The organism is Rahnella sp. CG8, assembly GCF_023701875.1.
GTDB classification, from domain to species: domain Bacteria; phylum Pseudomonadota; class Gammaproteobacteria; order Enterobacterales; family Enterobacteriaceae; genus Rahnella; species Rahnella aceris.
On record NZ_JABAED010000029.1, the window covers coordinates 1 to 52,189 of the forward strand.

46 protein-coding genes are annotated in these 52,189 nt (G+C 53.3%); 17 read left to right on the plus strand and 29 right to left on the minus strand.

Features of this window, described 5'->3' with window-relative positions; translation table 11 throughout:
• Positions 1-255 precede the first annotated feature (255 nt).
• Both HGO41_RS21200 and HGO41_RS21205 read right to left on the minus strand, forming a co-directional pair.
• Positions 256-474, minus strand: coding sequence for a DUF7661 family protein (locus HGO41_RS21200; protein WP_013575645.1), 219 nt, complete (start codon positions 472-474; stop codon positions 256-258).
• A gap of 55 nt (positions 475-529) precedes the next feature.
• Entirely contained in the window at positions 530-1,048 is a 519-nt protein-coding gene (locus HGO41_RS21205; protein WP_013575644.1) for a ClbS/DfsB family four-helix bundle protein, read from the minus strand.
• A gap of 408 nt (positions 1,049-1,456) precedes the next feature.
• Here HGO41_RS21205 and HGO41_RS21210 point away from each other — a divergent pair, with 408 nt between their 5' ends.
• Positions 1,457-1,711, plus strand: a complete 255-nt coding sequence (locus HGO41_RS21210; RefSeq protein ID WP_250981367.1) for a hypothetical protein — start codon at positions 1,457-1,459, stop codon at positions 1,709-1,711.
• Between the two features lie 122 nt (positions 1,712-1,833).
• On the opposite strand, the gene HGO41_RS21215 is transcribed toward HGO41_RS21210, so the two are convergent.
• Positions 1,834-2,670, minus strand: a complete 837-nt coding sequence (locus HGO41_RS21215) for a MipA/OmpV family protein (RefSeq protein ID WP_013575642.1) — start codon at positions 2,668-2,670, stop codon at positions 1,834-1,836.
• Between the two features lie 206 nt (positions 2,671-2,876).
• Here HGO41_RS21215 and HGO41_RS21220 point away from each other — a divergent pair, with 206 nt between their 5' ends.
• Genes HGO41_RS21220 through HGO41_RS21230 form a run of 3 tightly spaced genes read left to right on the plus strand, consistent with a single transcriptional unit; the run spans position 2,877 to position 5,430 of the window.
• On the plus strand, positions 2,877-3,554 hold the full coding sequence (locus HGO41_RS21220) for a response regulator (protein WP_250981368.1): 678 nt from the start codon (positions 2,877-2,879) through the stop codon (positions 3,552-3,554).
• Positions 3,554-4,942, plus strand: coding sequence for a sensor histidine kinase (locus HGO41_RS21225; RefSeq protein WP_112152427.1), 1,389 nt, complete (start codon positions 3,554-3,556; stop codon positions 4,940-4,942). Before HGO41_RS21220 ends, HGO41_RS21225 begins: the two co-directional genes overlap by 1 nt.
• A gap of 50 nt (positions 4,943-4,992) precedes the next feature.
• On the plus strand, positions 4,993-5,430 hold the full coding sequence (locus tag HGO41_RS21230) for a hypothetical protein (RefSeq protein WP_173362073.1): 438 nt from the start codon (positions 4,993-4,995) through the stop codon (positions 5,428-5,430).
• A gap of 314 nt (positions 5,431-5,744) precedes the next feature.
• On the opposite strand, the gene HGO41_RS21235 is transcribed toward HGO41_RS21230, so the two are convergent.
• Entirely contained in the window at positions 5,745-6,842 is a 1,098-nt protein-coding gene (locus HGO41_RS21235) for an alkene reductase (protein WP_015697048.1), read from the minus strand.
• 119 nt (positions 6,843-6,961) lie between these two features.
• On the opposite strand from HGO41_RS21235, the gene HGO41_RS21240 reads away from it, so the two are divergent.
• Positions 6,962-7,891 (plus strand): LysR family transcriptional regulator, encoded by a 930-nt coding sequence (locus HGO41_RS21240; RefSeq protein WP_015697049.1) that lies wholly within the window; start codon positions 6,962-6,964, stop codon positions 7,889-7,891.
• A gap of 367 nt (positions 7,892-8,258) precedes the next feature.
• Here HGO41_RS21240 and HGO41_RS21245 read toward each other — a convergent pair whose 3' ends face one another.
• Positions 8,259-9,188: an alpha/beta hydrolase gene (locus HGO41_RS21245; RefSeq protein ID WP_112198625.1), complete on the minus strand. Its 930-nt coding sequence runs from the start codon at positions 9,186-9,188 to the stop codon at positions 8,259-8,261.
• 121 nt (positions 9,189-9,309) lie between these two features.
• Here HGO41_RS21245 and HGO41_RS21250 point away from each other — a divergent pair, with 121 nt between their 5' ends.
• Positions 9,310-10,218 carry a LysR family transcriptional regulator gene (locus tag HGO41_RS21250; RefSeq protein WP_112152431.1) on the plus strand — a complete coding sequence of 303 codons (909 nt, stop codon included), beginning with the start codon at positions 9,310-9,312 and terminating at the stop codon, positions 10,216-10,218.
• A 130-nt stretch (positions 10,219-10,348) separates the two neighbouring features.
• Here the strand turns inward: HGO41_RS21250 and HGO41_RS21255 are convergent, their stop codons facing one another.
• Positions 10,349-11,017 (minus strand): class I SAM-dependent methyltransferase, encoded by a 669-nt coding sequence (locus tag HGO41_RS21255; protein ID WP_112152432.1) that lies wholly within the window; start codon positions 11,015-11,017, stop codon positions 10,349-10,351.
• A 208-nt stretch (positions 11,018-11,225) separates the two neighbouring features.
• Here HGO41_RS21255 and HGO41_RS21260 point away from each other — a divergent pair, with 208 nt between their 5' ends.
• The 3 genes from HGO41_RS21260 (at position 11,226) to HGO41_RS21270 (ending at position 12,945) form a co-directional block, all read left to right on the plus strand.
• Complete coding sequence (locus tag HGO41_RS21260; protein WP_024191716.1) at positions 11,226-11,720, plus strand: 2-thiouracil desulfurase family protein; 495 nt, start codon at positions 11,226-11,228, stop codon at positions 11,718-11,720.
• A gap of 225 nt (positions 11,721-11,945) precedes the next feature.
• Entirely contained in the window at positions 11,946-12,377 is a 432-nt protein-coding gene (locus HGO41_RS21265; RefSeq protein ID WP_112152434.1) for a bifunctional diaminohydroxyphosphoribosylaminopyrimidine deaminase/5-amino-6-(5-phosphoribosylamino)uracil reductase RibD, read from the plus strand.
• A gap of 172 nt (positions 12,378-12,549) precedes the next feature.
• Positions 12,550-12,945: a VOC family protein gene (locus HGO41_RS21270; RefSeq protein ID WP_050144761.1), complete on the plus strand. Its 396-nt coding sequence runs from the start codon at positions 12,550-12,552 to the stop codon at positions 12,943-12,945.
• A gap of 68 nt (positions 12,946-13,013) precedes the next feature.
• Here the strand turns inward: HGO41_RS21270 and HGO41_RS21275 are convergent, their stop codons facing one another.
• The 3 genes from HGO41_RS21275 to HGO41_RS21285 form a co-directional block, all read right to left on the minus strand.
• A complete protein-coding gene (locus HGO41_RS21275) occupies positions 13,014-13,550 on the minus strand; it encodes a GNAT family N-acetyltransferase (protein WP_112152435.1) in 537 nt (178 codons plus the stop codon).
• Between the two features lie 261 nt (positions 13,551-13,811).
• On the minus strand, positions 13,812-14,279 hold the full coding sequence (locus HGO41_RS21280) for a GNAT family N-acetyltransferase (RefSeq protein WP_112152436.1): 468 nt from the start codon (positions 14,277-14,279) through the stop codon (positions 13,812-13,814).
• A gap of 113 nt (positions 14,280-14,392) precedes the next feature.
• The gene (locus HGO41_RS21285; protein ID WP_217244073.1) at positions 14,393-15,301 is read right to left on the minus strand and encodes a LysR family transcriptional regulator; all 909 of its coding nucleotides are present in this window, start codon (positions 15,299-15,301) and stop codon (positions 14,393-14,395) included.
• Positions 15,302-15,431: 130 nt separating this feature from the next.
• Here HGO41_RS21285 and gstA point away from each other — a divergent pair, with 130 nt between their 5' ends.
• Positions 15,432-16,037 carry a glutathione transferase GstA gene (gstA, locus tag HGO41_RS21290; RefSeq protein ID WP_112152438.1) on the plus strand — a complete coding sequence of 202 codons (606 nt, stop codon included), beginning with the start codon at positions 15,432-15,434 and terminating at the stop codon, positions 16,035-16,037.
• A 559-nt stretch (positions 16,038-16,596) separates the two neighbouring features.
• Here gstA and HGO41_RS21295 read toward each other — a convergent pair.
• Positions 16,597-17,169 carry a cytochrome b/b6 domain-containing protein gene (locus HGO41_RS21295; protein ID WP_013575630.1) on the minus strand — a complete coding sequence of 191 codons (573 nt, stop codon included), beginning with the start codon at positions 17,167-17,169 and terminating at the stop codon, positions 16,597-16,599.
• A 460-nt stretch (positions 17,170-17,629) separates the two neighbouring features.
• On the opposite strand from HGO41_RS21295, the gene HGO41_RS21300 reads away from it, so the two are divergent.
• On the plus strand, positions 17,630-19,258 hold the full coding sequence (locus HGO41_RS21300) for a dipeptide ABC transporter ATP-binding protein (protein WP_119261677.1): 1,629 nt from the start codon (positions 17,630-17,632) through the stop codon (positions 19,256-19,258).
• Here the strand turns inward: HGO41_RS21300 and HGO41_RS21305 are convergent.
• From HGO41_RS21305 to HGO41_RS21335, 7 genes are all read right to left on the minus strand, one after another.
• Positions 19,251-20,120, minus strand: a complete 870-nt coding sequence (locus HGO41_RS21305; RefSeq protein ID WP_250981369.1) for a sulfurtransferase — start codon at positions 20,118-20,120, stop codon at positions 19,251-19,253. The genes HGO41_RS21300 and HGO41_RS21305 overlap by 8 nt on opposite strands.
• Entirely contained in the window at positions 20,113-21,111 is a 999-nt protein-coding gene (locus HGO41_RS21310; RefSeq protein ID WP_250981370.1) for an ornithine cyclodeaminase, read from the minus strand. Before HGO41_RS21310 ends, HGO41_RS21305 begins: the two co-directional genes overlap by 8 nt.
• A 1-nt stretch (position 21,112) precedes the next feature.
• Positions 21,113-22,111 (minus strand): 1-aminocyclopropane-1-carboxylate deaminase/D-cysteine desulfhydrase, encoded by a 999-nt coding sequence (locus HGO41_RS21315; RefSeq protein WP_015689960.1) that lies wholly within the window; start codon positions 22,109-22,111, stop codon positions 21,113-21,115.
• A gap of 63 nt (positions 22,112-22,174) precedes the next feature.
• Entirely contained in the window at positions 22,175-23,557 is a 1,383-nt protein-coding gene (locus HGO41_RS21320; protein WP_250981371.1) for a M20 family metallopeptidase, read from the minus strand.
• Positions 23,554-24,468 carry an ABC transporter permease gene (locus HGO41_RS21325; protein ID WP_250981372.1) on the minus strand — a complete coding sequence of 305 codons (915 nt, stop codon included), beginning with the start codon at positions 24,466-24,468 and terminating at the stop codon, positions 23,554-23,556. Before HGO41_RS21325 ends, HGO41_RS21320 begins: the two co-directional genes overlap by 4 nt.
• A 1-nt stretch (position 24,469) precedes the next feature.
• On the minus strand, positions 24,470-25,315 hold the full coding sequence (locus HGO41_RS21330; protein ID WP_121019314.1) for an ABC transporter permease: 846 nt from the start codon (positions 25,313-25,315) through the stop codon (positions 24,470-24,472).
• A complete protein-coding gene (locus HGO41_RS21335) occupies positions 25,312-26,805 on the minus strand; it encodes an ABC transporter substrate-binding protein (RefSeq protein WP_250981373.1) in 1,494 nt (497 codons plus the stop codon). Before HGO41_RS21335 ends, HGO41_RS21330 begins: the two co-directional genes overlap by 4 nt.
• A 187-nt stretch (positions 26,806-26,992) precedes the next feature.
• Here HGO41_RS21335 and HGO41_RS21340 point away from each other — a divergent pair, with 187 nt between their 5' ends.
• Positions 26,993-27,658 (plus strand): GntR family transcriptional regulator, encoded by a 666-nt coding sequence (locus tag HGO41_RS21340; protein ID WP_250981374.1) that lies wholly within the window; start codon positions 26,993-26,995, stop codon positions 27,656-27,658.
• A 65-nt stretch (positions 27,659-27,723) separates the two neighbouring features.
• On the opposite strand, the gene HGO41_RS21345 is transcribed toward HGO41_RS21340, so the two are convergent.
• Positions 27,724-29,235, minus strand: coding sequence for an anion permease (locus HGO41_RS21345; protein WP_013575620.1), 1,512 nt, complete (start codon positions 29,233-29,235; stop codon positions 27,724-27,726).
• Between the two features lie 359 nt (positions 29,236-29,594).
• The gene (locus HGO41_RS21350; RefSeq protein WP_126124183.1) at positions 29,595-29,774 is read right to left on the minus strand and encodes a hypothetical protein; all 180 of its coding nucleotides are present in this window, start codon (positions 29,772-29,774) and stop codon (positions 29,595-29,597) included.
• Between the two features lie 39 nt (positions 29,775-29,813).
• Between HGO41_RS21350 and HGO41_RS21355 the strand changes: the two genes are divergently transcribed.
• On the plus strand, positions 29,814-32,591 hold the full coding sequence (locus tag HGO41_RS21355; protein WP_250981375.1) for a flavocytochrome c: 2,778 nt from the start codon (positions 29,814-29,816) through the stop codon (positions 32,589-32,591).
• 580 nt (positions 32,592-33,171) lie between these two features.
• Positions 33,172-33,588, plus strand: coding sequence for a hypothetical protein (locus HGO41_RS21360; protein WP_250981376.1), 417 nt, complete (start codon positions 33,172-33,174; stop codon positions 33,586-33,588).
• A 25-nt stretch (positions 33,589-33,613) separates the two neighbouring features.
• Here the strand turns inward: HGO41_RS21360 and HGO41_RS21365 are convergent, their stop codons facing one another.
• Positions 33,614-34,501 (minus strand): LysR family transcriptional regulator, encoded by an 888-nt coding sequence (locus tag HGO41_RS21365; RefSeq protein ID WP_250981377.1) that lies wholly within the window; start codon positions 34,499-34,501, stop codon positions 33,614-33,616.
• Positions 34,502-34,606: 105 nt separating this feature from the next.
• On the opposite strand from HGO41_RS21365, the gene HGO41_RS21370 reads away from it, so the two are divergent.
• The gene (locus HGO41_RS21370) at positions 34,607-35,251 is read left to right on the plus strand and encodes an NADPH-dependent F420 reductase (protein WP_217244079.1); all 645 of its coding nucleotides are present in this window, start codon (positions 34,607-34,609) and stop codon (positions 35,249-35,251) included.
• A 133-nt stretch (positions 35,252-35,384) separates the two neighbouring features.
• Here HGO41_RS21370 and HGO41_RS21375 read toward each other — a convergent pair whose 3' ends face one another.
• The 7 genes from HGO41_RS21375 to HGO41_RS21405 all read right to left on the minus strand — a co-directional run bounded on the left by HGO41_RS21375 (position 35,385) and on the right by HGO41_RS21405 (position 40,600).
• Positions 35,385-36,062, minus strand: coding sequence for a DUF1989 domain-containing protein (locus tag HGO41_RS21375; RefSeq protein WP_112198676.1), 678 nt, complete (start codon positions 36,060-36,062; stop codon positions 35,385-35,387).
• A 13-nt stretch (positions 36,063-36,075) separates the two neighbouring features.
• Positions 36,076-36,741 (minus strand): amino acid ABC transporter permease, encoded by a 666-nt coding sequence (locus HGO41_RS21380; RefSeq protein WP_037034084.1) that lies wholly within the window; start codon positions 36,739-36,741, stop codon positions 36,076-36,078.
• Complete coding sequence (locus HGO41_RS21385; protein ID WP_037034083.1) at positions 36,741-37,394, minus strand: amino acid ABC transporter permease; 654 nt, start codon at positions 37,392-37,394, stop codon at positions 36,741-36,743. The genes HGO41_RS21380 and HGO41_RS21385 overlap by 1 nt, the downstream gene beginning before the upstream one ends.
• A 3-nt stretch (positions 37,395-37,397) precedes the next feature.
• On the minus strand, positions 37,398-38,045 hold the full coding sequence (locus HGO41_RS21390) for an urea carboxylase-associated family protein (protein ID WP_112152448.1): 648 nt from the start codon (positions 38,043-38,045) through the stop codon (positions 37,398-37,400).
• A complete protein-coding gene (locus HGO41_RS21395; protein ID WP_121019318.1) occupies positions 38,029-38,658 on the minus strand; it encodes a DUF1989 domain-containing protein in 630 nt (209 codons plus the stop codon). The genes HGO41_RS21390 and HGO41_RS21395 overlap by 17 nt, the downstream gene beginning before the upstream one ends.
• Before the next feature lie 3 nt (positions 38,659-38,661).
• Positions 38,662-39,498 carry a transporter substrate-binding domain-containing protein gene (locus tag HGO41_RS21400; RefSeq protein ID WP_013575609.1) on the minus strand — a complete coding sequence of 279 codons (837 nt, stop codon included), beginning with the start codon at positions 39,496-39,498 and terminating at the stop codon, positions 38,662-38,664.
• A 250-nt stretch (positions 39,499-39,748) separates the two neighbouring features.
• Entirely contained in the window at positions 39,749-40,600 is an 852-nt protein-coding gene (locus HGO41_RS21405) for a MurR/RpiR family transcriptional regulator (RefSeq protein ID WP_250981378.1), read from the minus strand.
• A 139-nt stretch (positions 40,601-40,739) separates the two neighbouring features.
• Here HGO41_RS21405 and HGO41_RS21410 point away from each other — a divergent pair, with 139 nt between their 5' ends.
• Positions 40,740-41,741, plus strand: coding sequence for a bifunctional helix-turn-helix transcriptional regulator/GNAT family N-acetyltransferase (locus HGO41_RS21410; protein WP_250981379.1), 1,002 nt, complete (start codon positions 40,740-40,742; stop codon positions 41,739-41,741).
• On the opposite strand, the gene HGO41_RS21415 is transcribed toward HGO41_RS21410, so the two are convergent.
• Complete coding sequence (locus HGO41_RS21415; protein WP_121019319.1) at positions 41,687-43,237, minus strand: putative bifunctional diguanylate cyclase/phosphodiesterase; 1,551 nt, start codon at positions 43,235-43,237, stop codon at positions 41,687-41,689. The genes HGO41_RS21410 and HGO41_RS21415 overlap by 55 nt on opposite strands.
• 303 nt (positions 43,238-43,540) lie before the next feature.
• Complete coding sequence (locus HGO41_RS21420; protein ID WP_013575605.1) at positions 43,541-44,179, minus strand: nitroreductase family protein; 639 nt, start codon at positions 44,177-44,179, stop codon at positions 43,541-43,543.
• A 343-nt stretch (positions 44,180-44,522) separates the two neighbouring features.
• On the opposite strand from HGO41_RS21420, the gene HGO41_RS21425 reads away from it, so the two are divergent.
• Positions 44,523-52,189 (plus strand): GH36-type glycosyl hydrolase domain-containing protein (locus tag HGO41_RS21425; protein ID WP_250981380.1); only part of this gene is annotated, 7,667 nt, incomplete at its 3' end.

Below are 52,189 nucleotides of genomic sequence, written 5' to 3' on the forward strand. Positions count from 1 at the left end.
ATATCACTCCTGAATTAATTGCAGTCAATAGAGTATGGCACTGGCTACTTCAGGGAGGGGCGTCCATAACATCACTACAGGTATCCTGACCGAAAAACGATGTCCGCTTCTCACTGTGCCGGAGGCGGACATGACAAGCAGCACAGCGTATTAGTTGTCGATGGTGAGGAGGCGATGTCCGGATGGCGTGACAAAATATCTCTATTAGTGAATGCTCCGGTTAAGCGGGATACTTACGCATGCAAGCCAGATTTCTTATTCGACACGCTTCACCTCCGGATGACGCTCTGTTGCCGCCTCATGTAAAATGTCATCAAGCCAACCTGGAATTTCTGCCTCTGTCAGATCGTTCGGAATTGCGATGTCGTAAAGCCGGGAAAATTTTCGCTCTGTCAGGTCTGCGCGGAATACCAGCCAGCGCTCCCCCTCACGTTTGATCCCAAGGTGTCGTCCAAAAACGTTGTAGATCAGCATTATTAATCTCCTGGCATTTTCATCAAAGTAAAGGTGACAAATTCACAGAGTTTTTTTATTTTAAGCTGATACTATTATTTTTCGCCCATTTCCTTAATCTGCCATTAGCATTGGCATAGGGAGATGATGTGTTAAATGAGATCATTCGCCCCATAGTCCATTTTGTGTACCATGGTTTAGCATACAAAGCGTCATCAGTGAGCCCATCAATAAGTTTCACTATTTCATCTTTTACTTCCTCGAGCTCAGTAATTAACGCGTTATAATCCAATTCGCTATAATCAGAGTAAAATTTTTGCGCCAGAAGCCCAAGTTGATTCCACTTAAAACCGGTTTCTGGAAAATTAACAGGCAATCCTTTCCCGTCGGAAGTGATCCACTTTACAACCAGAGTGTTCCACCCGAGCAGATAGGAAACCAGATCGCGAACACTCATTTCCGTGCCCTTGCAGTGTCCATCCATTGAGTTATCTAAGGTGAGTTCAGGGGGGATGGCATTAAGATAACTGATTAATTTATTGAAATTTTTATCGATTGCTAAAAGCAATTCAGATTTTGTTTGCGGTACATTCATACAGAGTTACCCCGCACTTCAGAAGAGATCCATAAAGACGCCATGTGGTGTTTAAATATCAATCAATTATGTACTTCCTGGCACGAAAGGGGAAGTCCCTGTAAACAGCTCTCTCTTTGTTCAAGGCACATGAATCACTCGAGGTTTGAGGCTATCAGGGGCTGCGACAGCAGCCCTGACGGGATGCATCTGGATCTTTTGTGCAGCCGCTTGTCTACGACGTTTCGTCATTGGGCCTTTTGTCAGCTGTTCGCTCGAAGCAGCCTGATGGGCTTCACCTACATATATTTTCCCGGCCGGGAAGAATATATATCTAGGTAATAATTCATATCTTCTTTGGCATGGTGGTGTCAACGGCCCTGAGAGAGAAGTAACAGTATCAGGAAATATTTCTAAAGATGATTTTTTATGCTTCAGGAATTTAAAAAATTAAAAAATGATGACATTGCATTCTATAGAAGAATTGGTGTGAACATCAGGGTGTCATTTTGTCCGCAATTAAAAGATGACTATAAAGAAAGATTTCCGGAGAAATGGTTTTCATACCTTCCGGAAGACTTGGAAAAATTTGGTATAAAAAACATTCACTATGCCATTTCAGCTTCTCAATGGGTTCTCTCCATGAGAAATAAGCACGTTATTTTTGCCAGTTACTGTAATTAGGAGAAACAACAATGCTTGAGCTTTCTTTAAGTGAAATCCTTACGTCCTTTGTGAGTACCGCCCCATCATCTGTATCGGGGCGGATCGAGTGTGTATTTATTGACAGTGCAATCGAACTACGTTCAGAAGCTATATGTCACTTTCAAGCTTCCAGTGGGCGATGCTTTTCGTTGCACAATCGGGCTGTTGCGTGCATCACCAGCCAACTGCGTAAAGCCTGTTGCGGCAACCACGCTCCAGTCTTGGTTGAACTTGTGTGTCCAGTCCATATTCAGTGAATAGGCATAAATCCCGGAACCGGCATCATATTGACTAAACCCCGATGCGGCTGACTGTGATGAACTTACCCCGTAGTAAGTTTGCATATAGTTGCCTGTTCCCCAACTGCTGGTCAGCGCCATCGTCACGGTATTTTCCGATGAGCTATAAAGCGGGCTGATAATGCCGAAATGCAGGGCCGCGCCATTGTCCCGCTGAGAAAACGGCACCTCAGCCTGCAATTGCAAATGAAGCCAGTCGGTGACCTTATACCCCAGACCCAATGCCCCGATAGCCGAGCCTTTGATATCGCCCATACCCCGCAAGTCGTCACTGCCATCGCTCAGTGAGTCGCTGTCCACGTCATGATCCTTACGGCCTGCGCGATAGCTCAGCGCAGTACTGTAATCCAGCTTGCCGGTGCTGTTGCCGTAACCGATACCCCGCGTGGTACTCACGAAGAACCCATTATGCATCGAGTAATCAAGCACCAGGGCTGTCGTGACGCGGTTTTCATCCGAACCAGAATAAAGTGGCGTAACATCCACGCCTCCTCCCAACGTTAAGGCGTTACCCTGTTGTGGTTCTGCCGCAAGTGTTGGGGTGGCCAGTAACGCCAGCAGCGCGCCCGGCAGCATTTTTATCAGGGTGCGTCCTGAGAGTGAATAGGGGAACTTATGACGCAGTTCGAAGTTGCTCATTAAAGAAGTCCTTATGGATTCAAACGATTACGATACAAGCGGGTTTTAAACGCCAGAACGCTCAGTTTGAATACGCACCCTAAAGTTCTCATGAGCTAAAAATGAAGAAATACTTAAGCACGTACCGGTGACACAAACCTGATAAATTTCCTGATACCGTTTTTTTCTTCAGACGTTCTTCATTCACTGTTGATAACGTAACTATTGTGAAAATTCTCCTCATCGAAGACGACCTGGATCTCGGCAACGGCGTACGTATTGCCCTTGCAGATCAAGGATTAGATGTCATATGGGTTCGCCGCAAAGTGGATGCGCTGCATCAACTCGATGCCTGCGTGCCGGAACTTGTGTTGCTCGACCTCGGACTGCCCGACGGCGATGGCATGAGCCTGATGGCGTACTTGCGCCAGCAGCTCAAGGGGATCCCCGTCATCATTCTGACCGCGCGAGGCACCCTGCAGGATCGCCTGTGCGGGCTGGATGCCGGTGCTGACGACTATCTCGTCAAACCTTTTGTTCTCGCCGAGTTGTTGGCCAGGGTAAGAGCACTTGCGCGACGCAGTTACGGTTTTGAGAATGAGGTGATAGAAATTCGTGGGTTATCTCTCCACGTGCCGACTCGTCGCGTGACAGTGAGCGCGCGGAATGTTGAGTTGACGGCAAGTGAATACGCGCTGCTTGAAACTTTAATGATGCGCACTGATCGCGTGCTTACACGAAGGTTTCTGGAAGAAAGGATATTCGGCGCAAAAGAAAATATGAGCAATGCACTCGATGTGCATATGGGTAATTTACGTCGCAAAATCGGCGACGGTTATGTCCGAACGGTGAGGGGCGTAGGGTATGTCATTGATACCATACCGATTCAGAAAGGGGCTGGTTGATGCGAAATTTTTGGCGCCACCTGAGAACTCCAACGCTCGTACGGCGAATTATGATCGCCCAGATGTTACTGCTTACATTGCTTTGGTGTCTTTTTCTGACCTACATTTTGTGGGAGAACTTGCGTAGCCCCCCGATGCTAACGGGCAGCAATACCTACGAAACCATTCTTACATTGGTTGATCGTATGGATGATCGCCCGCAAGATCGCAACGCTGTGCTGGAAAAGTTCAGCACCGCGTTGCGGGAAGGTTATGGCGGAGGTGAAGATCCGAAACTGTCAATCAGCCTAATCGTTCGGAAGAATAAAGAGATAATTTATTCATCTGATGGCGCTCCGTCAGGGGTGACAAACACCCTGTATGGGAAAATTCAGAGCATTCAGAGTGAAGGTCGCACCTGGACTAGCCGTACTCTCAAGTCCGGGAGATCCGATGCGGAGGTAACACTTGTCACGCCTGCCGGCGGCTGGAACTTTTTTATATACCTGAACTCGCGTGGATACTACATATTGCCGCTACTGGTGTGCATTCCTTTTCTTTTGTTTCCCGCGTGGCTGTCAATCCGTATTGCAATGCGACCCTGGAACAAGGTGATAAATGAAATTTCCTTACGAACTTCAGAAGATCTCTCTCCCTTAAAAGAAGTGCCAAAGCACATGGAGCTTCGCCAAATGGTGGACGCTACTAATCTATTTCTTGCCAGGGTACAAGAGAGTTCTGATAGGGAACGGGTTTTCATTGCAGATGCCGCTCACGAACTGCGTACCCCCCTGGCTGCGATGCGAATCAATGTGGAGGCGTTGCAGTCCTATGTAAGCAGTAATAATCAACAGGAGTTGCTGGCAGGGATTATTCGCAGCAATAGCCGTGCAGCGCGTCTTGTCAATCAGTTGCTACTGATGATGCACAGCGAAGTGCGTATTGACACTGTTATGGAGCCTGTGCCGCTGACAACGCTCATACAAGAGCGAATGGCTGCACTGGCACCGCTGGCGGCTGAGCGCAGGATTGAGCTCGAATTCTACTCTGATGATGAAGTCTGGATCACAGGCGTCAGGGAACGCCTGATGTCGCTGATTGATAATTTAATTGAAAATGCCGTGAAGTACAGCCCTGAGGGCGGACGGGTTGAGGTAGATGTACGATCACTTGATAAATCTACTCAGCTACGTGTTTCAGATGCAGGGCCCGGCATTCCATTTGAATTGAGGGAGCGCGTGTTCGATAGGTTTTTTCGCGATCCCAATCAGATACAAAGCGGGAGTGGACTGGGGCTTGCCATAGTCAAAGCGGTTGCGCAGCAACACAACAGCAGCGTATGCCTGAGTACGTCTGCAGAAGGTGGGCTCATGGTTACTGTTGACTTTCCAAACCACAAGTCCGCCTGAAAGAAAACATGATTTTGATACCAGCCCAGCGGAGGGCCTCTGTCAGAACAATGGAGTTGAAATTGAAATATTTGACGCTGTCTACACTATTATTTTCTATCTCAATCAGCGGGTGCGCCATAACCGTCAGCGAATTAAAAAGCAGTCAATCATCCTATGACGGCAGCTTCACGAGCAAGACGGAGCCCTCCGATACCTATCGAACCTTAAGGCACATGGCAAGGCAGTGCCTGGAATATGAGGCATATTCAGGAAATCCGGTCATCGTATTAAGCGAGTTTGACGGTGAGCGCAATGAAGGTGAGATCAATCAAAAGCTCCTTGCGCAGGGACTGTTGATTAACAACACGCTAATTGAAATAGAAAGACATGATGGGGACAAAGCACAGGTCAGCCTATACACAACCAAGAACATCTTGAGTGTGGGCATCAGGTCGCCAAATATAAGTGATATCAAGCGCTGGGCTGACGGCGATAGGTCTTGCTAGAACGACACTCTCGTCAATACCGTGAAGCATCTCAGGCCATATGACTTAATCCCCCGTTGATTTACACACCGCGATTTAAGTAATGCCTTCATCAGTAATGAGAACAACTGCGAACGTCTGCTGTTCGCTCTCAGCAGACCTTCAGCGTCACGTGTTTGTCTGCTGGTCAGGAGCGGACGTCACCAACAATTGAGTGTGCTACTCATAAGGGAGCAGATCAGACGAACTCAAAAATAGTTGTCGGGACCCTTAGCGAGCATGCGGATAGGATGCATTTCAGATGCATTTCAGATGCATTTCTGTTTCAGGGAAGCTTAATCCACGTGATACGTGGGATAATCTATATAACCTGCATCTCGCCCAGTATAGAACGTATCCTTATCAGGAATAGCTATCGGCCACCCATTTTTCATGCGTTTAACGAGATCAGGATTGGCTATGAAAGGACGCCCAAATGCGATTAAGTCGGCATAACCTTCTCTGAGTGCCAGTTCAGCACGCTCCTGTGTATAGCTGCCCGCGACGATGAGGGTACCTTCGTAGGCCTCGCGAAACTTTGTCAGAAAGCCAGCAGGAATGGCCTGAGCTCCCAGAGATTCCTGATCGCTCAAATGCACATATGCGAGATGTCGACGACGCAGTTCGATACCCAAAGATAACCAGGTATCCTGCTCATCATCAAAGCCATGCATATCCTGCAGGCGGCCAAAGGGTGCAATACGGATACCTGTCAGATGACTCCCGATGGCTGCAGAGACGGCATCCACCGTTTCCAGCGTAAACCGCAGGCGATTAGCAATATTACCGCCATAGCGGTCTGTCCTGTCGTTAAGTCCACCATTGATAAATTGCTCGAAGATGTAGCCGTTAGCCGCGTGGATCTCCACACCGTCAAAACCCGCCTCGATAGCATTTTTAGCCGCCCGAACGAAATCCTGTGTCACCCGCGGGACTTCATCCGTTGCTAATGCGCGGGGCTGGCTGTGAAATACGCGTACAGACTGACAGTTATCACCGGGAATGTGAGTGGTGCAGCCTTCTGCCACGCGTGAGACGGAGCTGACCGGTGCCTGCCCATCAGGCTGGTGAGCAATGTGAGAGGAACGACCTACGTGCCAAAGCTGGATGAATATTCTCCCACCCTGCGCATGTACTGCCTCAGTCACCTTTTTCCAGCCCTCTATCTGTTCGTCAGTGTAAATTCCCGGCGTGTAAGCCTGTCCACGGCCTTCCATTGAAACAGGTGAACCTTCGGAAACAATTAAACCTGCTGTTGCGCGCTGGCGATAGTAGGTGACCATACTGTCAGTGGGAACATGGTCATAGGCCCGCGATCGGGTCATTGGTGCCATAACGACACGATTATTAAGCTTTATTCCATTCATTGTATAGATATTCAGTAACTCGCTCATTCTGTCTCCTGAAGCCATTTCATGGTAAAAATCTGTTAGCAACGATCTTATCCTTATTTGAAGGCCATGATTACCTGGGCAAAAAGACCCTCAGTGTTGAGATAAAGGAACCAATATTTGTGACGGCACAACTCAATGGCGTACAGGAATTTACTGAAGTCGTCAGAAAAGGCAGTTTCGTTGCTGCAGCTGAGGGTTTAGGCGTGACGCGTTCTGCACTCAGCAAAAGCATCAAGCGTCTGGAAATTCGGCTGGGGGTTCGCTTACTCAACCGCAGTACGCGAAGCCTGTCGCTGACACCGGAAGGTGAGATCTATTTCAATCGCTGCACTGTTGCTCTGGATATGATTTCAGATGCCGAAAGCAGAATAGAGGCGGGGATAGTCGAGCCGTCTGGACTGATGCGGCTGACGGTTCCCGTGGCCTTTGGGCACCTTTTCATTATGCCCTTACTCAATATCATGGCGTTAAAATACCGGGCCCTGAATATCGAAGTTGATTTCAGCGATCGGGTTCGCGACCCCGCGACAGACGGCTTTGACCTTGCACTGAGGCTTGGCCCCCTGCCTGACTCAGGTGATTTGGTTGCCACCCGCCTGGGCGAGCAAAGGCTTATCATTTGTGCCTCAGCGGGCTATCTGGAACGAGCAGGCATCCCCATTGATCTTCGTGAGCTTTCATCACACAGATGCATTTCAGGGTTACCATCAGACGGGCAAACTTACTGGCTAATCCGGGGCAAAGAGGGGCACGTTGTAAGACATGTTGTTTCCTCAGCCTACCGTTTTAATAATGGTCAAGCCATGCTGGAAGCGGCTATCGCAGGATGTGGGGTGACGCAACTTCCGGACTGGTTATGCGGTGATGCCATCAAAAAGGGGCAGCTTCGTGCAATTCTACCCACCTTTCAGGCACCGCCCACCCCCATTTCTGCAATGTGGCCCAGGACTCACACGGTGCTTCCTAAAGTGAGAGCCTTGATTGAAGAACTGAAAAAAGAGTTGCCGGCACTGTTAACGAGCGCGCAGCGTTCATCTGTTACGAGATAATGAGATATCAGTGCCTGATACATCAGCGACCGCAAGCCTGCCAGAATTATATTCTCTCAAGCATATTGACCAATGATTGTGAGCGTCTGTTTCCATTCTTACCCGGTAATGAGCACCGTAGATTTCGCCCCCCTGAGTCATACGTTTTCTCCTGGATAATCCGGCCTATTATCAGGAAGGCCGACTGATTAACCTTCAAGCGGCATAATAATAAAGCCGAAGGTCAGGCGGCCCAGGCGGAATACGCGCTTATATGCGCTATGTGAGGCAAGATCCGGCGGATAAGTGAGTTGTATCTGTAAATGGGGGATTTTCACTCCTGACGGGCGCAGTCAGTCGCGCCCGTTATTTAGTTCATCATTGATGATTACTTCGCAGCATCCCGCAGGACCTGCTTCATAAAGGCGACGGAGCTCTCCAGAGCCTGCACTGCTTCTGGCTGCAGCGTGGAGAAGAAATGCCAGGCGTGGAACATACCCGGCCAAACCTCCAAATTTACGCGAACCCGGTTATCACCCAGATGAGTTGCGAGCCGCATCGCGTCGCTCAGCATCAGTTCATTCTCGCCAATCTGAACCAGCACCGGCGGCAGACCCGTCACATCCGCAAACACCGGTGATGCCATTGGGTGATTAGGTAACGCATCGCCCAGGAAGGTGCGTGCCAGGAAATCCAGGCCGGCCTTGGTGTTCAGAGGATCAAGACCTTCCCGGTTGGTCATGGAGACGCCCGTATGCTCAAGGTTGGCCCATGGGGAAATGGAAACACCGCCGGCCGGAAGTGGCAGGCCTTTATTACGTGCAGCTACCATAATGGTAACCACCATTGCTCCGCCCGCAGACTCGCCCGCCAGTAAGATTTTGCTGGCATCAAAGCCCTGTTCAATCAACCACTCATACGCACGAACGGTATCGGTAACGGGCGTGGGGAAAGGATACTCCGGTGCCAGACGGTAATCCGGCATGTAAACCCGTGCGCCCAGCATGCTGGCGTAGTTACCACCAATACCGTGATAGCCCGCCGGTTCGCCGACAATATAAGCCCCGCCGTGGATGTACATAACGATGGCATCAGTTTCAAGTTTGTCAGGCGTCACCAGCGTGCCCGGTACGCCCCCCATGTCGACTTCAGTAAAACTGACACCGGAAGGTGCAGGATTTTTAGCCAGCATACGGGTATAGGCGTCACGTACCTCACTCATAGGCGTTACGGTATCCTCACCCGTAAGGATTGGACCCAGGCCGGCCAGGCTTTCTGACCATTCTTTTACGGCTTGTTTGGTTTGTTGATTCAGCATTTTTATTCCTGTTTGTATTTGCGTTAAAAAATAACAGGAACCTATAGTATATAAACATTTAGGGAATGTGCTTCCCGTATCAGGGTACGTTAAAGCCCGTATTAAAGGAGATAAATAAAGCATGGAGATCAACAGTATTGGTGATATCGCCGCATTCGTCGCGGCTGTAAAAGCCGGGAGTTACACCCACGCAGCGGGTTCCCTCGGGCTCACTCGTTCTGCCATTGGCAAGAGTATTGTCAGGCTCGAAACGCGTATGGGTGTTCGTCTCCTTAACCGTACCACCCGGAGTCTGAGTCTGACTGATGAAGGGAGGGTCATGTTCGACCGTTGCCGACAGATACTGGATGACCTGGAAGAGGTCGATGCCGCCATGGCCATGCGCAGGGGGAAACCAACGGGGACTCTCCGGCTGAGTGCTCCGCTTTCTTTTGGGCAGCGCCATATCCTTCCCATTCTGGATGTTTATCTGAAAAAGTGGCCGGAACTTCGTGCGGAGGTGTCCTTTAGCGACAGGTTTGTTGATCTTATTGAAGAAGGCTTTGATATTGCCATTCGCATCGGTGAACCCCGCGATGACTCGCGCATTCTTACCCGAACGATTGCTTCGCAGCACATTGTCACTTGTGCATCTCCAGAATATTTGTCCTCACGGGGCGTTCCAGAAACGCCCGCAGACTTAACCAGGCATGACACTATTTTTCTTCTGAGTGCAGAAAAGAGACGCAGCTGGCGGTTTGCGACTCCGGAAGGTACTTTTGTGTATGAAGGACCCGGGCGGCTAAACCTCGACAGTTCGGAAGCCATGCGGGCATCGGCAATTTCCGGATTTGGTATCGTTCACTTACCGACCTATTTGCTAGGGGAGGATTTACGTAGTGGTAAGCTGATACCGGTGCTTGAGGAGTATCCTTTCCCTCCGGAACCTATTCGGCTCATTTATCCCAGTAAACGACATTTATCCCCGCGAATTCGGGCCTTTATTGACCTGCTTGTGGAAAGCTGGGAGCAAGGTTTACCTTGGGAATAAAGTATATCCAAACGCAGTTGTCCGGCTACATTTTCAGGCACAATGTCCGCTCCTCGCTCATAACTGCCAGGAGTTAGCTTGGTGCTTAACAATCACATTACACTTTATCAATCTTACCAATTGGATGAGCTTAGAGTGCAGAGCAAACGAGAGTTGCATGATCCCACCATGGGTTATTATTAATCTTTGTAGCGCGAACGGTAAATTGTGCTTCCCGCACCTCATCCAGCAATGCCTGAAGTGGTCGTAAGGTACGCCAAGGTTGACCATTCTTTAGCAATTGATGTTTTTCGATATCATAACAGTCAATGTCTTCAGGGTTGTGGGGGCTCCCACACATGGAACTGATCACAAAGTGCCCTTTGGGTTTAAGAACTCGTTTTACTTCAGCCAGGCAGCGTTGCCTGACTTCTCCAATAAGACAATGCAAACAACTACCATCAACAATCAGATCAAACTCTAAATCCGAAAATTGAGGTAGGTTGCAGACATCACCAACAATAAAATGGGCGGTGAGATTAGCTTGTTGAAAGCGTTCTTCAGCCCATTTGATTGCAGTTTCAGCTAAATCTACTCCCCAAACTTCATAACCATGCTCGGTAAGATACTGCGCTGCCATTGCGCCATTTCCACATCCAAGCTCAAGAACCTTTGCTCCAGATGGTGGAAGATATTCATGTATGCTGAGCCAGGAAAACACCCGTTCCTGCTGTTCTTTCGCCCTTACATAACCATCTCCAGCCCATGCTGTAGCCCCGCTCGCTATCAGTTCACGATACTGTTTCTCGTAAATATTCATATTGGACATGCTTTATACTCAGCAAATAATCAGCTGTTACTGTATAGCCAAATAACGTGGATATGAAGACGACAATAAAGGTAAAGCGACAGCGCCGTACGGTCCACTTTTTACTCTTAGCGGCGTATTGGCACTGCCACAGGCATGTCTATGTAAAAAGCGAAGGTATTATAATTCAAGCATTCATTTGCCCTGATATACGATAACGATGATAAATAAAATACTGGTAAGTGCTTGCCTAATGGGGTTCAAAGTGCGCTATGACGGAAGCGAGAAAGCACAAATGACCGACCAGTTGCAACGCTGGCAGAAAGAGCAGCGTCTTGTGATCCACTGTCCTGAACTGGCCGCTGGGTTGCCAATTCCACGTCCCTCAGCTGAGATTGTTTCTACTGATGGTAAAGACGTAATGAAGGCGCAGGTCAGAATACTTGAAATTACGGGGCAGGATGTAACTGAGCACTATCAGCTTGCCGCCTGGTTGGCATTACGTACAGCTCAGGAGTCAGGTTGTACCGCTGCGTTGTTAACCGACGGCAGTCCAACATGCGGTAGCCAATTCATCTATGACGGTTCATTTAGCGGCCAACGTAAGTCAGGTATGGGAGTCGCAGCTTCGCTACTCACTGAACATGGTATAGCCGTGTTTTCTGAGAAGAGGCTCGCCGATCTCATTGCTTGGATTGATGAGAAAGAACGCTGAACATATTTTTCATTGAGATACGAAAAGAAATCAGCTTTTTTGTTTATTCCTGGACACCTTCTCAGGCCGCTTAGTGCCAAAAGTGGAAGTATCAAAGGGTCAGTGTGAGTTAATTTACGAGTGGTTGGTCATAGCTGATCAGTAATTAATCTAAATAATGGACATTCATCCCGGGTGGTTTGAAAATCTTAAGTCTATGATTTACATATTTGGGCATAAAGGCGGATGAGCAAAAATTTAGAATTCATGTTGTTAGCGCTTGAAAAATCACGTCATGCCTTACCTGGCTGCAGACCAAATCCACCTGTAGGGTGCGTAATTGTCCATAAAAGTGCGGTGGTTTCCGAAGGCTTCACTCAACTTCCAGGCCATCATCACGCAGAGATAGACGCCATTTCAAAACTAACGGTTCCAATTGGTGAATGTGAAATCTTTGTCACACTTGAACCCTGCTCCTATCAAGGAAGAACCCCCTCCTGTGCCTTGACACTTGCTGAACTGAAACCACTCCATGTCTATGTAGCCATGGAAGACCCGCATCCTAGAAACCGTGGAGAAGGACTCAGAATTTTAAAAAATGCAGGGGTCAGCTTTACGCTAGGCATTGGTAAACGAGAGGTAGAGAATTTTCTATCCCCTTATCTGGCGAAGTCTTAGGCCGTATGGACATAACAAAACTGTGTCAGCCAAAGGTCCGATGTTCGCTCAGAGCGGTTCAATCAGTGTGTAGCATCCATCGGTTGAACTCACAGCCCAGTAGCGGACATTCATAGCGAATGATATGGTGATTTCGAGTGAAGGGCAGATCCCAAAACGGGTGGAGGTGATTTTGAGAACGCAGAAAAGATGCATGGGATATGTGGCTATCGTCGTCGACGATTATGACCGAGCGATTGAATATTACACAAGTAAGCTCGGGTTTACGCTTGTTGAAGACACGCCTCAACCTGGCAAGCGCTGGGTGGTTGTGACGCCTAACCCGGAAAGTGACTGTAATCTTCTTCTGGCCCGAGCCTCAAACGATAGGCAGAAAACCTTTATCGGTAATCAGTGTGGCGGCCGGGTGTTCCTTTTCCTTCAGACCGACGATTTTTGGCGCGATTATACCGCTATGAAGGCCGCAGGCGTTCAATTTTGCGAGGAACCACGTGAGGAAGAGTACGGGATGGTGGTTGTATTTGAGGATCTCTTTGGAAATCGCTGGGACTTGTACCAGAACCACTAATTTTCCAAAGCGCCTTAGGGCGCTTCTTTAGCTTCAGTTTAGCTATCCATGATTTAGAGTAAATACGCTCACATTGATTGTCTGAGCCATTCACTCTGTGTAAGAGAAAAAAGCAGGCTAGGCGGCGCGTCTTTCACATCATGGATCTCTTTTACGTATTGCAACCCGGCTTTTTGAAGAACTTTCTGCGATGCCATGTGGTTTCCTCTAACTACGGCAGATATCTCAGTCAGCTTTAACTCACCAAATCCATATCTGACAGAGTATTTCGAAAACTCTGTCGCCAGACCTTTTCCCCATGCCTCTGCGGCGAAACGATATCCTAAGTTATTAATTAAGATATCTGCATAACTGCTGATGCTCAGACCTCCAAAACCAATGATCCTTTCAGGGCTATCCTGCAAAGAGATTGCCCAGTTTCCAAAACTGTGAGTTTCCCAGTGGTTGATCCAGCGAGCTAAAACAGTTTGTGCATGTTGCATGTCAGGATATGGCCCTGCGGGGTTAAAGGTGTTCGTAGCCGGGTCGCCATAAATTCTGAAAAGGTCATCCAAGTCAGATGTAGTTACGGGGCGAAGATGCAGTCTGGTGAGTTGTAGTTGCAAAACAATTTCCTAAATAATGTGATCATTAGGTTAGTTATATATCTGTTTTTATAGTTAGGGAAAAGCAGGTTCGCAACACCTCACCGTCAATTACCATACAGAGTTGTTGGCAATGATTTCGATGCTAGCTTACAGATCCGAATGTCGCTATGTCCGTTCCTCGCTCAAAGCTGCCCTTGATCCTTTAGCGGATAGGTCTGAGTAGCTATGCACCTTAAAATGATTCAAGAAATCTTTGTTTCGGGGCAGTGTTAGTAACCGCTACAATTTTTTGCTCATAAAGACGGTCTTTCCACCCATGAATGGTTCACGTCTATCGATTTCATATCCTAGCGCCGCATATAATGCAATGTTCGCCTCGAATGCTTCGTTCGTCTGCAGGCGAATTTCCCCAATCTCCGCTTGAGCTGCTTTACTTTCAACATGCGACAGTAATCTCCGGCCGATTCCAATTCCTTGCCGGTGAGGATGTACCGCAACATTTTCTATCCAAAGATGATCAGCATGGAGACATATTTCGATGAGGCCGACGACATCCCCTGCAACAATGGCCAGGTCAATGTCATGCTCACGGACGACTTTATTAAAATCGGCCTTCATCGGGGTCGGTTCACGACCAATGACCGAAATCCATTTGGAATAGGCCGCAAGAACTATCTCACGAACCAATTCCGCATCATTTTCTTCCGCGCGGCGGAACCCAACGGTGATGTCAGGCGATTTGCTCATCTAAACTCCTTGAAGCTCGGCTGCCACTAAGATGTGCAACATAACAGGCTGTGCAGCTTTGTGACTCATTAACGTCGGATTAGCGCCGCCAGTTCGACGTTGCAACTGCCAGGTTACTGACACTGGATAGAATAATCAAAATGTGTACATCCTCTTTTACGCAGCCCTTGCAGTAATGCCTGTGTCGCACCAGAAGACTTTCCGGATGGCGAACAAACAAGACAAAATTCACGGTGTATAGAAGGTGTCACCGGCAGCACGCACAGGCCTCGCAATTCAGCTGGCAGGGCAGATTCCGGAATCAGCGTCACACCCATGCCTTCACGCACCAGCATGCAGGCGCTGACCCAATCCCGTACTTTTACGCGTACATCAGAGAGCTGCAAGCCTGCCTGCTCCATCAGACTTTTTCCATTAACGACACATCCGCCTGTCGCGAGAATAAAGGGTTGGCCTGCCAGTGCCTCTAGCGTTATGCCATCCGCCTTTGCATTCTGTCCCTGCGGATGACGGGATGGCATGACCGCCACCCATGCATCCTGTCCCAATACAACGTCTGCTCGTCCCGGTTCGGGATTCATGACCACACCCAGATCCACAGTGTCTGCTGCAATCCATTCCTCCACTTCCTCGTCTGTACCTTCCAGTACCACCACGTCGATGCCCGGATGCAGACGCTTAAAGTCGCGCAGCAGCCCAGGCAAAAATGTGGACGTCACCGAGGGAAAACTGGCGAGGCGGATGCGTCCGCCCTTTAAACCGCGGCTCTCATCAGCCAGCACGCGGATGGCGTTCAGCCGTTCAAGCATTATCCTTGCCTGTTCGATAACCTGCTCACCCAGTGCGGTGACGCCGATGTGTCGACGCTCACGCGTGAACACCGGGAACCCAAGTGAAGCCTCTAACTGGGCGATAGCCTGACTGGCGCCGGACTGAGTCATTCCCACCTCTTCAGCGGCGCGTGAGATATTGCTGGCATCCGCCACGGCGACCAGTAAACGCCAGTGCAAAAGATTCATCATAGGTATCAGTAGCTCAGCTAATAGTTAATTTATAAATCATTAATTTTACAGCATGAGACACATTACGCACAGTGTGTTCAGGAACGGCCAGCATATTGCTAAAAAGCTTTTCAATTTTATCGGAGAGACCATGAAACTTTATTACGCCCCTGACACCTGTTCGCTTTCACCCCACATCGTGTTGCGTGAGCTCGGGCTTGAATTTGAACTGGTCAAAGTGGACAACAGAAGCAAGCTCACCGCAGACGGACGTGACTTCCGTATCATTAATCCAAAAGGCTATGTCGCCGCGCTGGAACTGGACAATGGTCAGATACTCACCGAAGGGCCGGCCATTGTGCAATACCTCGCTGACTTGAAGCCGGAAAGGGGGCTGGCACCGCGAGCGGACAGTTGGGCGCGAGTGCGTCTGCAGGAATGGCTAAACTTTATCACCAGTGAAATACATGCGGGGTCCGCACTGCTGTTCAACTCCACATTGCCTGAAGACGTCAGAACGATCTTTCGTGAAAAGCTCTTCCGGCGGTTCGATTTTCTGCAGGATACGCTCAATGAAAAAGCCTATCTGACGGGCCCCTCGTTCAGCGTTGCTGATGCTTACCTTTTCACCGTGCTGGGTTGGTGTAAATTCTTTTCCATCGAACTGAATCGCTGGCCTGTATTAACGGCGTATATGGCAAATATCAATGCGCGTCCTGCCGTGCAGGCTGCCTTACTTGCAGAAGCATCTCAATAAGCCCGATAAAGCTTATGGCGGATGCAAATGTCTGACAGATGCAAAGCAAAAGATCCGCTTCCCGCTGCCCAGTGACATCCTTTTTGTGGGGCGTTTAGTGCCAGAGCGGACGTTACAGCTAAAACCCGTCCTGTTCTTGAAAACATCACTAATAAATGGTCGATTTTAATTCTCACGTTTATTGCATTGTACGAATGGGCGCTGGAGCATGGAGCAGAAATGGAACGGGCCCAGGAGGTGTACGACTCGTCCCGGGTGAAAGAGATTTAGAACTCTGCGGCCAGCGCGAGACTTTCGCGGGCAGAACGGGGGAATCTGGTCGCGTTACGGCTTCAGGAAGCCCCGGTACGGTGGAGCAGGTTTGACAGACAGCATTTGCCCGGAGGTCTCTTGAGGCCTGATGCATTCAGGCCGGAACAATAATTGCGCATTCAGGGGGGTAATAAACGACAGGAGATCGCCTCATCCGCGGCCAACCCCAGCGAGCGTGGCTTTTCGCGCCAAAGGCGATATCACATCATTAAAAATGATTAAATGTCATGACTCAGCCTGCAATAAGTTAATCATTAATAGCCGGTGAGTGGTTTTTATATCGTTCAATTAACAGGTGTAAAATCCCCATTGCACCGTGCGCATAAAAATAGACTTCAATAAAAGTAGTAAGGAACTTATGCCACCCGATAATTTTATCCGCTAAATCAGATTCAACAGTATTGAGTAAGAACCATAATCCACCCGATATGGCTACGCATAATAACGCCAGAACACCAAGCCCCTGAATAGTACTGGCAATGCCACCGGAATGGGCTTCAGGTAAGCGATATTTCATCAGCGTATTGATATCTTGTTTAATACCCTCAAAATCCAGCTTAGCCCAGGCAAAATAGTAAGTAAAACCTCTCTGGGTCATCATCCAGCCAAGCATCAGGAAGCCACAGATAATCAGCCCTGACCCGGAAATTACATGCACCCAGGTTATCACGCTGTCCAGGCCATGCCCGGCAAGCGCTTCAGTTTCAGTAAAGTTGGAGTTGATAATTTGTGAAAGTATTAAAAGTGCCACAACGATGTGCAGGGCACGAAAAAAAGGGGCGTACTCATGGGGTAACATATTCCAAATTCGTGATTTCATAGCGATTGCCTTAATGGATTGATCGACATTCTGAATCTTACGAAAGAATTATTAGCTTAACCTTAATTTTAAAATTATTTGCCAGCACGTTCTCATTCCGTCAACGTGGCAATAAATATTGAGAAGTGATAACTATTATTATTACCATCGGCATTTTGGCCTATTAACTGAACCCATGGCCAAACGCATTTTGCCGGGATTATTTATGCTATCTGGCAAATAACGCCCCCCCGTTGCTGTCATTTCAGCCCGACGACATTATTTCCTCATGCATACCCTTAACCTGCCTTTTCTGCGAATCCCTCCGGCAGGCAGCCGGCAGGTTTTTGTGACTGAGGGTGAAACCCTGATAAATCATGATTAATTAGCAGAAATTAATCTATCGACGGCGGTCTTTAAGGTTGTCGGCTGAGAATATACGATATATTCTCAATGCTTAATTCTTCGCCGGATCACCGCCATGACGACTGCCAGACCCTTGCTCGACGTTCGCCACCTCGCCATTCATACCGATGCCGGATTACCGCTGGTCAAACCGCTTTCCCTGCAGGTGAATTGCCGTGAAATGGTGGCGCTGGTGGGGGAATCCGGTTCCGGTAAAACGCTGAGTTCGCTGGCGCTGATGGGATTGCTGCCGCCGGGTGTGAGTATGACGGGCGGTGAAATCTGGCTGGCTGATAAACAGATTGCCAGCCCGCAGGGCGCGTTTGACACGGCTGTGCGCGGTAAACGGCTGGGGATGATTTTTCAGGAACCGATGACCAGCATGAATCCGGTGCTGAAAGTCGGTGAACAGATAGCTGAAGTGCTGGTGCGCCATCTGGGATTGGGCTGGAAACAGGCGCACCGTGAGGCCATCGCTTTGCTGGATCGGGTCGGGATCCAGAATCCTGAGCAACGGGCGAAACAGTATATCCACCAGCTTTCCGGCGGCATGCGCCAGCGGGTCATGATTGCCAGCGCCATCAGTTGTAAGCCGTCGCTGCTGATTGCCGATGAGCCGACCACTGCGCTGGATGTCACCATTCAGGCACAGATTCTGGCGTTGCTGCTGGAATTGCAGCAGGAAATGGAGATGGGCGTGCTGCTGATCACCCACGACCTGAGCGTGGTGGCGCGTTACGCTGACCGCGCTTACGTCATGCATCAGGGAAATCTGGTGGAAGCAGGGCCGGTGGCAACACTGCTGACCGATCCGCGGGAACCTTACACCCGCAAACTGATCGCCGCTTCCCAGCCTGAACCGCGTCCGTTCAGCGCAGAAATCAGCGCGGCATCGCCGCTGGTGCGTTTGCGTGAACTGACCAAAAGCTATCCGCAGGCGCAGCGTTTACCTTTCATTCCGGCAAAACGGCAAACGGTGCTTTTTCCGACGTCGCTGGATATCCGTCGCGGCGAAATTCTGGGGCTGATCGGCGAATCCGGTTCGGGGAAAACCACGCTGGGGCGGGCGATCATTGGCCTGACGGAAACTGACAGCGGTGATATCGAATTTGATGGCGTTTCCCTGACCCGCGCCAGTCACGCCACGCGGCAGAAAATGCGCAGCCGCGCACAGATAATTTTCCAGGATCCGTACGCCAGTCTGAACCCTAAAATGACCATCGGTGAGCAAATTGCTGAGCCGCTTCGTGTCTGGAAATTGCGTCCTGCCGGGCAGATTCAGGCGCGGGTAGATGAATTACTCACGCTGGTGGGGCTGGAAGCGCACCACGCCAGCCGGTTGCCCGGCGCATTTTCCGGCGGTCAGCGTCAGCGCGTGGCGATTGCCCGTGCGCTGGCGTTAGAACCGGAACTGCTGGTGGCGGATGAAGCCGTGTCGGCGTTAGATCTCTCGGTTCGCGGGCAGATCCTGGCATTGCTGGATGAGCTCCGGCGACAACTCGGCCTGACCGTGCTGTTTATCAGCCATGATCTCGCTGCGGTAAAACAGGTGTGCGACCGCGTGGTGGTGCTTTATCACGGTAACATTGTGGAGAGCGGGCTTACGGCGCAGGTGCTGGGCGCGCCGCAGCACGCGTATACGCAAACTTTACTGGCGGCAGCGCCGGATATCAGGCAGGCGTTGCAACTGCGCAACGTCAGTTAAAACCCGTCAGCAGGGGCAGTTCAGGATGTTCCGCCCATTCATGCCAGGATCCGACATAAATGGCCAGTTGCCTGTAACCCGCCAGTTGCAGGGCGGTGAATACCGTGGCGGCACGTGCGCCCCGGTGACAATAAATAATGATCCGCCGGTCGGGATGCAGTCCGGCTTTCTCCGCGCGATGGCGGATTTCTCCGGCATCCTGAAACGCGCCGTTATGCACCACATCCTCCCAGAACAGCAATCTTGCACCGGGAATTCTTCCTGCCCGGTGGCAGCATTCATGCGCAAATTCACCGCTGAATTCTGACGGACGCCGGGCGTCCAGAATCTGTGCGCCGGACGCCTGTGCCGCAAGCACTTCCGTCCGCGTGGCCGTCAGTGAATTAAGTTGCGCGATCACCGTACTGTCTGGCGCACGGTAATCCGGATTTTCTGCGCTTATCACTGCGCTGTTGCCGGTTCCCGGCATCAGCTCGCCGCCTGCGCGTTGCCAGGCATCCAGCCCGCCATCGAGCACCAGCGGCTGGCAGATGCCGCCGCACAGCGCAAACCACGCACCGCGCGGGGAGCGCATACCGACCTGCTGTTCAAAGAAAACAGGTGTGACGTTGTCACGGATGTCCAGCGACTGCCAGGCACGCTGAAAGGCATTGAACAGGCTGTTCACACCGGCTTCAGTGCTGTCGGGAATAAAGTAATCATAAACATTCAGATGATGCGCGCCCGGCAGGGTTGCGGCCTGCCACTGAGCGATCTCACGCACATCAATCAGCGCGAACTGTTCGCCATTTTTTTGGCGTTCACGCAGCTCTGCGGCGCTGATAATGATGCGCGGCAAGGGGAAAGCAGAGTAATCAGGCAAGGTAAAATGACTCCGGAAAAAGCGGTAACAGCGTGCCGGTTCGCCGCTGCTGCGCGAGTGCCAGCACGCGGGCCGCCAGGGAGATGTCGAAAACGTTGAGGCCAAACGAGGAGAAATACACACTGTCATCCGGCGCAGGTCGCCAGCCATCGAGCAGCAGATTGCTTAAATCAGCATCAACGCGGTCCGGCGAAAATTGCCCGGCGCGGTACATCTGGAAAAGGCTTTTGGCGCTGGTTTCGCAGAAATCTCCCCACAAATCGACCACCACTTTTGTGGCGAGGGCAATCGCCTCAAACGCGACTTCGTGATAACCCACCTGAATAACCAGCCTTCCGGGGCGGATTGCCTCCGCGCCCAGCAGCGGTTCGGCGGCGCTGGTGCAGGTGATTACGGCGTCGATGTCTTGTGCGCAGGCGTGCGGTAAACCGGTGATTCGGACCAGCGGCCACGGCAGGTTGTCGCTGTCTGGGGCAAAAGCAGATGCGCTGCGGCTCCACCAGCTGACCTGTTGCAGGTCCGGGAAAAGCTGACGCAGCATATCGAGATGCGCCGTGGCCTGCACGCCGGTGCCGAGCAGCAGAACGCGCTGTACGGGACGCGGTGCGGCATGGCGTAACGCCAGCGCCGAGACGGCAGCGGTGCGGGCGGCAGTCAGCGCGGCGCTTTCCACCAGCCCGAGTGGCAGACCGTTATCTGCGCGGTTAATCAGCGTCATCGCCATCGCCTGCGGCAGCCCGTCGTGGGCATCGGGGCGATGTGCCGTCCATTTCACGCCAGCGGCATTGAAACGACCGCCTACGCAGGCGGGGAGCGCGTAGGCTTTTCCCCGCGCACCAGCAAGACTGACGTGGGTTTCCGCTGGCATCTGCGTCTGTTGCTGGCGCATTAATGTGACAACGTCACGTACATCATCCAGCGCGGCCTGCGCCTGCGTACCGCCGAGCGCCATGACATCCCGCTGATTCAGATAGCGAAAACCCTGCGTCATCTCAGTGCTCCAGCAAGGTCTGAGCAAAGGGATACAGCGCCGGTGAGCCGCCACAGTGCACGAAAATCACCCGTGAACCGGCGCTGATTTTGCCTTGCTCCACCAGACTGATCAGCCCGTGCATGGCTTTGCCGGTGTAGACCGGATCCAGCAGCAAACCTTCGGCCTGCGCAACACGGTAGATGGCATCAATGCCGCCGTCAGACGGCACGCCGTAGGCGGTGCCGACAAATTCGTCTTCAATCCAGATATCGTCAGGCGTCCAGTGTTGTGGCCATTCCAGCAAATCAGCACAATCCTGCGCCATGGCGGAAATTCGTGTCCGGAACCATTCCGCTTTGGCGCTGACGCTGATACCCACGATTTTGGTGTCCGGCCAGTATTTACGTGCGCCGACATACAGCCCGGCCAGCGTACCGCCGGAACCGGTAGGCGCGACAATCACGTCAGGCGGCAACTGATGACGTTCTTTAAGCTGGGCGTCCATTTCTTCGATAGCGCGCACATAACCCAATGCGCCGAGCGGCGTGGCGCCGCCGAGCGGGATAATCAGCGCTTTTTCACCGCGTTCCTGTGCCGCGTCGGCATGGGCATTCATCGCCCCTTCAATCTGGGTGAAATAGCCGTCAGGGTCGAGAAACTCCAGCTCCGCGCCGAACAGTTTATCGAGCAGAAGATTGCCCTGATAGGTTTCCGGCTGATGGCCGCGCAGCACCAGCACCGGTTTCATGCCGAACTTACGCGCCGCCGCCGCCACCATCCGGGCATGGTTGGACTGATGCCCGCCGGTGGTGATAACCACATTGACCTGCTTGCGGCAGGCATCGGCCATCAGATATTCCAGTTTGCGGACTTTATTACCGCCGCCGCCGAAGCCGGTGTAATCATCACGTTTGATATCCAGCGTGATGCCGAGTGAGTCGCCGAGTGTGCTCAGGCGTTCGAGCGGTGTGGGGAAGAATCCCAGTGAAACACGTTCAAAATCATCTGCTTGTTTCATCATAATTTTCCTGGTGATTATCTTTTAAAACATTCCCGGATGTTGACGCAAAGCCTCGCCGGATTATTCCGGCAAAGCAGAAAAAGGGGTGTCGCGGGCGTAAAAACGGATCCAGTCGGTGACGGATTGCTGAAAGCGTTCCAGCCCGCGCAGGGTGACAAATTCATTCACGCCGTGCGCATTGCCGCCGTGGCCGAGGCCGCCAATCAGAAAGGCCGGTGCGATGCGGGCAAAGGTATACGCCGGTGCGCAGCCGGGTGCCCACGGCCAGACCTGCGGTTGCGCGCCCTGAGCCTGATAGCTGGCGAGCAGGGCATCGACGCCGGGGCTGTTGCGCGGGAAACGGTGGCCGGGGTAACTGTCGTCCAGCTCAAGTTCCACGCCGTCGAATTCCGCCCGGCTGAGCGTCTGGCGGATTGCCGCCAGCAGGTTTTCACCGTCAATGCCCGGCGGTACGCGCAGCGCGAGTTCCGCGCTGGCGCTGTGCGGGATCACGCCCCGTGCCTGTTGCGGATCACTGCAGATTTCTGAAATGTTGAGCACCGCGCCGTTGATCAGTTGTTGCAGGCAGGCCAGCGTATCGCCGCTGACCGATAATTTTTCACTGCGGCGAAAGTGCAGTTCATCGCTGATGCTGAACTGTTGCGCCAGGGTATGCAGCAGCCGGTTTGCCGGTTCATCCACCGTCTGACGGGCGATGACGCCGCTGTTTTCGGCGGGTGCAATGGCATGAAGGGCATGAACCAGCCGCCAGACGGGATTGGCAATCCAGTTGGCGTTACTGGCATGGATAGCCGCGTGAGGGCCACCCCATGCGCCGCCGCTGACCCGTAAACGGCCGCCGCTCAGTCCGCTGAAACCGAGATACACGCGAGGTGCGCCGCCGCCGTATTCACACAGCGAAGGGAAAAATACCGCCCCGGCGGACGGCACCGGACAGGGTTCCTGCGCCAGGTAACGCCGTAACCGGCCACTGCCCGTTTCTTCCTCGCCTTCGAGAATGATCTCGAGATTAACGTCCGGCCCGCCTGCGTCACACAGCGATTTTATCGCCATCAGCATGCCTGCCAGTGGCCCTTTATTGTTCTCTGCGCCGCGTGCGATATACACCGCACCGGTGCCCGGCCATTCGGTAATACCGCCGGTGAAGGGCGGGAATTCCCAGCCTTCGTCCGTGGCAGGCATCACGTCGTACATGTTGTACAGCACCAGCGTTTTTGCCGCCTGACGCTCAATGCGCATGTGCACCAGCGGCGGCGTGTTGTCGTCGTTCTGCTGGCTGACCGGCAATACCGGCACGCCGTGCAGATTCTGGTGTATCCAGTCTTCCAGCCACTGCGCCAGCTCACGCTGCGGGCTGAGCTGGCCGGAAACACTGGCGAACGGCGTCATCGCATGGAGCAAATCGAGCGTCGGTTGCAGCGCTGGGGGAACGGGATGTGTCACAGGCGGATCCTCGGATTGAGTACCACATAGAGCAAATCGATAATCAGGTTGATGCCGACAAACACCAATGCAGCAAGCAGCACAATGGCCTGTACCAGCGGGAAATCACGGTTCTGGATCGCCTGAACGGCGAGGCGACCAATACCCGGCCAGGCAAAAATGATTTCGGTCACCAGCGCACCGCCAAGCAGCGAGGCGAAATACATGCCCTGCACTGTAATGACCGGGATCAGCGCATTGCGTAAACCGTGGCGAACCACAATCCGCCAGCGGCTCAGCCCTTTGGCGCGGGCGGTACGGATGTAATCTTGTTGCAGAACGTCAATCAGGCTGGCGCGGATCAGCCGCGCAATGGCGCTCATGTAATACGCGCCGAGACTGATGGCAGGCATCACCAGCTGACTGGCGCTGCCATAACCGCCGGACGGCAACCAGCGCAGGTTCAGGCTGAAGGCGATGATCAGCAGCAGGCCAAGCCAGAACACCGGCACCGCCTGACCGCTGAAGGCCAGCAGGCGTGAGACCAGATCCCATAACGTGTTCTGATATAACGCGCTGAAGATGCCGAGCAGCAAACCGGCGACGGTGCTCCAGAGCAATGCGGTAATGGCCAGCAGCAGGGTGGCGGGAACGCGCTGGCCGATGAGTTCGGTGACCGGCTGGCTGTAGCGCAGTGATTCGCCCAGATCGCCCTGTAAAACACCGGTCAGATAATGCCAGTACTGCCACGTCAGTGAACGGTCAAAGCCCATGCTGTGGCGGAAATTGTCGATTTCCTGCTGGCTGGAGCCCGGCGGCATCATGACCGCAGCCGGATCGCCGGTCAGGTGCAGGCTGTAAAAAATCAGCAGCGACACGCCAAACATCACCAGCACTGACTGCCCGAGGCGTTGCAAGATATAACGCAGCATATCAGTCGAGCCTCGTGTGGGTTTTACGCAGCAGGCTGTCGCCGAGCAGGTTGCAGCCAATCACCAGTGCGGCAATCACCAGCCCCGGATACAGCACCAGCCACTGTGCGAGCAGCATATAAGAACGGCCTTCGCCGATCAGATTACCGAGCGTCGGCGTCGGCGGCTGAATGCCCATGCCGAGAAAACCAATCGAGGCTTCCAGCACGATCAGGCGCGGAATATCCAGCGTCAGCAGCACGATCAGCGGGGTCATCAGACTGGGCAGCACATGGCGCAGCAAAATGCGCGGGGTGGAAAATCCCATGGCTTTGACCGATTCAATAAATTCCAGCTCGCGGATTTCCAGCGTTTTGGCACGGGCGACACGGGCATAAATCGCCCAACTGGTCACGCCCATGATCACAATGATATTGGTGAGTGACGCGCCGAACAGCGCCATCACCAGTAAGATCAGCAGGATGAACGGCACCGCCAGCTGGATGTCCATCAGGCGCATGATCAGCGCGTCGAGCCAGCCGCCGGTATAACCGGCAATCATGCCCAGCGCCGAGCCCGTCACCGCCGCAATCACCGCTGCCAGCAACACCACCATCAGCGAAAGCCGCGTACCGGATAAAATACGCGACAGCAAATCGCGCCCCAGCTGATCGGTGCCCAGCAGATGATGGCCGCCCGGCGAGGAAAAGGCCGCAGCCAGATCATTGGTCAGCGGATCCGGCAGGGGCAGCCACGGCGCCAGCAGCGCCGGAACAATCACCAGTAACAGCAACAGTCCGCCGAGGAGCCCGTCGCCGTAAAACCGGCGGCGGGATTTCCTTTGCAGGGTTGTACGCAGTGAAATCATTTCATCCTCAGGTCAAACAGCGGGATCCGCGAATCGGCGCGGCCGGTGAAGGTCACGTTGTCGGCACTGGCATACAGGGAATCTTCTTTGTACAGCGGGATAAGCGGTTGCTGGCTGGCGACAACCTGCTGTATCTGCTGCAAAATCTTCTCACGTTTGGCCGGGTCGACCGTGGTACGGCTGCTGTTCAGCAGGGCATCCAGTTCAGGCGAGTTCACCGTGGAATACGGCTCGCCGGAGTGCAGGATCGGATAAAGCGCGGCATCGGCGTCCAGCGTCTGTGTTGATCCCCACGCCAGCATGTACATCGGTGCCTGTTTCTGCGCCGCGACCTGCTGGGTATAGACCGACCATTCCGGCACTTCGAGTTGCGCTTTCACGCCGATGGCTGCCAGATCCTGCACAATCGCCTGGGCGACGTCTGCACTGGCAATATAACGGCGGGGTGCCTGGAAGCGCAGGGTGAAACCATGCGGATAGCCCGCTTCTGCCAGTAACGCTTTGGCTTTGGCGATGTCCTGCGCCGGTGCAGGGATCGCCTCATAGCCAAAATCTTTCGGCCCGGCCATGGTGCCGGTCGGCGTGCCGAAACCGTGCAGTAAATCGCGGGTATAGGCCGTGCGGTTCAGCGCCAGTGATAACGCCTGACGGACGCGCACATCATTCAGCGGTTTCTGGTCGTTCTTCAGTCCGAGGTAAATGGTCAGTCCGCCATTTTTTACCTGTTCGAGATGCACGCCCGGTTTATTTTTCAGCGCCGGCACCAGATCGGCCGGTACACCATCGACCAGTTGTACTTCGCCGGTCAGCAGGGCGGTGATGCGCCCGGTGGCCTCCGGGATCGGACGCCAGGTGACGGTATCGATGGCGGGCTTGCCGCGCCAGTAACCCGGATTGGCCTGCATCACCACTTTTTCATCGGGAATAAATGCGGTGAGGGTATACGCGCCGGAACCCACCGGTTTGCGGGCAAATTCCGCAGCACCGACTTTGGTGACATACGCCGGTGGCACAATATAGGTCGGGTAGCGACTCATGCGGGTTGGCAGCAGCGGGTCGGGGCCGGTGGTGTGGATTTTCACCTGATAATCGCCGGTAACTTCCACGGATTTGATGGTGCGGATATACGAAATGGTCGGCGCGTGATTCGCAGGATCCAGAATACGGTCGATAGAGAATTTTACCGCCTGCGCATTGACCGGCTCGCCGTCGCTGAACTTCACACCCTGACGCAGGGTGAACTCCCAGGTGGTATCATCGGGTGATTTCCAGCTTGTCGCCAGCCCCGGTTGCAACTGCATATTGGCGTCGCGCAGCACCAGCGTATCAAAGAGGTTATCCACCAGTGTGGCTGACTCTTTCAGGAAACCCGGGTCCATCGCCGTGGCGGAAGCTGGCTGGGCGATCACCAGTTCAGAGGCGAAAGCAGCCGGTGTCGTCAGGCTGATAAGCAGGGCCAGTGAAGCCGGTTTAAAGGCAGGTATTCTCATTACGGTCATTCCCAAAGTGAAGCCGCCAGAAGAGTTGACGGAATTAACGTGAAGGTTGTGCGTCACAAAAACGGTCAATCAGTATTCAATTCCTCAATACATGATATATCCTATATAATGTATTTTTGGCAAGCTACAGATTAAACCGCAAAAGAAAAGCCATTATTTTGCTAAAGGAAAACGTCAGATGTTTGAGATGGAAAAAGCGCAGCGTGTCAGCCTCACTATGCAGGTGGAGGCCAAACTGAAAGGGGCATTAATTGTCGGCGTACTCAAACCGGGCGCGCGGCTGGTGACCAAAGAAATTGCTGTAAAACTGGGCACCAGCGTGACGCCGGTGCGCGAAGCATTGCTGCGTCTGGTGTCGGCGGGCGCGCTTGATGCGACGCCTGCACAGGCTTTTCTGGTGCCTAAAATTGCGCTGGCGCGGTATCAGGAAATCACCCTTATCCGCAAAAATCTTGAAGGGCTGGCGGTATCGCAAGCCTGCGGGCAGATCACTGCGCAACACCTCGCTTTGCTGAAAACGCTGAATACCCGATTTATGGCGGCGAAAGTGGAAAATAACGTTGAGGACGCTTTAGAGGCTAACCGGGAGTTTCGTTTCACTCTGTATGAAATGGCCGCGATGCCCACGCTGACCGCGCTGATTGAGCAGTTGTGGGTGCAGATTGGTCCGTGTTTTAACTATCTTTATCCGCAGTCACCGCATATGGCGCAGGGCCAGCATAATTACGATCAACTGCTGGTGGCGCTGGAAGCGGGCGATGTTAAACGCTGCGTGAAGCTTATCCACAAATCGATTGATGACGGCGCAGCCATTCTCGGTAAGCATTATTTTCTACAGGAGTGACGGGCGGTTGCCGGGAGTCAGGAGGCATTGCCAGACTGCAACACGCAGTCTGGCAGGGTCGTTCATCAGAACATCAGCACCATCCACGGATAGGCAATCAGCATCATGCCGCCGAGGAAAATCGCGCCGAAGATGGTACCGAGGCGCCAGTAGTCTTTGGTTGGCAGATAGCCGCTGCCGTAATAAATCGGGCTCGGGCCGGTGCCGTACGGGGTGATGATCCCCATCACGCCCAGCGAGGTCACCATCATCAGGCAGTAAACCGGCATATTGATGCCCGGAATAGCCGCCGCAATGGTCAGCATCGCCGGTAACAGCGCGGTGGTATGCGCCGTGGTACTGGCGAACAGGTAGTGCAGCAGGAAGAACGCAATCAGCAGCATAACAGCGGCGACCTGCGGGTCGAATCCGTCGAGTAACTGACCGCCTTCTTTACCCAGCCAGGCAATAAAACCAACGCGGGCCAGACCATCCGCCAGCGCGACCAGCGTCGCAAACCACGCGAAGGTGTTCCAGGCCGGTTTATTACTGGTGATATCGTTCCAGTTCAGCACGCCGGTCCACAGCATCAGCACCACGACCAGCAACGCAGCCAGCGCGGGTTCAATCCACGCAGCGGCAAAAATCCACATCAGCAGCGCAGAACACACAAAGATCAGCAGCAGGATTTCGTTACGCGACAGCTTACCCAGTTTGTCGAGTTCGCTTTTCGCCCAGCGCGGCACCTCGTCATTAATCTTCACTTCCGGCGGATAGAACCAGTAGGCCAGCAAAGGCATGGTCAGGATCAGCAGCACCCCCAGCGGCAGGAACGCCAGGAACCACATACCCCAGGAAATCGTAAAGCCGGTGATACTTTTCACCAGCGCCAGTGCCAGCAGGTTCGGGGCCAGCGCCGACAGGAACATCGAACTGGTGATACACGCGGCGGTAATCGCCACCCACATCAGATAAGAACCGATTTTGCGCGCACTCGGATCATTGGGTTTGGAGCCGTATAACGGCGGCAGGTTGGCGATGATCGGGTAAATGGTTCCGCCGCTGCGTGCGGTATTGGACGGCGTGAAAGGTGCCAGCAACAGATCCGCAAAGGTAATGGCGTAACCTAATGTCAGGCTGCGACGGCCGAGATATTTCACCAGGATCAGGGCCAGACGGCGACCAAACTGCGTTTTGTCATATCCTGCGGCAAACATAAACGCGCCAAAAATAAGCCAGACCGTCGAGTTGCCGAAGCCGCTCACCGCCCATTTGAACGCCTCGGTGGGCATTTTAAATTTCGGGTTGGCGATTTCGGCCGGGCTGAATAACAGCCACTGACTGAAGAGGGCGATCACCACCACGCCGGTCAGGCCGATCACGGCGCCGGGCAAGGGCTCGAAAATCAGGCCGACAATCACGCCGACAAAGATGGCGAAGAAATGCCACGCATAGGGTTCAAGCCCGGCGGGGACCGGCGTCAGCAGTAAAAGCACCGCCACCAGCACCGGCAGGAACAACATAATCAGACGTTTTTTTAGTCCCCCGGAGGCCGGATCGGCCTTGCCGGGAACATTCAATGTCGATGTGGGTTTCATAAATTTTGTCTGCCCGTAATTGAGTGTGAGCGTTACGCCACGGTTATCAAAGATGGTGTTCTGATTCGGAAAACCATTAATTTCTTTCGAACTTAAATGCGTTAAGCGGTACGCAATGACAGCGGGTCCACTGTGACGAAATTAAGATGTTACTTTTATTCTTAGCCTGAATGACGCAATACATTCACTTATATCAATACGGTATCATTACAATAAGTGTGGTTATTTATTTATCGAAATAATCCGTTTAAGTGAATGTAGAGTAAATTTGCGTAAACGCCAGTTGTTGCAGTCAACTCTATGATTTTGAAGGTGAGATTTTTTATGTTATTCTAATGTTGATTTTTGTCAACTCATCATTAACAATTGAAGGTGGCATGGGTTTCTGTGTCGGATAAATAAACAACTCCTGTTTTCAGCACGTTTATAACGCCAATTTCATCGCCTGATGCAAATAAATTAGCTAACAGATTTCTATATTCGCCTGCTTCGGATTGCTTAATTAAACGTAGTTTTTTTACGGTAAGTAATGCGGTCATGGAAAAATTCAAGACTTACAGATTTCGGAGTTGATCATAATGAATAAGCTGACACCGGTACTGAATCCGCTCACGCTGCCAAACGGTGCGGTACTGAAAAACCGTCTGCTGATGGCCCCGATGACTACCTGCACCGGCTTTTATGACGGTACCGTCACCAGTGAACTGGTGGAATATTACCGTGACCGTGCTGGCAGCATCGGCACAATCATCGTCGAATGTTGCTTCATTGACCGCATGGGCCCGGCGTTTCCGGGTGCTATCGCTATCGACAGCGACAATAAAATTGCCGGTCTGAAGAAAATTGCCGATGCCATTAAATCCAAAGGCTCGAAAGCGATTTTACAGATTTACCACGGTGGCAGAATGGTGGAACCGGAGCTGATCGGCGGCCGTACGCCTGTCGCCCCAAGCGCCATCGCTGCACCCCGTGAAGGCGCGACCCGGCCAAAAGAACTGACCGGCGAAGAAGTGGAAACCATGATCACCAAATTTGGTGATGCCGTTAACCGCGCCATTAAAGCCGGTTTCGATGGTGTGGAAATCCACGGCGCAAACACCTATCTGATCCAGCAATTTTACTCGCCGAATTCCAACCAGCGCACCGACAAATGGGGCGGAGACCGCGACAAACGCGCCCGTTTCCCGCTGGAAGTGCTCGACATCACCCACAAAATGGCAGAGCGCTTTGCCGACGCCTCCTTCATTATCGGCTACCGTTTTTCGCCGGAAGAGCTGGAAGTGCCGGGCATCCGTTTTGACGACACGATGTATCTGCTGGAAAAACTCGCTGCGCGCGGGCTGGACTATGTGCATTTCTCGGTCGGACAACTGTTGCGTCCCTCTATCGTCGATACGCAGGACCCGACGCCGCTGATCACTAAATTCCGTGCCATGCGCTCTGAAACACTGGCTAAAGTGCCGGTGATTGGCGTCGGCGGCGTGATCAATAAAGCTGATGCCGAAAAAGGGCTGGAATACGGTTTTGATCTGATCGCGGTGGGTAAAGCCTGTATTGCTTATCCGGACTGGGCTGACCGCATCGTCAATAACGATCATCTTGAGCTGTTTATCGACAGCCATAAACGCGAAGAACTGAACATCCCTGAACCGCTGTGGCGCTTCTCTCTGGTTGACGCCATGATCCGCGACACCAGCGTCACCGGCCGTAAATACAAAGCCGGGGTGTATCAGGAGAAAGTCGAAGCCGAAGCGCTGAAACTGAAAATCAGCGTCACGCTCGACACTGACCGTATTACCGATATCGCGCTGGTGAAAGACGACTCGCTGGACGTCGATTTCACGACCACCTTCGAAAGCCTGCGTACGCGCATGCTGGTCGCCAACAGCCCGCACGTCGATGCCATTACCGGTGCGACCACCCAGAGTGAGGCGCTGAAAAAAGCCGTTTCCCGCGCGCTGGCAACTTCCAGCAAAGAACACGTCATCGAAGAAGGCGGCAACCCGCAGGCACCGCAAAACTACGACGTTGTGGTGATCGGCAGCGGCGGCGCAGGACTGGCTGCAGCGATTCAGGCGCACGACGAAGGCGCGCATGTGGTGATTATCGAGAAGATGCCCACTATCGGCGGCAATACCATCAAAGCCTCCGTCGGGATGAACGCCGCAGAAACCCGTTTCCAGAAACTGAAAGGCATCGAAGACAGCAAAGACCTGTTCTATGAAGAAACGCTGAAAGGCGGCAAGTTCAAAAACAACCCGGTGCTGCTGAGAGAGTTTGTGGAACTGGCACCGGAAGCCGTCGAATGGCTGGCGGCGAAAGAGATTGAACTGAATGACATCACCATCACCGGCGGGATGAGTATCGACCGTACACACCGTCCGGCGGATCGTTCCGCCGTTGGTGGTTTCCTGATCAGCGGCCTGGTGAAAAATATCAACAAGCGCGATATCGAAGTGCTGCTTGAAACCTCCGTCGCCGAAATCCTGTCCGAAAACGGCGTGGTGACCGGCGTGAAAGTGGTGGATGAATATAATGACAGCCGCATTCTGAATGCGAAAAGCGTGATTGTCGCCACCGGCGGTTTCAGTGCTAACCGCGAGATGGTGGTGAAATATCGCCCGGAACTGGATGGTTTTGTGACCACCAACCATGCGGGTGCGACCGGCAGCGGGATTGCCTTGCTACAGAAACTGGGCGCGGACACGGTGGATATGGGTGAAATCCAGATCCACCCGACGGTGGAACAGACCACGTCTTATCTGATTTCCGAAGCCATTCGCGGCGGCGGTGCGATCCTGATCAGCCAGACCGGAAAGCGTTTCTATAACGAGATGGAAACCCGCGATAAAGTCTCGGCTGAAATCATCGCCTTACCGGAGAAAAGTGCGTGGGTGATCTTCGATGAACAGGTGCGGTCGAATAACAGAGCGGCTGACGAGTATATCGCCAAAGGCTTTGTGATAAGCGCGCCAACGCCGGAGAAACTGGCAGTAAAACTCAATATGGATCCTCACACGTTGTCGGAAACCCTGCTGCGCTACAATCTGTTTGTGGTGGAGAAAAAGGACGAAGACTTTGGCCGTACCACTGCGCTGCGCCATCCGCTCAATCAGGGGCCGTTCTTTGCTATCCGCATCGCGCCGGGCGTGCATCACACCATGGGCGGTGTGACCATCAGCCCGGATACCGCCGTGCTTGATGCGCAAAAACAGGTGATCACCGGTGCCTGGGCCGCAGGCGAAGTGGTCGGCGGCATCCATGGCGCAAACCGCATCGGCGGTAACGCTGTCGCCGATATCATTATCTTCGGCATTCTCGCCGGTAAGAATGCGGCGGCGCTGGCGAAGCGGTAAGCGACAGAAGGTTAATGCTTTAAAATGAAAAACCCACGTGTGAGCGTGGGTTTTTTTATGGGTTACGATAAGCTGAAAAGTTTAACATCATAATCTGCATAAATTGATAAAAATATTTAATAGAAATCTTGTATTTGTTTACCTCAAGGTTTTGCGCTATAACTTCTGCAATTATGAAATATTAATCAGGGACTCTTTCTGGCAGGATTATTATACCTGGAGTCCCTCAATCAGTCTGTCATAATATACTGTGATAGCATGGAGGTATATGAGTAAACGCAGCGACATTACCAATTTTCATGGTTAGATTATATCAAGCCTTTAAATGATTTATCGAGCTTGTATTTATCTAATCGTTATCTAAACAGACCCGTGAAAAATATGTTTGATGATAAAAATAAACTCAATGGAAACGTGTACTTGTCCCTCAGAAAGGGGTTCCAAAAAAATACAGAACTCAAAATGCCTTCACATTACCCTATTTTTCCTCATCATCCGAGGTCCCCAGACTATTTTTACATTGGCGGTGATAGCCCCATGCCGATCTGGTGAATCAATTAAAGTGCATACAGAGGGTTATATGCAAAAAATAGTTAAGTGGTCCGGATGTTTTATAGCAATATTAGTTATGATATTCATGTGCCATATAGTATTAAGCTTGTATTTGTTGGGTTATATTCCTGATGGAAAGGAATATCGCAAATCAAATTGGGTTGACTATTATTATTTTACACCTGATGTTATTAAAAATGCGCCTGAAATTTCCAGTGATGCTATTTATTATGTGCAAGGTGGTGATGAAAATACCTTCTTAGAGGAAAAGGTCACCTGGACTCAGGTAAAAGATGTTCCACAGGCAGTGAAAGTACTGAAAACCTATTTAGTTGAAAGTGGTATTGATGTTGAAGCACGTTATAACATTGGTGAGCGATACTTTATTATTCCTTATGAGGATAAAGTGAGTCTGTTGATAAATACTTGCATGAAAAATTGCTGACAACGAGATCAGCAATTTTGTCGTTTCAGCCGAAAGCCTCCCGCACCGCCTGAATAAAACTGCGGATCTTCACGGTCTGTCGCAGACCGGCGGGTGTGAGGATATGCATGGGTCTTGAAGGTCCGTCGTAATCAGGCAATACCTGCACCAGTCGTCCGGCGTTGATCTCCTCGCGTAGCACATCTTCCGGCCCCAGCGTCACGCCATATCCGCTGACGGCAGCATGCAGCAGTGCGCGCCAGTCATTCGAGCGCAGACGGCCCTGCGGATGGATTTCCTGCATTCTGCCTTCCTGGTAAAATTGCCAGCGGCAGGGGGCCTGTGGCGACCAGATTCCGTAAACCAGACAGGAATGTGTCGCCAGTTCCGTCGGGGTTTCCGGTGCGCCATTTTGTGCAAGATAGCCCGGTGAGGCGCAGGCAATCAGCCGGTATGGCCGCAGCGGATAAGCAATCATCTGGCTGTCACTCAGTTCGCCAATGCGCAGGATCACCTCATAGCCTTCCTCGACCGGATCGACCATGCGATCGCTGAGCGTCAGTTCAATCTGTGTCTCCGGATACTGCGCCAGATACTGTGTAATGAATGGCGCCAGTGACGATGTGCCGAAGGTGACCGGCGCATTCACCCGTAACGTGCCGGAAGGTGTGACTTTCATTTCGAGGGCGATAGCATCCGCTGCCTCGGCCTCTGAAAGCACGATTTTACAGCGCTCATAATAACTGCGCCCGATGTCTGTCAGGTGCTGACGCCGCGTCGTGCGGTTGATCAGTGCCGTCCCCAGCCGCGATTCCAGCCGGGCGATATGTTTGGCCACCATCTGCGGGGAAATACGCAATGCTTCTGCTGCTGCCGCGAAAGAACCCAGATCAGCGGTTCTGACGAACACATTCATGCTGGTTAAGCGATCCATGATTCCCTCTTATTTGTTGTTTGTTTATGTCTGTGGTGGCGATTTATCAATGTTCAGTGTGGAATTATTCTTACCCTATCGACAACAAAATGAAAGGTAAGAATCATGAAAATAGGCATTTTGGGTGCAGGGTTCGTAGGCAGGGCGGTGGCAAAACTGGCGATCAAAGCCGGACATCAGGTGATGCTGAGTAATTCTCGCGGTCCTCAGTCGTTGTTCAGCCTGAAGCCGATGATCGGTTGCGAAATCGGTACCGCGACGCAAGCGGCTGCTTTTGGCGATATCGTGGTGATTGCCGTGCCGCTGACGGCTATCGGACAACTGCCCGTGGCGGAGATTGCCGGAAAACCGGTCATTGATGCCGTAAATTATTACCCTGAACGTGACGGTCAGGTGGCAGAACTGGACGATCAGACAACGACTACCAGCGAATATCTCGCGGGCTTCCTGCCGCATTCAGAAATCACCAAAGCATTCAATGCGATTCAGATGACCGATCTCGAAAACGACGGTTTACCCGCTGGCGACCCGCAACGTCGCGCTCTGCCCGTAGCCGGTGATGATGCGGAAACGAAAAAGGCGGTGATCGCGCTGTATGACGCCTTTGGTTTTGACGCCGTCGATGCAGGCGCTCTTTCCGAAGGCTGGCGCTTCCAGCGCGGCATGCCGTCTTATTGTGTGCGGATGACCGAAAGTGAATTACGGGAAGTGCTGGAAGGCGCAGTAAGGCCGGAACCTGCGAGAAGATAAATGGGTGGTTTTATCCCTCTGAAATTTTAAATGTGCTTAGGCTTAGATAACGTTTAAAACCCCCACCCAACTTCCCCCTTCACCGGGGGAAGCGTTGATCAAGCCATCAGCGAGCTTGGCTTTTCTTCTGCCTTTAAACCCCCTCTGGCACCCACGCGCCCTGCAATTTCACCTGCGGGAAGCCTGCGGTCAGAATGCGCAATTCGGCATCGCGCGGAGTGTTGTCGCCCTGGCCCTGAATGCTGACGATGTCCTGCGGGCAGGCGGAGAAGGCGACGTAGCAGTCCATTTCGGCGCGCAGGATAATGTAGTCGCCAGGGCGCGTCACCACCGGCAAGGTTTTCAGGGTACGGCCATCCGGCTGAACCTGAATGTTCATGAAGATGTTGAACGAGGCCAGATTGCCGTGCGGCAGTGTTACGCCCAGTTCCGCCATGCCTTCAAACAGGTTGTCGTGGCAGTTGCGGTGCGGTTCGGTGCAGCCGAGTAACTCGTAACGACGCGCATCGCACGCGGCCATAAAGGTGTCGTGCACGCCGGGTGAGGTGTCGGCGACCAGCGTCAGAATCGGGTGGCGCTGGCTGGTGATAAAGCTGTCACCGATCTGTGGATTCAGCCGCTGGTTCCAGACACGGGTGGCTTCCATACACATATATTCACTGACGTCTTCGGCGTTATACGCCCAGCAATCCACCACCTGGGTGCCGTACAAATTCACCACCTGCACGGCTTCACCTTTCGCCAGACGCACGGCTTTACCGTGGCGGGCGGCAATCAACTGGATGTCACGATGCTCAAATTCAGCCGACATTTTTTTCTCCTGATTAATGTTGCATGCTGCGACGGTATCGCGTCATGCGAAATTCAATATGGCGCGCCAGCCAGTCAATCAGACTGTTTAGCACCCAGTAACACAGCGCGACCGTGAGATAAATCTCCAGCGGCGCGTAAGTCTCAGAAATCGCCTGTTTGGCGGCGTACATAAACTCTTGCACCGATACAATCGACAGCAGGGCGGAGTCTTTAATCAGGCCGATCATCAGCCCGACCAGTGGCGATAACATCTGCGGCAGCGTTTGTGGCAACACCACGTCGCGAAGTTGTTCCGTGCGGCTCAGCCCTAAAACACGACAGGCTTCCCACTGGCCGCGCGGTAACATCTCAATCGCCGAGCGTACGACCTGCGCGATATACGGCGCGTAATATAACGTCAGTGCCAGCACGCCGACCTGCGGCGAGGTAAAGGTGATGTCGTATTCCGGCAGGACGAAATAGAGCAGATAAATAACGATCAGCAGTGGAAGCGCCAGCGTCAGGCTGGTGTAAAGATGCAGCAACCGTTGCCAGAATGGCGGGGCACGCATCAGCGCGACGGCCATCAGCGTGCCCCATAACAGCGAGCAGATCGCCGCAATGGCACAAAGTTTTAACGTGGCAATCATGCCTGCGCCGAGCGACGGTAATGCGGTAAGAATTGCCTGCCAGTCCATTACGCCATCCTCCGCTTGGCTTCCAGATGCCGTACCGCGCTGATCAGCGGCAGGGCGATCAGCAGATACCCGGCTGACACCAGCAACAGCACCTGAGTGGCGTCGTAAGTGCGGGCGATAACGATTTGTCCGGCATAGGTCAGTTCGGTCAGCGCCACCACGGACGCCAGCGGCGTAGTTTTCAGCAAAATCGTAAACTCGTTCACCAGCATCGGCAGGCTGGCGCGGATCACCTGCGGGTTGATCACATACCACCACGTCAGCCAGCGGTTCAGCCCCAGCGTGCGCGCCGCTTCACGTTGTCCGCGGGTCACCAGACTCTGATTAACCCGCAAGATTTCCGCGACGTACGCCCCGCTGTTCAGGCCAATCGCCAGCACCGCCGCCAGCATTGGCTGACCGCCGAGGCCGAGACGCGGCAGGGTGAAAAACACCACAAAGAGCTGCACGATAGCCGGTGTGCCACGCATCAGGCTGACATACAACCGCCCGGTGACGCGCCACAGCCAGGCATTGCGTAGCTGGATAAAGCAGATGATTTGCCCGCACACCAGGCTCAGCAGCGCCGCCAGTACGGTAAGTGTCAGCGTCATCAGCAGGCCATGGCCTAATTCGGGAAGTGCTGCAATCACCTGGTCATCCAGCCCCAACATGCGTTATTCCTCGTCAAATGCTGACAGATTTTCCGCGACCGAAAGCTTCAGCGGCGCGGGTTTATCGTTGCCTTCAATACCGGTGCAGCAGGCAGAAACCACAAAGACGGTATCGGCCACCACGCGACAGGTAATGCTGTCGCCCGGCTGCGTGCGGTTGGTTTCCGGCAAAATATCACCTTCTCGCGTCAGCCGGACGTGCATGAACAGATTGATGGGATCCGGCAGTTTCGGCACATTCATGCCCAGCCGTGCCAGTTCACTTTTTACCGACTCAATGCAGCCATCCCCCTGATAACCACGCTCAGCCAGCCATGCGGTGGTCGAACCCGGCAGCAGCAGGTCGTGGCGTTTTACGCTGTCCTTGCCCAGCACCATTACCGGACGACGGCGGTTATTCACCAGACGCATCCCAGAACCCAGCAGATAGCTGTTGCTGAATACGCGGGTGTGATGAACCGACAGCCAGACAGCAGGGTCGCTCAGGCTGAAGCCAAACAGTGCGGCCACCGCACCTTCGCCCGCTGCCGTGATGCGCAACAGTTGCCCGCGCAGCACGCGAATGGAGCCCGTCTCACCGGCTTTGATATCCACCGGCCCGGCCAGCGGACGGACTTCACTTTCGGCCCAGGCCTCACGCATTAACAGCATGCTGAATCTCCCCGTGGTAATGATTGCTGACCTGAATATCAACCGGCGTGACCTGCAAACCGTTGCCGGGAATGATGTCCTGCGGGCAGGACGACACTGCGCAAATCAGGTCACACAGCGCTTCAAAGACAATACAGTCACCGGCTTTACTGTTCGGGTCAGTGACTTCCATGCGGCCATCGGCGGTGACCGGCCCGTTCTGGAACAGGTTGAACGGTTCCGGCAGGCTGAAATAGGTCACGCCGTGTGCCTTCATGCCCTCAAGCAGGTTATCGACGCAGTTGCGATGGCCTTCAACACCGAAATCGATACTGAAACGCGTGCGGTCGCAGGCCGGAACATTGGCGTCATGAATACCAATGGTGTCGGCGATGATGCGCAACATCGGGCGGTTTTCACTCGACCACAGCGCATCTCCGGGTTTGAAGAACAGCGAGCGCAGATGCTGACGCGTATGCACCGGCGACAGTTTTTCATTCAGATCAGCGGCATTCACGGCCACAAAATCGGCGGCCTGCTGACCTTCGGCATCAATGACGGTAATAAATTGCCCTTTGTTCACGGTAAAGGTTTTGCCGTGACCGGCGGGCACCGTCAGCAGGGATTGGCACATAACTTACTCCTGAGGAATGAAATCGCTGGCGGGCACGGTAAAGGTGGTGCCGAGATACTGTTTTTGCAGCGTGGTGAGTTCGCCGTCTTTCTGCATCGCCAAAATATGATCGCTGATGGCTTTGTTCAGGCGGGTGTCGTCTTTACGTGTTGCCCACGCCATCCACTGTGACGGGCCAGCTTCGCCAACCTGAGCCACTTTGTTCGGGTATTTTTTAACGATCGGTGCGAGCACCGAAATGTCGTCAAACACGAAATCGGCGCGTTTAGTCATCAGCGTGCTGACGGTCTGATCCAGCGTATCCACGCTGATGATGGTGATCGGCTTCTTGCCTTCTTTGGTCAGCGTTTCGTTAAAGCCCTTGAGCAACTGTTCCGGCACGCTGGCGCTTTTCACGGCTCCGCTCAGACCAGACAACTGTTCCGGCGACAACGTTTTGCCGCTGAATTTTTTCACATCGGCCTCGCGCACCAGCACACCATTGACGGTTTTGCTGTAAGGCACCGTGAACAGCACTTTTTTGGCGCGTTCGGCGGTGACGTTAAGAGAAGAACCTTCGGCATTGAATGAGCCGGAGATCAGGCCGGGCAGAATGCCGCTGAACGCGGTTTTCTGAAACTCCAGTTTCACGCCGAGGTCTTTGGCGAAAGATTGCATGATCGCCACGCTGTAGCCGGTGATCTCGCCTTTATCGTTGGTGAATTCATAAGGCGGGAAGGTCGGGTCGATGCCGACGGTGATTTTACCGCTGCTTTTGATGTCTGACAGGGTGTCAGCTTGTGCGGTGCCAGCCGCGCCAGCAGTGATTAAAGCGGCGATCAGCAATGCTATTTTTTTCATTATGGTGATTCCCTGGTGTTGGTGAAATGTCACTGACCACAGAGCAGTTTCCATGCCACTTTTTTAATCAGTCGCAGCCTGAATATGACGGGAAACATTTTTTTCTTCCATAATCAATGAGAAACAAATGTTTCTTATTTTAATATTTATATTTCTCAGGTTTCATCAGGAGGCGTGAAAAAGCGGCGGAAAGATCCGCCGCTGCACTGATTTGGGGATAAGTGTTCAGCCGTTGCGCCAGTGCGGCGCATTACTCCAGTTCTTCGAGGCTCTGGTGCAGGGTTTCGATGGTGGCGAGATGGTAGCTGCCGGTTTTACCCATGCGACGGGCGACCAGTGAACAGAGCAGGTTACAGACGCCGGAAAGCGCCACGGTGCTGTCGAAAATCAGATTAACGTCGGTATGACAGCGCAAGACCCAGTTGGCATATTTCGCCGGTTTACCCGCCAGCACATCGGAGATATACAGCATCGGCACCTGCATGTCAGCCAGGGCACTCATGGCGGTTTCCAGTGCAGGCATACGGCGGCGCAGCCCGACGCAGATCACCACATCCTGCGGGCCAAGCGCTGCCAGATGTTCTGCCAGCGAATCACCGGCGCGCGGCAGCAGGCGTACGTCGGGGTGAACGTGGATCAGGTCGCGGTAAATCAGCATGGCGATGGTCTGACTGTGACGCCAGCCCATCACCACCACACGCTTAGCGTTGGCAATGGCCTCCACGCAGGCTTCAAGCTGGTCATCTTCCAGTAAACGGAACGTGTTCACCAGGTTGGAGACCTCTTTTTCCAGATGATTTTGTATCAGCGTGCCCAGGGGCGAAGCGCTGGGTGCGGCCTGAAGATACAGAGGCGAGCCACTGTTTTGCATTTCACGCGCCTGACGGCGGGCAGCATCGTAACTTTCATAACCGATATGGCGAAAGAATCGCGTGGCAGTCGCTTTGGATACGCCCGCGCTCTGCGCCAGTTCAGTCGCGGTATTCATCGCCAGCTGGCCCGGCGCGGCTAACAGGACGTCGGCTAAACGTTGTTCGTGCAACGAAAGCTGATCCCATTGCTGCCGGATACGGCTTTCCAGCGATGCCGTTTTTGCGCTCATGAATGATCCCCGGAAAGAAAAAACTCATCCTGCACAGAACGTGCCGGATTGTCATGCACAATCTTTATCGCGGTATTGACAGTGCACCGGGGATGATGGTTGTATTATACAACTATCAGTCAAAATCCCGGGTAAACGCATGCCAGATCACGCCTTAATCGAAGAAATCCGTTCCTCCTCGCGCCTTATGGTACGCGAGCTGGGTTTTATGAACGCCACGCTGGCGGCCACAGAATATTCACCTTCTGCCGTACACAGCCTGGTGGAAATTGAAAATCAGGGCGCAATGACCGCCGCGCAACTGGTGCAGATCCTCGGGCTGGAAAAATCCAGCGTCAGCCGCATGCTTGCCCGTTTGCTGGCAGCGGGTGAACTGCAGGAAGTGCCGTCGGAAAATGATGCCAGAGTGAAACAACTGATACTGACGGAAAAGGGCAAGCAGACGGTCGGGCGGATCAATGAGTACGGTGCGATGCGCGTGATCAAGGCGCTGGAAAATCTGGATGCTACGCAGCAACAGGCCGTCGCAAAAGGCCTGACGGCGTATGCCCGCGCCCTTGAACGTTGTCGCGACGGGGACCCGGTCGCGCCCCAACACAACATTGAAATCGTCACGGGATATCAGCCGGGCATGATTGGCCGGATTGCGGAAATGCATGGCACGTATTACGCCAGTAATTACAACTTCGGGCATTTCTTCGAGGGAAAGGTTGCCAGCGGACTGGCCGAGTTCTGCGGGCGTTTGCATGAACGCTGCAACCAGGTCTGGCTGGCGGTCAGCAACGGGCGGGTGGTCGGTTCAGTGGCTATCGATGGTCAGGATCTGGGAAATAACGAAGCCCATCTGCGCTGGTTTATTCTTGATGACCGCTGCCGGGGAACGGGCATGGGCAGAAAACTGCTCAGTGAAGCGATAGCTTTTTGCGACGGGCGCGGATTCGACGCTGTTCAGCTCTGGACCTTCAGCGGCCTTCATGCTGCGCGACGTCTGTATGAATCCTTTGGTTTCGAACTGCTGAAAGAATGGCAGGGCGACCAGTGGGGCATGACGATGACCGAACAACAGTTCACCCGCCGGTCACCGCTTCATTCCGCTGTAACCTTTTCAGCTTCAGTTAAAGGCGATTTTATTGATTTATGAATATTTGCTGCAGGAACCGGTTTTCCGAGGAAATAGCCCTGACCAATATCACAGCCGAGTTCCTGTAAAATAATCAGCTGACTTTTATATTCAATGCCTTCAGCAACCACTTTTACGTTGAGGGCGTTGGCAAGGGAGAGAATAGAGCAAACAATCTTATTCTGTTTCTCATTAGTCTGGAATGTATCAATAAAACTCTTATCAATTTTTAATGTATCAAAGGGAAAGTCACAGAGCTGAGAAAGGCTTGAGTATCCGGTGCCAAAATCATCGAGAGCAATTTTAACGCCTGCGTCACGGAGTCTTTTAAGTGTATATCGGGCCAGATGTCTGTCGCTAAACAGCGCGCTTTCCGTGACTTCAATTTCCAGTTGTTCTGGCGGGAAACCCACATCATCAAGAATACCTATAATTCTTGATTTAAGATTTTTGTCACATAAAAGTAAAGGTGAAAGATTAAAGGACAACCGTTTGTCGGATGGCCATTTTAGCGCTTCAAGACATGCCTCCCGTAAGAGATATTCTGTCAGTTCTGTTATTGCTCCTGTGTCTTCAGCAAGCGCAATGAACTTCGACGGCGGGATGAACTTTCCCGCCGAGATTTCCCATCGGGCAAGGGCTTCAAAGCCTATGATTTTTTCTGATTTTAGATCCACCAAAGGCTGATAATGACTCACAAAAACTTTGTTTTTCAAGGCTGATTTAAAATCACGTTCCAGTTGTGCCATGGATAATAAAGATTCTTCCATGCTCGCAGAGAATGCCCTGATCTGCTCTCTGCCAGCTTTTTTAGCAACATGCATTGCACAATCGGACTGTTGAATCACTTTCTTAAGATCGCACGAACCTTCCGGGGATCGTGAAATACCAATATTGGCTGAAATATTGAAGGTGAATCCATCCAGATTAACCGGTGAACACAGGCTACGCATAACGCGCCCGGACAGCGAGGTCAGGTCGGTTTTGTCAATATTGGGTCTCAGGACAAGAAAATCATCGGCGGCTAATTTATAAACGCAGCCAGGGAAAATATTCAGCAGTCTTTCTGCTACGATCTTAAATATCTCATCATGATAGTCATGGCCGAAAATATCATTAATATCCTTCAGTCTGTTTATTTCAATGGTGAACACACCAAAACTACTTTTGTTTTCGTGGTTATATTGTGCGATGGTAGAGTTGAGTATGATTGTATTCGGCAGCCCTGTTACCGGATCATGACATTCAACCCAATGAAAATTCTTTTCAGCTTCCATTCGCCTTGCTATTTCCTTTTCCATTGCTTTTATTCTCATAAGAGAAAAAATAAGCCCAAGAAAACCCGTTATATTCAGGGTAATGAAAACTTCGTCTAAATTATAGACTTCATATGCTTTAAAAAAAGAATAGAAAACTTCATTCATATTAAAATACAGGGAAAATAAATAGGTTGCTATGAGTATCCCTATCCATACATAAAGCTCGACTTTTGCCTTATTGCGAAGCTTCTTTAACATATGCAACCTCAAAATAAGTTAACAGAGTCAGTAAAATCATTTATCTGCATGTGTTATCGGCATTCTGATGAGGCTATTTAGCCCGGATAAGGTTTTTTTTAAATAAAGGGGCTACTTATTATGATTTTTGCGGGGGTGATCACTCTGGGCAACGGCACAGCGGAAAGCTTTTATCGTCCGTAAATGACCTTATAAGCGTGAAGTCAGGGGGATTTATGATAATAAAATCAGGATGTCATCAGTAAGGTACGTCTGTGTTTAGGGTATGAAGGCCACCGGCCGGACAGGGCCGGTGGCCTGATATTACTTGATTTCGGTGACGAAGTTTTCACGGCTGCGGCGAACTTTCTTCAGGTTCACCAGCCAGTCGCCTTCGTGGGCGCGGTAGCCCAGCGGCAGGATCACCACGCTGCGCAGGTTTTTGTCTTTCAGGCCCAGGATTTCATCCACGGCAGCAGGATCAAACCCTTCCATTGGCGTCGCATCCACTTCTTCAAACGCGGCGGCGATCAGCGCGGCGCCCAGACCGATATAGGCCTGACGTGCAGCGGCCTGATAATTCGCTTCGGTACCGCGTTCAGCGACAATGCTCAGCAGTTTCTGGCGGTAGTTTTCCCAGCCTTCGTTTTTAAAACCGCGAACCTCGTTGGTCAGGTCGAACATCATGTTCACGCGTTCTGGCGTGATGTCATCCCATGCCGCGAACACCAGCAGGTGAGAACAGTCGGTGACCTGCGCCTGATCCCAGGCAACGGTGCGGATTTTTGCGCGGATATCCGGATTAGTGACTACCAGCAGTTCGAAGGGTTGCAGACCGCTTGAGGTCGGTGCCAGACGCACGGCCTCAATAATATTTTCAATCTTTTCAGCCGGAACCGTTTTGGCCGCATCAAACTTCTTGGTTGCGTATCGCCATGCCAGTTTTTCGTTTAAGGTCGTCATCTTTTTTTCCTGAAGGATAAATTTGGAAGCGGGGGATTGCCTGTGACAATTATTCCCAAATAGCCGCCCGATAATCGCATGAACCGAATCCGGGAGTTTATACTTTTGAGCCTTGATAAAGACCGCCGTCAGTGAAAATTTGCAGGGTTAGCACACAGTTGTCAGCCGCTGGCGAAAAAATAAACTCAACGCTATCCCTGTAAACAGGCTACTATGAATCTAATTGCCCGCTGAGGGTGACTCATCTTTTCGGCCTCCCTGTCCCTTACCCATTTTCTTATCAAGTGAACTCTCATCGCAGCTCAGGCAACTGCCTTATCGGGTCCGCCTAAGGTATGCTGACATGAAAAATGCTGTGATTAACTGGTTCAAAATTAAAAGAGCACCCCCTGTTATTAGCCATACCCGGCGTCATCGCGCCAGCGCACTGGCGCACCCCGTACCGATCAGCGCCGAGCTTTTCTCCGCAGATCAGATGGAACGGTTCGGCGGCAAACTCGCACTCTCCCACAAACTCTCCGGCAAAAAACTTCCTTACTACCTGCTAAAGCGCCTCGACGATAACGAAAAGGTTTTAACGCGCAGTTGCCTGATCCTCAGCAGTGGAGAAAAAGCGGGCATTACCCCGGCCGGTGAATGGTTACTCGATAACTTCTATCTGATCGAAGAACAAATCCGTCTGGTGCGCCAGCTGTTACCGAAAAACTTTGGCAAGGGGTTGCCTTCACTGGGTTTACCGCATTCCTGCCCGCGCATTTATGACATTGCGACCGAGGTTGTCAGCCACAGCGACGGCCTGTGGGACATCAAAACCCTGACCCGTTTTCTCTCGACTTATCAGAGTGTGCGCCCGCTGACGCTCGGGGAGTTATGGGCGTTTCCGGGTATGCTGCGCCTGGCGCTGATCGAGAATTTACGCCGGGTCAGTATTGAAGTGGCGAATGCGCAGCAGGAACGTAATCTGGCCGATTTCTGGGTCAATAAATTGCAGGACAGCGCGGAAAACGATCCCGCCAGTCAGATCATCGTGATTGCTGATATGGCGCGCACCAATCCGCCGCGTAGCAGCGCTTTCGTGGCCGAACTGGTGCGCCGGTTGCAGGGGCACGGTTCGATGCTGGCGCTGCCGCTGACCTGGGTAGAGCAGCGGCTGAGTGAAGTCGGGCTGACCCAGCGTGAAGTGATCGATAAATTTAATCAGCAGCTTGCTGCCAGCCAGCTTTCTGTCAGCAACAGCATTATGGGTTTGCGGCAGTTGACCGAAATGGACTGGGCAGAATTCGCCGAAAACCTCAGCGTGGTGGAGAAAGTCCTGCGTGAGGATCCGGCCGGTATTTATGCCTCCATGCACTTTGATACCCGCGATAACTACCGCCATCAGATTGAACAGTTGTCGCGCCATTCCCTGCACGATGAGGCGTTTGTCGCCAGCCGTGCGGTGGCGCTGGCGCAACAGGCAACGGATTCCTTTCAGCAACAACATGTCGGTTACTATCTGATTGATGCCGGGCGCAAGACGCTGGAGAAAGATTTGCAGGTGAGGTTTTCACTGCAAACCCGCATCCGCAGCCGCCTCAGCCAGACACCGCTGCTTTCGTGGCTCGGCAGCCTGCTGCTGCTGACCACCGCCATCACCGCCGAGGTGCTATATCACACCGTGCATCCCGGCATGCACTGGGCATGGTGGCTGTTACTGGGGCCGGTAGTGCTGGTCGCCAGCCAGTTTGCGCTGAATCTGCTCAGTGAAATCACCACCCGTAGCCGCACACCGCAACCGCTGCCCCGACTGGAATTCGTCGGCGGCATCCCGGAACACGCCAGTACCCTGGTAGTGATCCCCTGTCTGCTGGGTAGCCGGAAAAATATTGATGCACTGATCAGCAGCCTCGAAGTCTGTTATCTCGGCAATGTTCTGTCACACCTGAATTTTGCGCTGCTCACCGATTTTCACGACAACCCTGAACAGCACAACGAGGACAACGATGCGTTGCTGAGCTACGCCACGCAGCAGATCCAGACCCTCAACCGACGCTATACCGACGCACAAGGGCCGTTATTTACGTTGTTGCATCGCGACAGTGAAATGAATGCGGCGCAGAGCGTGTGGATGGGATATGAGCGCAAACGCGGCAAGCTGAATGCGCTGAACCGCTGGTTGCGCGGCGAAGGTGAGCCGTTCTCCCGGGTGGAAGGCCGCACACAGGCGCAACTGCGCCAGGTGAAATACGTGATCACCCTCGACAGCGACACTGTGCTGCCGCGTGCGACTGCGCATCAGCTGGTCGCCGCCATGGCCCATCCGCTCAATCATCCGGTTTATGACACTGAACGCCAGCGGGTGATTTCGGGTTACGCCATTCTTCAGCCCCGGCTGGCCGAAGAAATCCCCGAAAACGGGCAGGGGCGTTACGCCGCATTATGCAGCAGCGTGCCGGGCAATGATCCGTATTCGTCGATGTCCTCCGATATCTATCAGGACTTATTCGGCGAAGGCTCATTTGTCGGCAAAGGGATTTACGACGTTGATATGTTCATCCGGGCAACAGAAAATACCTGCCCGGAAAATTTAGTGCTCAGTCACGACCTGCTGGAAGGGTGTTATGCGCGTTCGGGCATGCTCAGCGATGTGGTGTTATACGAGCAGTATCCGGATCATTATCTGGCGGATGTGGCGCGTAAAACCCGCTGGATCCGTGGCGACTGGCAATTGCTGAACTGGCTGGGTTTTCGTGTCACGCAGGAAGATGGCACGCGGACCCGCAACCCGCTGACCACGCTTTCCCGCTGGAAATTGTTCGATAACCTGCGCCGCAGCCTTATCGCTCCCGCGCTGCTGACCCTCATTTTTTGCACGCTGTTGCTGGTGCCGAACAAGCTTTACTGGCTGGGCTTTATCGCCAGTATGCTGCTTTTCCCGGTGGTGGTCGCGCTGGTGCTGGATCTCTTCAACAAAGGCTCACGCCGCAAGGTCATTGCCCATCTGAAAAGTGTGGCATCCGCTACCCTCAGCCGTTGTTCGCGGATTTTGCTCCAGTTAATGACTCTGCCGCACGAAGCCGTGTATTCAATACACGCCATTTTGCTGACCTTGTGGCGGCTGAATGTCAGCCACAGGATGTTGCATGAATGGGCGAGTGTGAATATCGGCGAGAAATCCCGTGCGCACTCGCAGGTCTATTTCTATCGCCGGATGTGGGCGAATCTGCTGGCAGGTGTGGCCGTGATTATACTGGCCGCCGGTGCGCATCCGCCGTTACTGTGGTTTGCCTTGCCGCTGGGTCTGCTGTGGCTTGTCGCGCCGCTGGTGATGTGTTGGATGAGCCGGCCTGCCGTCAGGCAGAAACCGGGCATTGATGCGCAGCAACAGCGTTTCCTCCGTCAGACCGCACGTGAAACCTGGTACTTTTTCGAAACGTTCGTCAACGCTGAGGAAAACTGGCTGCCGCCCGACAATTTCCAGGAAATTCCGCAGCCGGTGATTGCGCACCGTACCTCGCCAACCAACATTGGTCTGTCGTTGCTGGCGAATATCACCGCGTGGGATTTCGGCTACATTACGCAGGGTGAGGTGCTGGAACGTACCAGCCAGACACTCGATACGCTGGATAAACTCGAGCATTTTCGGGGTCATCTTTATAACTGGTACGACACGCGCACGCTGGCACCGCTCAATCCGCGCTACATTTCCAGCGTTGACAGCGGCAATCTGGCCGGGCATCTGCTGACGCTCAGCAGCGGATTACGGTTATGGCGCACGCAGCCCGCGCTGAATATGACCGCGTGGCTGGCCGGGCTGGCCGATACGCTGAACATGGCGGAAAGCCAGACCGACGAACTGCTGATGACTAAATTGCGGGAAAGCCTGAAACAGGCCACCGCAGCCAAAGCCGCTGAAAGTATTACCTACCTGCAGGATATGCACGGCCTGATCGCTGCGTCGGCGCAGGGCTGGCAACAACGGCTGGCAACACAGCTCGCGACCGGCATTAAAGAGTGGTCAGATTTTTATGGGGCGCTGCCGGCGGAGGCTCAAAATCAACCGCTGCCAACGCTGCACTGGCTGGCGCAACAGGATGCCCGGACGTCACCGCTGTTATCCCGCTCTATCGGGCTGGCGCGTCAGCGGCTGGACATCATCGGTGAACTCGAACAGCGCCTGAACGAGCATGCGCACATGGATTTCCGCTTCCTGTATGACAAAAATACCCACCTGCTGACCGTCGGTTACAATTGTGACGCCCATAAAATGGACAGCGGAAAGTACGATCTGCTGCCTTCGGAAATCCGTCTGACGAATTACGTCACCATCGCCACCAATCAGTTGCCGCAAAAAAGCTGGTTCGCCCTCGGGCGTCTGTTCACCGTGATCGACAAACAGCCGTCGCTGATGTCGTGGAGCGGTTCAATGTTTGAATATCTGATGCCACAACTGGTGATGCCAGCGTATCCCGATACGCTGCTGGTGCAGATGTGTCAGACCGCCGTTGACCGGCAAATTGCCTGGGGTAAGGAAAATAACGTGCCCTGGGGGATTTCTGAATCGGCATATGCGGCCTTTGATCTCAACCAGAACTACCAGTATCACGCCTTCGGTGTGCCGGGCCTCGGTCTTAAACGCGGCCTGGGTGAAGATATGGTCGTCGCGCCTTACGCAACGATGATGGCGCTGATGATCCGCCCGCAGGAAGCCTGTGTGAATCTGCTGGAACTGGAGAATTGCGGCGCCCGCGGTGAATACGGTTTCTATGATGCACTGGATTACAGTCCGTCGCGTCTGGTGCGCGGGCAGATTTACATCGTGGTGCGTTCCTACATGGCGCACCACCAGGGCATGGGATTCCTGGCGCTGGCTAACGTGTTGCTCGGCGCGCCGATGACCGCACGCTTTGCGGCCAACGCGGCGTTCCAGTCCGCCCGTTTACTGTTACAGGAACGCGTGCCGGATGCCGTCGAGCTTTACAGCCCGCGTCGTCACTTCGAATCGCACGACAATATGCTGCAAAAAGTGAACGTGGAATTGCGTGAATTCACCGACGTCGACAGCCCGTCGCCGGAAATTCAGCTGCTTTCCAATACCCATTACCATCTGATGGTCACGCAGGCGGGCGGCAGTGTCAGTCGCTGGAAAGACCTGACCCTGACCCGCTGGCGCGAAGATGCCACCCGCGATAACCGCGGCATCTTCTGCTACGTCAGCGATCCTGAATCGGGTGCAGTGACCAGTAATACCTGGCAACCGCTCGGTAAACAGAAGGGAACCTACCACGCGGTGCTGACCGATTTTGGCGCAGAGTTTACCCGTACCCGCGGCCTGCTGACCCTGCAGACGCATATCGTGGTATCACCGGAAGATGACGTCGAAATCCGCCGTATGACGGTCACGCATAATGGCCGCCATTCGCGTACGCTGGATATCACCACGTATGCCGAAGTGGTGCTGGCACCCGCCGCCAACGACGCGGCCCATCCTGCGTTCAGTAATTTGTTTGTACAAACCGAACTGGTGCCTGCGCAGGAGGGGATTCTGTGTCACCGGCGACCACGCGAACCGGATGAGGCCTGTCCGTGGATGTTCCACATGATGGCTATCCACGGTGCGGTGGAACGGGAAACGTCATTTGAAACCGATCGCGCGGCCTTTATCGGGCGTGGCAACACCGCCGCCAGTCCGCAGGCAATGCAGAAGGGCGGAACACTCGGTAACAGTGCCGGTGCGGTGCTGGATCCGGTGATGGCGATTCGTCAGCGCATCCGGCTCAGACCCGGTGTGCCGGTGATTATCGACATGGTTTACGGCATCAGCGACACGCGCCTGCAAAGCCTGATGTTGCTGGAAAAATATCGCGACCATCATATTGCTGACCGGGTATTTGAAATCGCCTGGTCGCACAGTCAGGTAGTGCTGCGCCAGCTTAATGCCTCGGAAGATGATGCCGGGCTGTTTAACCGTCTGGCGGGGGCGCTGATTTTTGCCAGTCAGGAAATGCGCGGCGATGCACAGTCGGTCGCCGCCAACCGTCGCGGGCAATCCGGTCTGTGGGGACAGTCGCTTTCCGGCGATCTGCCGATTGTACTGCTGACCATGACCAGCAACGAAAATATCGGGCTGGTGACGTTGCTGATCCGTGCGCACCATTACTGGCGTCTGAAAGGATTAAAAGTCGATCTGGTGCTGTTGTGTAATGATTCCGGCGGTTATCAGCAGGCGCTGCAAAACCAGATCCTCAGCCTGGTGGCATCCGGCGCGGGGTCCAGCCAGACCGATATTCCGGGCGGAATTTTCGTGCGTAACGGCGAGCAGATGACACCGGATGACCGCATGCTGCTGATGAGCGTGGCGCATGTGGTGATCGACGACCGCCGTGGCAGTCTGGACGATCAGCTGAATCAGCGGACACAAACACCGCTCGTTTCCCTGCCCGCGTTGGTGCCGGTGCGTACGGTCAATGACAGTCAGCCGGTGATGTCGCCGCCACGTGAACTGGCCTGTTTCAACGGGCTGGGCGGGTTCTCGCCGGATGGTCGTGAATATCAGATTGTGCTTAACGAAGGTCAGACCACGCCTGCCCCGTGGTCGAACGTGCTGGCAAATGCCAGCTTTGGTACGGTGATTTCAGAAAGCGCGCAGGCGTATACCTGGTATGAAAATGCCCACGAATACCGCTTAACGCCGTGGGAAAATGACCCGGTCAGCGACAGTTCCGGCGAAGCCTTTTATCTGCGCGATGAGGACAGCGGCAGCGTCTGGTCGCCTGCACCGTTACCGGTTCGCGGCATCGGCGGTTACGTCACCCGCCATGGTTTCGGTTACAGTTGCTTCGAACATACCGAGCGGGGCATTTCCAGTGAAATGACGGTATTAGTTGCCGAACATGCGCCGGTCAAACTGATTATCATGACCCTGACTAACCTCTCCGGCAGGCCGCGCAGATTGTCGGTGACCGGTTATGCCGAATGGGTGATGGCGGATTTACGTGCCAAGTCCGCGATGCATATCGTGACCTCGGCAGCGCACGTAGTAAAAGGTTGCGGCGTACTGGCGACCAATCATTACACCAGCAACGGCTCTGAACGCACCGCTTTCTTTGCGGTCACCGGCGCACATTGCTCGGTCAGCGGTGACCGTCGCGAGTTCTTTGGTCGCACCGGTTCTGCGGCCATGCCCGCAGCCATGAAAAATCAGCGTCTTTCCGATAAAACCGGTGCGGCGCTGGATCCTTGTGGCGCGGTGCAGTCGGCCACAACGCTTATCGACGGCGACCAGCGCACCTTTATTTTCGCGCTGGGTCTGGGGCAGAATGCCGCAGATGCCGAAGCGCTCATTCATCAGTATCTTGAGGAAGGCGCGGCGCAGGCTGAGCTGGATCGCATTCATCATCACTGGCATCAGGTGCTGGATAAAATTCAGATCACCACGCCGGATAAATCGGTTGATTTGCTCGCCAACGGCTGGCTGATTTACCAGACCTTAGCCAGCCGGATCCTGGCGCGCAGCGGCTATTATCAGTCCGGCGGGGCGTTCGGTTTCCGTGACCAGTTGCAGGATACGCTGGCGCTAAGCCACGCGGCGCCGGAACGGATGCGCGAACAGATCCTCTTATGTGCGTCGAGGCAGTTCATTGAAGGCGATGTCCAGCACTGGTGGCATCCGCCAACCGGCAACGGCGTGCGTACCCGCTGTTCTGACGACTATCTCTGGCTGCCGCTGGCCATCAGCCATTACATCACGGTCACCGGCGATCATGGCATTGCCGAAGAATCCGTGCCTTATCTCGAGGCACGTTTGCTGGAGGCGGGTGAGGAGTCGTTCTACGAGCAACCGCTGGTCAGCGCAACGCAGGAAAGTCTCTGGCAGCACGGTGTGCGTGCGCTGAAGCATGGTCTGAAAATGGGTGAACACGGACTGCCGCTGATGGGCGCGGGAGACTGGAATGACGGCATGAATCTGGTGGCGCTGGGCGGGCGCGTGGTAATCTGGGTCTGTGACAGCTGCGCGAGCCCGCGGGCCGG

Excerpts from the sequence above, each read along its gene's own strand:
- HGO41_RS21200 (WP_013575645.1), bottom strand. The coding sequence starts at position 474 with ATGCTGATCTACAACGTTTTTGGACGACACCTTGGGATCAAACGTGAG.
- HGO41_RS21205 (WP_013575644.1), bottom strand. The coding sequence starts at position 1,048 with ATGAATGTACCGCAAACAAAATCTGAATTGCTTTTAGCAATCGATAAA.
- HGO41_RS21210 (WP_250981367.1), top strand. The coding sequence starts at position 1,457 with ATGCTTCAGGAATTTAAAAAATTAAAAAATGATGACATTGCATTCTAT.
- HGO41_RS21215 (WP_013575642.1), bottom strand. The coding sequence starts at position 2,670 with ATGAGCAACTTCGAACTGCGTCATAAGTTCCCCTATTCACTCTCAGGA.
- HGO41_RS21225 (WP_112152427.1), top strand. The coding sequence starts at position 3,554 with ATGCGAAATTTTTGGCGCCACCTGAGAACTCCAACGCTCGTACGGCGA.
- HGO41_RS21230 (WP_173362073.1), top strand. The coding sequence starts at position 4,993 with ATGGAGTTGAAATTGAAATATTTGACGCTGTCTACACTATTATTTTCT.
- HGO41_RS21235 (WP_015697048.1), bottom strand. The coding sequence starts at position 6,842 with ATGAGCGAGTTACTGAATATCTATACAATGAATGGAATAAAGCTTAAT.
- HGO41_RS21245 (WP_112198625.1), bottom strand. The coding sequence starts at position 9,188 with ATGCTGAATCAACAAACCAAACAAGCCGTAAAAGAATGGTCAGAAAGC.
- HGO41_RS21250 (WP_112152431.1), top strand. The coding sequence starts at position 9,310 with ATGGAGATCAACAGTATTGGTGATATCGCCGCATTCGTCGCGGCTGTA.
- HGO41_RS21255 (WP_112152432.1), bottom strand. The coding sequence starts at position 11,017 with ATGAATATTTACGAGAAACAGTATCGTGAACTGATAGCGAGCGGGGCT.
- HGO41_RS21260 (WP_024191716.1), top strand. The coding sequence starts at position 11,226 with ATGATAAATAAAATACTGGTAAGTGCTTGCCTAATGGGGTTCAAAGTG.
- HGO41_RS21265 (WP_112152434.1), top strand. The coding sequence starts at position 11,946 with ATGAGCAAAAATTTAGAATTCATGTTGTTAGCGCTTGAAAAATCACGT.
- HGO41_RS21280 (WP_112152436.1), bottom strand. The coding sequence starts at position 14,279 with ATGAGCAAATCGCCTGACATCACCGTTGGGTTCCGCCGCGCGGAAGAA.
- HGO41_RS21285 (WP_217244073.1), bottom strand. The coding sequence starts at position 15,301 with ATGATGAATCTTTTGCACTGGCGTTTACTGGTCGCCGTGGCGGATGCC.
- gstA (WP_112152438.1), top strand. The coding sequence starts at position 15,432 with ATGAAACTTTATTACGCCCCTGACACCTGTTCGCTTTCACCCCACATC.
- HGO41_RS21295 (WP_013575630.1), bottom strand. The coding sequence starts at position 17,169 with ATGAAATCACGAATTTGGAATATGTTACCCCATGAGTACGCCCCTTTT.
- HGO41_RS21300 (WP_119261677.1), top strand. The coding sequence starts at position 17,630 with ATGACGACTGCCAGACCCTTGCTCGACGTTCGCCACCTCGCCATTCAT.
- HGO41_RS21310 (WP_250981370.1), bottom strand. The coding sequence starts at position 21,111 with ATGACGCAGGGTTTTCGCTATCTGAATCAGCGGGATGTCATGGCGCTC.
- HGO41_RS21315 (WP_015689960.1), bottom strand. The coding sequence starts at position 22,111 with ATGAAACAAGCAGATGATTTTGAACGTGTTTCACTGGGATTCTTCCCC.
- HGO41_RS21325 (WP_250981372.1), bottom strand. The coding sequence starts at position 24,468 with ATGCTGCGTTATATCTTGCAACGCCTCGGGCAGTCAGTGCTGGTGATG.
- HGO41_RS21330 (WP_121019314.1), bottom strand. The coding sequence starts at position 25,315 with ATGATTTCACTGCGTACAACCCTGCAAAGGAAATCCCGCCGCCGGTTT.
- HGO41_RS21335 (WP_250981373.1), bottom strand. The coding sequence starts at position 26,805 with ATGAGAATACCTGCCTTTAAACCGGCTTCACTGGCCCTGCTTATCAGC.
- HGO41_RS21340 (WP_250981374.1), top strand. The coding sequence starts at position 26,993 with ATGTTTGAGATGGAAAAAGCGCAGCGTGTCAGCCTCACTATGCAGGTG.
- HGO41_RS21345 (WP_013575620.1), bottom strand. The coding sequence starts at position 29,235 with ATGAAACCCACATCGACATTGAATGTTCCCGGCAAGGCCGATCCGGCC.
- HGO41_RS21350 (WP_126124183.1), bottom strand. The coding sequence starts at position 29,774 with ATGACCGCATTACTTACCGTAAAAAAACTACGTTTAATTAAGCAATCC.
- HGO41_RS21355 (WP_250981375.1), top strand. The coding sequence starts at position 29,814 with ATGAATAAGCTGACACCGGTACTGAATCCGCTCACGCTGCCAAACGGT.
- HGO41_RS21360 (WP_250981376.1), top strand. The coding sequence starts at position 33,172 with ATGCAAAAAATAGTTAAGTGGTCCGGATGTTTTATAGCAATATTAGTT.
- HGO41_RS21365 (WP_250981377.1), bottom strand. The coding sequence starts at position 34,501 with ATGGATCGCTTAACCAGCATGAATGTGTTCGTCAGAACCGCTGATCTG.
- HGO41_RS21370 (WP_217244079.1), top strand. The coding sequence starts at position 34,607 with ATGAAAATAGGCATTTTGGGTGCAGGGTTCGTAGGCAGGGCGGTGGCA.
- HGO41_RS21375 (WP_112198676.1), bottom strand. The coding sequence starts at position 36,062 with ATGTCGGCTGAATTTGAGCATCGTGACATCCAGTTGATTGCCGCCCGC.
- HGO41_RS21380 (WP_037034084.1), bottom strand. The coding sequence starts at position 36,741 with ATGGACTGGCAGGCAATTCTTACCGCATTACCGTCGCTCGGCGCAGGC.
- HGO41_RS21385 (WP_037034083.1), bottom strand. The coding sequence starts at position 37,394 with ATGTTGGGGCTGGATGACCAGGTGATTGCAGCACTTCCCGAATTAGGC.
- HGO41_RS21390 (WP_112152448.1), bottom strand. The coding sequence starts at position 38,045 with ATGCTGTTAATGCGTGAGGCCTGGGCCGAAAGTGAAGTCCGTCCGCTG.
- HGO41_RS21395 (WP_121019318.1), bottom strand. The coding sequence starts at position 38,658 with ATGTGCCAATCCCTGCTGACGGTGCCCGCCGGTCACGGCAAAACCTTT.
- HGO41_RS21400 (WP_013575609.1), bottom strand. The coding sequence starts at position 39,498 with ATGAAAAAAATAGCATTGCTGATCGCCGCTTTAATCACTGCTGGCGCG.
- HGO41_RS21405 (WP_250981378.1), bottom strand. The coding sequence starts at position 40,600 with ATGAGCGCAAAAACGGCATCGCTGGAAAGCCGTATCCGGCAGCAATGG.
- HGO41_RS21410 (WP_250981379.1), top strand. The coding sequence starts at position 40,740 with ATGCCAGATCACGCCTTAATCGAAGAAATCCGTTCCTCCTCGCGCCTT.
- HGO41_RS21415 (WP_121019319.1), bottom strand. The coding sequence starts at position 43,237 with ATGTTAAAGAAGCTTCGCAATAAGGCAAAAGTCGAGCTTTATGTATGG.
- HGO41_RS21420 (WP_013575605.1), bottom strand. The coding sequence starts at position 44,179 with ATGACGACCTTAAACGAAAAACTGGCATGGCGATACGCAACCAAGAAG.